The 56,594-nt window shown below is 60.1% G+C and carries 54 protein-coding genes and 1 riboswitch (2 of these 55 only partly in view); of the genes, 30 read left to right on the forward strand and 24 right to left on the reverse strand.

Annotated features, from left to right (window positions below; all coding sequences use genetic code 11):
* From AC1DF8_RS10150 to AC1DF8_RS10180, 7 genes are all read right to left on the reverse strand, one after another.
* Positions 1 to 355 carry the 5' end (the start) of a glycerol-3-phosphate dehydrogenase/oxidase gene (locus AC1DF8_RS10150; RefSeq protein ID WP_478153289.1) on the reverse strand. Its footprint begins 1,391 nt before the window's first position, so only the first 355 of its 1,746 coding nucleotides appear in the window; it begins with the start codon at positions 353 to 355; the stop codon falls past the left edge of the window.
* Between the two features lie 12 nt (positions 356 to 367).
* Positions 368 to 1,903 carry an FGGY-family carbohydrate kinase gene (locus AC1DF8_RS10155; RefSeq protein ID WP_478153291.1) on the reverse strand — a complete coding sequence of 512 codons (1,536 nt, stop codon included), beginning with the start codon at positions 1,901 to 1,903 and terminating at the stop codon, positions 368 to 370.
* 36 nt (positions 1,904 to 1,939) lie between these two features.
* Positions 1,940 to 2,782 (reverse strand): DeoR/GlpR family DNA-binding transcription regulator, encoded by an 843-nt coding sequence (locus AC1DF8_RS10160; protein WP_478153293.1) that lies wholly within the window; start codon positions 2,780 to 2,782, stop codon positions 1,940 to 1,942.
* Positions 2,783 to 2,917: 135 nt separating this feature from the next.
* Positions 2,918 to 3,865 carry a D-ribose ABC transporter substrate-binding protein gene (locus tag AC1DF8_RS10165; protein ID WP_112546459.1) on the reverse strand — a complete coding sequence of 316 codons (948 nt, stop codon included), beginning with the start codon at positions 3,863 to 3,865 and terminating at the stop codon, positions 2,918 to 2,920.
* Between the two features lie 106 nt (positions 3,866 to 3,971).
* Positions 3,972 to 5,024 (reverse strand): ABC transporter permease, encoded by a 1,053-nt coding sequence (locus AC1DF8_RS10170; RefSeq protein WP_112546460.1) that lies wholly within the window; start codon positions 5,022 to 5,024, stop codon positions 3,972 to 3,974.
* 23 nt (positions 5,025 to 5,047) lie between these two features.
* A complete protein-coding gene (locus AC1DF8_RS10175; RefSeq protein WP_183886522.1) occupies positions 5,048 to 6,592 on the reverse strand; it encodes a sugar ABC transporter ATP-binding protein in 1,545 nt (514 codons plus the stop codon).
* Complete coding sequence (locus AC1DF8_RS10180; protein ID WP_113212937.1) at positions 6,589 to 7,245, reverse strand: DUF2291 family protein; 657 nt, start codon at positions 7,243 to 7,245, stop codon at positions 6,589 to 6,591. The genes AC1DF8_RS10175 and AC1DF8_RS10180 overlap by 4 nt, the downstream gene beginning before the upstream one ends.
* A gap of 805 nt (positions 7,246 to 8,050) precedes the next feature.
* Here AC1DF8_RS10180 and AC1DF8_RS10185 point away from each other — a divergent pair.
* From AC1DF8_RS10185 to derI, 7 genes are all read left to right on the forward strand, one after another.
* Entirely contained in the window at positions 8,051 to 9,622 is a 1,572-nt protein-coding gene (locus AC1DF8_RS10185; protein WP_478153296.1) for an FGGY family carbohydrate kinase, read from the forward strand.
* 35 nt (positions 9,623 to 9,657) lie between these two features.
* Positions 9,658 to 11,169: a glycerol-3-phosphate dehydrogenase gene (locus AC1DF8_RS10190; protein WP_478153298.1), complete on the forward strand. Its 1,512-nt coding sequence runs from the start codon at positions 9,658 to 9,660 to the stop codon at positions 11,167 to 11,169.
* Between the two features lie 10 nt (positions 11,170 to 11,179).
* The gene (locus AC1DF8_RS10195; RefSeq protein ID WP_478153300.1) at positions 11,180 to 12,112 is read left to right on the forward strand and encodes a sugar phosphate isomerase/epimerase family protein; all 933 of its coding nucleotides are present in this window, start codon (positions 11,180 to 11,182) and stop codon (positions 12,110 to 12,112) included.
* A gap of 69 nt (positions 12,113 to 12,181) precedes the next feature.
* A complete protein-coding gene (locus tag AC1DF8_RS10200; RefSeq protein ID WP_478153302.1) occupies positions 12,182 to 13,117 on the forward strand; it encodes a sugar-binding transcriptional regulator in 936 nt (311 codons plus the stop codon).
* Positions 13,118 to 13,211: 94 nt separating this feature from the next.
* A complete protein-coding gene (locus AC1DF8_RS10205; RefSeq protein ID WP_478153304.1) occupies positions 13,212 to 13,988 on the forward strand; it encodes a DeoR/GlpR family DNA-binding transcription regulator in 777 nt (258 codons plus the stop codon).
* Complete coding sequence (locus AC1DF8_RS10210) at positions 13,985 to 14,770, forward strand: triose-phosphate isomerase (protein WP_113212932.1); 786 nt, start codon at positions 13,985 to 13,987, stop codon at positions 14,768 to 14,770. The genes AC1DF8_RS10205 and AC1DF8_RS10210 overlap by 4 nt, the downstream gene beginning before the upstream one ends.
* Complete coding sequence (gene derI, locus AC1DF8_RS10215) at positions 14,767 to 15,222, forward strand: D-erythrulose-4-phosphate isomerase (protein ID WP_112546469.1); 456 nt, start codon at positions 14,767 to 14,769, stop codon at positions 15,220 to 15,222. The genes AC1DF8_RS10210 and derI overlap by 4 nt, the downstream gene beginning before the upstream one ends.
* Before the next feature lie 131 nt (positions 15,223 to 15,353).
* Here derI and AC1DF8_RS10220 read toward each other — a convergent pair whose 3' ends face one another.
* Positions 15,354 to 16,028, reverse strand: a complete 675-nt coding sequence (locus tag AC1DF8_RS10220; RefSeq protein ID WP_113145166.1) for an SGNH/GDSL hydrolase family protein — start codon at positions 16,026 to 16,028, stop codon at positions 15,354 to 15,356.
* A gap of 106 nt (positions 16,029 to 16,134) precedes the next feature.
* Here AC1DF8_RS10220 and AC1DF8_RS10225 point away from each other — a divergent pair, with 106 nt between their 5' ends.
* From AC1DF8_RS10225 to AC1DF8_RS10255, 7 genes are read left to right on the forward strand one after another with little or no spacing between them, the layout of a single operon-like run.
* Entirely contained in the window at positions 16,135 to 17,166 is a 1,032-nt protein-coding gene (locus AC1DF8_RS10225; RefSeq protein WP_478153307.1) for a LacI family DNA-binding transcriptional regulator, read from the forward strand.
* Between the two features lie 28 nt (positions 17,167 to 17,194).
* Positions 17,195 to 18,796 (forward strand): FAD-dependent oxidoreductase, encoded by a 1,602-nt coding sequence (locus AC1DF8_RS10230; protein WP_113212949.1) that lies wholly within the window; start codon positions 17,195 to 17,197, stop codon positions 18,794 to 18,796.
* A gap of 40 nt (positions 18,797 to 18,836) precedes the next feature.
* Positions 18,837 to 20,108 (forward strand): ABC transporter substrate-binding protein, encoded by a 1,272-nt coding sequence (locus AC1DF8_RS10235; RefSeq protein WP_183849979.1) that lies wholly within the window; start codon positions 18,837 to 18,839, stop codon positions 20,106 to 20,108.
* Between the two features lie 11 nt (positions 20,109 to 20,119).
* A complete protein-coding gene (locus tag AC1DF8_RS10240) occupies positions 20,120 to 21,052 on the forward strand; it encodes a carbohydrate ABC transporter permease (protein WP_112971701.1) in 933 nt (310 codons plus the stop codon).
* Entirely contained in the window at positions 21,042 to 21,884 is an 843-nt protein-coding gene (locus tag AC1DF8_RS10245) for a carbohydrate ABC transporter permease (protein WP_112546474.1), read from the forward strand. Before AC1DF8_RS10240 ends, AC1DF8_RS10245 begins: the two co-directional genes overlap by 11 nt.
* 17 nt (positions 21,885 to 21,901) lie before the next feature.
* Entirely contained in the window at positions 21,902 to 22,954 is a 1,053-nt protein-coding gene (locus AC1DF8_RS10250) for an ABC transporter ATP-binding protein (protein WP_478153310.1), read from the forward strand.
* A gap of 9 nt (positions 22,955 to 22,963) precedes the next feature.
* The gene (locus AC1DF8_RS10255) at positions 22,964 to 23,656 is read left to right on the forward strand and encodes a hypothetical protein (protein WP_113212926.1); all 693 of its coding nucleotides are present in this window, start codon (positions 22,964 to 22,966) and stop codon (positions 23,654 to 23,656) included.
* 24 nt (positions 23,657 to 23,680) lie between these two features.
* Here AC1DF8_RS10255 and kdgD read toward each other — a convergent pair whose 3' ends face one another.
* From kdgD to AC1DF8_RS10270, 3 genes are all read right to left on the reverse strand, one after another.
* Positions 23,681 to 24,604 carry a 5-dehydro-4-deoxyglucarate dehydratase gene (kdgD, locus tag AC1DF8_RS10260; protein WP_478153312.1) on the reverse strand — a complete coding sequence of 308 codons (924 nt, stop codon included), beginning with the start codon at positions 24,602 to 24,604 and terminating at the stop codon, positions 23,681 to 23,683.
* A 44-nt stretch (positions 24,605 to 24,648) separates the two neighbouring features.
* A complete protein-coding gene (locus AC1DF8_RS10265; RefSeq protein ID WP_112546477.1) occupies positions 24,649 to 25,629 on the reverse strand; it encodes a mannonate dehydratase in 981 nt (326 codons plus the stop codon).
* A gap of 66 nt (positions 25,630 to 25,695) precedes the next feature.
* Positions 25,696 to 26,406 (reverse strand): FadR/GntR family transcriptional regulator, encoded by a 711-nt coding sequence (locus tag AC1DF8_RS10270; RefSeq protein WP_112546504.1) that lies wholly within the window; start codon positions 26,404 to 26,406, stop codon positions 25,696 to 25,698.
* A 122-nt stretch (positions 26,407 to 26,528) separates the two neighbouring features.
* Between AC1DF8_RS10270 and AC1DF8_RS10275 the strand changes: the two genes are divergently transcribed.
* From AC1DF8_RS10275 to AC1DF8_RS10295, 5 genes are read left to right on the forward strand one after another with little or no spacing between them, the layout of a single operon-like run.
* Positions 26,529 to 28,124, forward strand: a complete 1,596-nt coding sequence (locus AC1DF8_RS10275) for an ABC transporter substrate-binding protein (RefSeq protein ID WP_478153315.1) — start codon at positions 26,529 to 26,531, stop codon at positions 28,122 to 28,124.
* A 15-nt stretch (positions 28,125 to 28,139) separates the two neighbouring features.
* On the forward strand, positions 28,140 to 29,168 hold the full coding sequence (locus AC1DF8_RS10280; protein ID WP_478153317.1) for an ABC transporter permease: 1,029 nt from the start codon (positions 28,140 to 28,142) through the stop codon (positions 29,166 to 29,168).
* Positions 29,165 to 30,067, forward strand: a complete 903-nt coding sequence (locus tag AC1DF8_RS10285; RefSeq protein WP_478153319.1) for an ABC transporter permease — start codon at positions 29,165 to 29,167, stop codon at positions 30,065 to 30,067. Before AC1DF8_RS10280 ends, AC1DF8_RS10285 begins: the two co-directional genes overlap by 4 nt.
* A gap of 1 nt (position 30,068) precedes the next feature.
* Positions 30,069 to 30,896 carry an ABC transporter ATP-binding protein gene (locus tag AC1DF8_RS10290; protein WP_478153321.1) on the forward strand — a complete coding sequence of 276 codons (828 nt, stop codon included), beginning with the start codon at positions 30,069 to 30,071 and terminating at the stop codon, positions 30,894 to 30,896.
* Positions 30,896 to 31,633: an ABC transporter ATP-binding protein gene (locus tag AC1DF8_RS10295; protein WP_478153710.1), complete on the forward strand. Its 738-nt coding sequence runs from the start codon at positions 30,896 to 30,898 to the stop codon at positions 31,631 to 31,633. Before AC1DF8_RS10290 ends, AC1DF8_RS10295 begins: the two co-directional genes overlap by 1 nt.
* Before the next feature lie 60 nt (positions 31,634 to 31,693).
* Here AC1DF8_RS10295 and AC1DF8_RS10300 read toward each other — a convergent pair whose 3' ends face one another.
* The 5 genes from AC1DF8_RS10300 to AC1DF8_RS10320 all read right to left on the reverse strand — a co-directional run bounded on the left by AC1DF8_RS10300 (position 31,694) and on the right by AC1DF8_RS10320 (position 37,905).
* Positions 31,694 to 33,457 (reverse strand): peptidoglycan D,D-transpeptidase FtsI family protein, encoded by a 1,764-nt coding sequence (locus tag AC1DF8_RS10300; RefSeq protein WP_478153323.1) that lies wholly within the window; start codon positions 33,455 to 33,457, stop codon positions 31,694 to 31,696.
* 169 nt (positions 33,458 to 33,626) lie between these two features.
* On the reverse strand, positions 33,627 to 34,586 hold the full coding sequence (locus tag AC1DF8_RS10305) for a sugar-binding transcriptional regulator (protein ID WP_112546482.1): 960 nt from the start codon (positions 34,584 to 34,586) through the stop codon (positions 33,627 to 33,629).
* Positions 34,587 to 34,607: 21 nt separating this feature from the next.
* Positions 34,608 to 36,074, reverse strand: coding sequence for an FGGY-family carbohydrate kinase (locus AC1DF8_RS10310; protein WP_113208600.1), 1,467 nt, complete (start codon positions 36,072 to 36,074; stop codon positions 34,608 to 34,610).
* A gap of 65 nt (positions 36,075 to 36,139) precedes the next feature.
* Positions 36,140 to 37,096, reverse strand: a complete 957-nt coding sequence (locus AC1DF8_RS10315; RefSeq protein WP_478153326.1) for a transketolase family protein — start codon at positions 37,094 to 37,096, stop codon at positions 36,140 to 36,142.
* Complete coding sequence (locus AC1DF8_RS10320; RefSeq protein WP_113202191.1) at positions 37,096 to 37,905, reverse strand: transketolase; 810 nt, start codon at positions 37,903 to 37,905, stop codon at positions 37,096 to 37,098. Before AC1DF8_RS10320 ends, AC1DF8_RS10315 begins: the two co-directional genes overlap by 1 nt.
* A gap of 213 nt (positions 37,906 to 38,118) precedes the next feature.
* On the opposite strand from AC1DF8_RS10320, the gene AC1DF8_RS10325 reads away from it, so the two are divergent.
* From AC1DF8_RS10325 to ribB, 7 genes are all read left to right on the forward strand, one after another.
* Positions 38,119 to 39,102: an ABC transporter permease gene (locus AC1DF8_RS10325; RefSeq protein WP_113208598.1), complete on the forward strand. Its 984-nt coding sequence runs from the start codon at positions 38,119 to 38,121 to the stop codon at positions 39,100 to 39,102.
* A 116-nt stretch (positions 39,103 to 39,218) separates the two neighbouring features.
* Complete coding sequence (locus AC1DF8_RS10330; RefSeq protein ID WP_112546487.1) at positions 39,219 to 40,148, forward strand: sugar ABC transporter substrate-binding protein; 930 nt, start codon at positions 39,219 to 39,221, stop codon at positions 40,146 to 40,148.
* Positions 40,149 to 40,175: 27 nt separating this feature from the next.
* Entirely contained in the window at positions 40,176 to 41,654 is a 1,479-nt protein-coding gene (locus AC1DF8_RS10335; protein WP_113145177.1) for a sugar ABC transporter ATP-binding protein, read from the forward strand.
* A 22-nt stretch (positions 41,655 to 41,676) separates the two neighbouring features.
* On the forward strand, positions 41,677 to 42,465 hold the full coding sequence (locus AC1DF8_RS10340; RefSeq protein ID WP_112546489.1) for an SDR family oxidoreductase: 789 nt from the start codon (positions 41,677 to 41,679) through the stop codon (positions 42,463 to 42,465).
* Positions 42,466 to 42,469: 4 nt separating this feature from the next.
* A complete protein-coding gene (gene tpiA, locus AC1DF8_RS10345; protein WP_112971687.1) occupies positions 42,470 to 43,207 on the forward strand; it encodes a triose-phosphate isomerase in 738 nt (245 codons plus the stop codon).
* A gap of 74 nt (positions 43,208 to 43,281) precedes the next feature.
* Positions 43,282 to 44,064 (forward strand): glucose 1-dehydrogenase, encoded by a 783-nt coding sequence (locus AC1DF8_RS10350; protein WP_478153330.1) that lies wholly within the window; start codon positions 43,282 to 43,284, stop codon positions 44,062 to 44,064.
* Positions 44,065 to 44,170: 106 nt separating this feature from the next.
* A riboswitch (FMN riboswitch) is annotated at positions 44,171 to 44,315 on the forward strand.
* 115 nt (positions 44,316 to 44,430) lie between these two features.
* A complete protein-coding gene (gene ribB / locus AC1DF8_RS10355) occupies positions 44,431 to 45,057 on the forward strand; it encodes a 3,4-dihydroxy-2-butanone-4-phosphate synthase (protein WP_478153332.1) in 627 nt (208 codons plus the stop codon).
* An 83-nt stretch (positions 45,058 to 45,140) separates the two neighbouring features.
* Here the strand turns inward: ribB and AC1DF8_RS10360 are convergent, their stop codons facing one another.
* From AC1DF8_RS10360 to AC1DF8_RS10385, 6 genes are all read right to left on the reverse strand, one after another.
* On the reverse strand, positions 45,141 to 46,271 hold the full coding sequence (locus AC1DF8_RS10360; protein WP_478153334.1) for a Gfo/Idh/MocA family protein: 1,131 nt from the start codon (positions 46,269 to 46,271) through the stop codon (positions 45,141 to 45,143).
* Positions 46,272 to 46,282: 11 nt separating this feature from the next.
* The gene (locus AC1DF8_RS10365) at positions 46,283 to 47,068 is read right to left on the reverse strand and encodes a ThuA domain-containing protein (RefSeq protein WP_478153336.1); all 786 of its coding nucleotides are present in this window, start codon (positions 47,066 to 47,068) and stop codon (positions 46,283 to 46,285) included.
* 76 nt (positions 47,069 to 47,144) lie between these two features.
* A complete protein-coding gene (locus AC1DF8_RS10370; RefSeq protein ID WP_478153338.1) occupies positions 47,145 to 48,173 on the reverse strand; it encodes an ABC transporter ATP-binding protein in 1,029 nt (342 codons plus the stop codon).
* Between the two features lie 12 nt (positions 48,174 to 48,185).
* On the reverse strand, positions 48,186 to 49,016 hold the full coding sequence (locus tag AC1DF8_RS10375) for a carbohydrate ABC transporter permease (RefSeq protein WP_113208279.1): 831 nt from the start codon (positions 49,014 to 49,016) through the stop codon (positions 48,186 to 48,188).
* Positions 49,016 to 50,002, reverse strand: coding sequence for a carbohydrate ABC transporter permease (locus AC1DF8_RS10380; RefSeq protein ID WP_112972693.1), 987 nt, complete (start codon positions 50,000 to 50,002; stop codon positions 49,016 to 49,018). The genes AC1DF8_RS10375 and AC1DF8_RS10380 overlap by 1 nt, the downstream gene beginning before the upstream one ends.
* 84 nt (positions 50,003 to 50,086) lie before the next feature.
* Positions 50,087 to 51,352: an ABC transporter substrate-binding protein gene (locus AC1DF8_RS10385; protein WP_113116674.1), complete on the reverse strand. Its 1,266-nt coding sequence runs from the start codon at positions 51,350 to 51,352 to the stop codon at positions 50,087 to 50,089.
* 299 nt (positions 51,353 to 51,651) lie between these two features.
* Here AC1DF8_RS10385 and AC1DF8_RS10390 point away from each other — a divergent pair, with 299 nt between their 5' ends.
* Positions 51,652 to 52,677, forward strand: a complete 1,026-nt coding sequence (locus AC1DF8_RS10390) for a substrate-binding domain-containing protein (RefSeq protein ID WP_112546103.1) — start codon at positions 51,652 to 51,654, stop codon at positions 52,675 to 52,677.
* Positions 52,678 to 52,842: 165 nt separating this feature from the next.
* Here the strand turns inward: AC1DF8_RS10390 and AC1DF8_RS10395 are convergent, their stop codons facing one another.
* Complete coding sequence (locus tag AC1DF8_RS10395; protein ID WP_113202187.1) at positions 52,843 to 53,634, reverse strand: phenylalanine 4-monooxygenase; 792 nt, start codon at positions 53,632 to 53,634, stop codon at positions 52,843 to 52,845.
* Between the two features lie 119 nt (positions 53,635 to 53,753).
* Here AC1DF8_RS10395 and AC1DF8_RS10400 point away from each other — a divergent pair, with 119 nt between their 5' ends.
* Complete coding sequence (locus AC1DF8_RS10400) at positions 53,754 to 54,215, forward strand: Lrp/AsnC family transcriptional regulator (RefSeq protein ID WP_478153342.1); 462 nt, start codon at positions 53,754 to 53,756, stop codon at positions 54,213 to 54,215.
* A 35-nt stretch (positions 54,216 to 54,250) separates the two neighbouring features.
* Here the strand turns inward: AC1DF8_RS10400 and AC1DF8_RS10405 are convergent, their stop codons facing one another.
* Positions 54,251 to 54,730: an Lrp/AsnC family transcriptional regulator gene (locus AC1DF8_RS10405; RefSeq protein ID WP_478153344.1), complete on the reverse strand. Its 480-nt coding sequence runs from the start codon at positions 54,728 to 54,730 to the stop codon at positions 54,251 to 54,253.
* 127 nt (positions 54,731 to 54,857) lie between these two features.
* On the opposite strand from AC1DF8_RS10405, the gene hppD reads away from it, so the two are divergent.
* On the forward strand, positions 54,858 to 55,967 hold the full coding sequence (gene hppD, locus AC1DF8_RS10410; protein ID WP_478153346.1) for a 4-hydroxyphenylpyruvate dioxygenase: 1,110 nt from the start codon (positions 54,858 to 54,860) through the stop codon (positions 55,965 to 55,967).
* A 72-nt stretch (positions 55,968 to 56,039) separates the two neighbouring features.
* A protein-coding gene (gene hmgA, locus AC1DF8_RS10415) for a homogentisate 1,2-dioxygenase (protein ID WP_478153348.1) crosses the window boundary here: on the forward strand, positions 56,040 to 56,594 show its start. 807 nt of this gene lie beyond the right edge of the window; only the first 555 of its 1,362 coding nucleotides appear in the window; the start codon lies at positions 56,040 to 56,042; the stop codon falls past the right edge of the window.

Consider the following 56,594-nt stretch of genomic DNA (forward strand, 5'->3'; position numbering starts at 1 on the left):
CCAATGTCCGCAGTGCGGCCCAGATGCCGCGTGTCCAGGAGAAGACCGGAATAAATGTCGGAAGCGGTTCGACGCAATGCGGCGCATTTTTCAAAAGCAGATTGCGCTCCAGAGTGGATTGGGCAACCAGGCCGAACTCACCGGTTTCCAGATATTTCAATCCGCCGTGGATGAGGCGGGATGGCGCTGCGCTGGTCCCGGAACCGAAGTCCGATTTGTCGACGATCATGCAGTTGATGCCCTGAGCCGCGAGATCGCGAAACAGACCGGCGCCATTGATGCCTGCTCCAAGGATCACGACGTCGACATCGTGCTCGCGAATATCCAGGCTGCGTCCAAGCGTATTGGGGGTCATGGTACTGCCGTCCTAAACTGCGGCCGCTGCCGCACTATCCTGCGCAAGGCCGGCGATCTTCGGCCAAAGCGGCGTCATTGTTTCTGCAATTTCGAGGAAAAGCCGGTAGCGCTTCTCATACTCGGCGCTGCGGGCGCCGTCCGGCTCGCAGGTCTTGCCCTGCTTGTCCGTTTTTGGAGCTCTCTGTGGGTCCGGATAGAGACCTGCGGCTGCGCCGGCACAGATGGCGGCGCCCCAGGCCGCGGCTTCATCGGTGCCGGTCACGGTCACCGGCATCGCAAGCACATCGGCAAACATCTGCGCGACTGCGGGGTTGCGTGACACGCCGCCGGCAAGCCGTGCTTCCTTGAAGGCGAAACCGTCGCGCAGCGCGTCGACATGGATGCGATGGTTGAATGCGATGCCTTCCATGACGGCCCGCAGCATGTCGCCGCGGTCATGCCAGCCGCCGAGCCCGAAGAAGCTTGCGCTTGCCGATGCGCCGTAGGGCGACCCGAAAAGATAGGGATGGAAAAGCACGGGCGATGGCCGGTCAAAAGCCGCGTCGATCTCGGATGCCAGCAAAGCGTGAATGGACGTGCCCTTGGCTTCGCAGTCTGTCCATTCGCGGCTGCAGAGTTTTTCGATGAACCACTCGTAGTTCGCGCTCGATGCAGGCGAAATCGACATGCTGTTCCAGACGCCCGGTGCAATTCCATTACGGCAGAACCAGCGTCGATCGACGCGCGGTTCAAAGGACAGCGTCTCGTTGATCGAATAGGTGCCGGCAATGACGGCAACGACGCCGTCGGCATAACCACCCGCGCCGAGCGCCGAGGCGGTGACATCGTGCAATCCGGCCGCGACGGGCGTGCCTTCCAAGAGGCCGGTCAAGCGCGCTGCATCGGCCGTAATTCGTCCAACGATCTCGTCCGAGCGCGAGGCCGGCGGCAGAGCACCGGCAAGCGCCTGCAGGCCGAACAAGCGCAGGGCGTCCACGCTATAGTCTTGTGTCCCGACATCGGTGAATGAGGTGCTTGCTTCGGTGCGATCGGTGCCAACGGTGCCGGTGAGGCAAAATCGGAGCCAGTCCTTGCAGCTCATGATATGGCCGATACGTGCAAACCGTTCCGGCTCATGGTCCCGGATCCAGGCGAGCAGCGCCGAGGGGGCGGAGACGTGCGGCACCTGACCTGTGAGAGCAATCGCCTCGTCGGAGACCTCGTTCTTCGTCCATCGATCGATGATATCGCCCGCGCGGCTATCCAGCGACACGATGCCGTTGCCAAGCGGCTCACGCGTCTGATCCAGCACATAAATGCCATCGCCATGCGCCGTCGCCGCCACGGCCTGGATATCGCTTGCCGGACGGCCGCTGAGGGCGACCGCCTCACGGATCGCCTCAGCCGTTGCGGTCCACAACTCGCGCATGTCCCGCTCCACGAAACGCGGCCTCGGAATGAGCTGGCTGACGCGCCGCCGAGCGACTGCGATCGGCGTGCCGTCGATATCGAAAATGACAGCCTTCGTGACGGTCAGTCCACTATCGATCCCGAGAAGGCTCGGCATGCACATTCACCTTTCTGTCGTGACCGGGCGGTCCGGTCACATGCGCTCGTGGCCGGTCCTGGCAACGACGACGTTGATATCCCTGGACCGCATCCGATCGATGTGAACAGGGAGGGTCTTGTCGTCGACGATGACGACGTCGAATTCTTCGAGCGACGCGAAGCTGTGAAGCGCGCGCCGCTCGAATTTGGTGTGGTCGGCAAGCAGGATGCGTTTGACGGAACAGTCGAACATGGCGCGTTTGGTGTCGACGGTTTCGGGTGACTGATGCAGCACGATGCCGTCGTTGATGGCGGACATGGAAATGAATGCGATATCCGCCCGCAAGCCCTTGATCTCGGTGATCGTCATGCGTCCCATAAAGGCATTGCACCAGTTGTAGTAYTGGCCGCCGAGCGCCAGCAGGGTAACGTCGTGCATGCCGGTCAGCGCATTCATCAGCGTCAGCGAATTGGTGATCGCGGTGATCGGCACCCTAGAGGAGAGATGCGATGCCATCTGCAGGACGGTGGTTGAGTCGTCGAAGAAGATGGCCTGTCCCGGTTCGACGAACTGCATGGCAGCTTCGGCGATCACTTTCTTTTCCGCCGACTGCCGGCTCGAACGGTAGACATCGCTGGATTCAATAAGGTTGGTGGCTGCCGCCGTAACGATGCCGCGTGTTTTTCGGAAGATCCCGCGGCTCACGAGTTCATCCACATCGCGATGCGCCGTCATCAGGCTGATGCCGAAGCGATCCGTCAGATCTTCGATGCGCATCGAACCTTCGCTCATCACGGCCTCCGCGATCATGCGCCGGCGCGCGACCTGACGCGTCTGACGGCTGTCGCTGGTCAGCTGGTCCAACAGCTCATCGCCCTGATTGGTCTTCTGTGTCACGGGTCACCCTTGTCGCTGAATTCCATATCCCAGCTTCGTATAGTGATTGCCATGCCAAGGCAAAGAAGGCGAAAGCGGCTTGATGTAGTTGAAAGGGTCGAAGGAGGGCGCCCGGATGGGCGCCCTCCTTCCTGATTATTGGGCCAGAACGAACGGTCCGGTGTACTTGTCGATATTGTCCTTGGTGATCAGCAGGCAATCGAACAGCTGCTTYTCACTCTTGGCGCCGGTGCTGCCCGTCTTGATGAAGTTGTCAGCCTGTTTGACGGCCTCTTCGGAGAAGACGGCGACGGGCTGAAGGACGGTGTATTGCAATTCGCCGGCCTTGATCGCAGCGACCGCATCCGGCGAACCGTCGAAGCCACCGACCTTGACATTGGCGAGCTTGCCAGCTTCCTTCAGGGCCGAAATGGCACCGAGCGCCATTTCGTCATTGCCGGAGATCACGCCGATGATGTCGGGATTGGCCTGCAATATGGACTGCATCTTGTTGTGACCCTGGGTGCGGTCCCAATTGGCGACTTCCTGGGCGACCTTCTTGAGGTCGGGATACTGGGTCAGGACGGTTTCGTAGCCGTTCGAGCGGGTGGCAGCGTTGTTGTCGGACGGCGCGCCAAGGAGTTCGGCATAGTTGCCCTTGTCGCCGACTGCTTCGACCCATTGCTGCGCGCCGATCGCAGCACCCTGGGCATTGTTCGAAACGAGCTGTGCCTTGGCAAGGCCTTCCTGGTTGATCTCGGCATTGACGAGAATGACCGGGATGCCTGCAGCAACCGCCTTCTTCACTGCTCCGACCGAGCCGTCGGCATTGGCGGGGTCGAGGATGATGGCGACCGACTTGTTGGTGATGGCGGTGTCGATCAGGTTGCTTTCCGTGTTGGTGTCGCCCCTATGCGCGCTGACCGTGGCCGTGTAGCCCAGCTTTTCGGCTGTTGCCTTGGCGACGTTGCCTTCCGTCAGCCAGTAGGGGTTGGACGGATCATTGACGATGATTGTCATCTGGCCTGCCGCCCAGGCGGAGCTGACGAGAATCGGGGCGACAGCCGCGGCTGCCAAAAGAATGCGCATGCCTTTCTTAAACATAGTCTCTCTCCCATTTGTGAGTTCGGGTGCTGCCGGAAACCGGCGGTGCTTTCCGCGATCGGCCCTCTGGAAATCCAGTTGCCGTCGCGGATAAGTTCTGCTGACGTCAGGACGATTTTGTCCGGCGTCCGTATTGGATGCTGTTCATGAGGACGGCGAGAACGATGACCGCGCCGGTAAAGACGGTCTGCCAGTAGGCCGAGACGCCGATGATCACGAGCCCGTCCGACAGGAAGCCGATCACGAAGGCGCCGAGCATCGTGCCGCGAACGGTGCCGCGCCCGCCGGTCAGGGCCGCTCCGCCGATGACGACGGCTGCGATCGCCGTCAATTCGTAGGTCGTGCCGGCGGTCGGGCCGGCGGAGGTCAGCTGCGACGACAGGACCAGACCGGCAATTGCCGCGCAGACGCCAGAAAGCACATAGACGATGATCTTGACACGCTTGACCGGCACGCCCGAGAGATCGGCAGCGCGTTCGTTGCCGCCAGAGGCGTAAAGCCAGCGGCCGAACGCCGTTCGGCTGAGGATAATGCCGAAGATGATCGCAAGCACGGCGAGCACGATGACACCGATCGGAATGCCCGCGAGGCGGTTGAAGCCGAGCCAGTCGAAGCCGGTATTGCCGAGTTCGGGGCTGCCGTCGAGATCGTTGTAGGTCAGGCCATTGGTCATCAGCAGCGCGACACCGCGGGCGACATAAAGCACGCCGAGCGAGGCGACGAAGGCGGGTACTTTCAGATAGGCAATCAGCACGCCGTTGACCGCGCCGACGACGCCACCGAGTACGCAGGTGATAACCACGACGGCCCACACCGGCGGATAGAGAATGACGCCGAAGGCGTCCAGCGTCACACCCTTCATCATAAAGCCGGCAATGCAACCCGCGAGCCCGAGCGTCGAGCCGACCGAAAGATCGATGCCGCCATTCAGGATCACCAGAAGCATGCCGATCGCCAGGATGCCGAAGATCGCGACATGCGAGGCCATGGTCAGGAAGTTACTCAGGCTGAAGTAATAGGGCGACAGGAACGAGAAGACCGCAATGATGACGATCAGCGCGAAGAAGGCGCGGCCTTCCAGGATCAGGCGCACGAGGTTGATGTTGCGCTTTTGCCCATGCGACACTGACTGCTTTTCTGTGATGTTCGTGACTGACATGATCAGTGCTCCATAATTCCGGGCTAGTGCGCGACCACGGCTTCGCCGGAAGCGGCCATAATCTTTTCCTTGGTGACGTCAGCACCGAATTCAGCCGAGATGCGGCCGCGATGCATGACGATGATGCGGTGCGCGATGCTCAGGCACTCGTTGACCTCGGAAGTCGAATAGATGACGGCGAGACCCTGCCGGGCGCGTTCTGCAAGAAGCTTGAAGACTTCCGCCTTGGCGCCGATGTCGATGCCGCGGCTCGGCTCGTCGAGAAGAATGACCTTCGGGTCTGTCGCCAGCATCTTGCCGATGACCACCTTTTGTTGATTGCCACCCGACAGCGAACCGATGGCCGCCTCGCCACCATCGGTCTTGACGTGGACTTTGCGAATGGAGGCATCGACAAGCTCGCGTTCGCGACGGCCGGATGTGAACAGCCCTTTGGTAAAGGCGCCGATGCTGGCGAGCGAGAGGTTGGAGCCGACGGTCATCGTCTGGACGAGGCCGTCGCGCTGGCGATCCTCCGGCACCAGCACAAGGCCGCTTGCGATGCGTCCGGCGATGCTCAGATGCCCGACATCTTGGCCTTCAAGCCTGACGGTGCCGCCACTGGCGCGCAACCGTCCGGCCACACATTCCAGAAGCTCGGTGCGGCCGGCGCCCATCAGGCCGTAGATGCAGACGACCTCCCCGGCGCGCACATCCAGCGACAAGCGGTCGACGGAATTCAAGGCTGATCCGGCGGGACCCGGGACGGTGAGGTTGTCGATCGAAAGTGCAGGCTTACCGAAGGCATAACCTTCAGGCGGGCTGCCGAGATCGAAGTTGTCGCCCACCATGTTTCGCACGATCCATTCGAGATCGATGTCCTTGCGTTGCGCATAGGCGGTCATGGTACCGTCGCGTAGCACGACGGCGTGGTTGGTGATCTGCAGCGCCTCCTCGAGATGATGCGAGATATAGACGATCGACACGCCGCGATTGGTCAGGTCGTGGATAACCCTGAAAAGCACCTCCACCTCCGTGGCGCTCAGCGCCGACGTCGGCTCGTCCATGATCAGGATACGCGAATTGACGGATAGCGCCCGGGCAATTTCGACGATCTGCTGCTGGCCGAGACGAAGATCCTCCACCTTGGTCAGCGGATCGATCTCCTCTTCCAATGCCTCCATCAAAAGGCGCGTCTGGCGTTCCTCTTCCGCGAAGTCGACCACGCCGCTCTTGATGATCTCACGGCCCATGAAGATGTTGTCGCGCACGCTGAGATTGGGCGCTAGGCTGAGTTCCTGGTGAATGATTGAGATGCCGCAGTCGCGCGCGTGGGTCGAAGAGTTGAAGCTGATCGGCGCACCATCGAGAATGATCTCGCCCGACGTAGGCTGGACGACGCCCGAAAGGATTTTCATCAGCGTCGATTTGCCCGCGCCGTTCTCGCCGAACAGCGTGGTGACCTGACCGCGGCGGATATCGAAATTGACACCCTTGAGGGCATGCACGCTACCGTAGGTTTTGGCGATGTTGCGGGCGGCCAGGACCACCTCGCCAAGGCCTTTTGATGTGGGGATCGGCTGGCTCATTTGACGTCGACCTTGACTGGGGTAACGAGCCAGTTTTTGGGGTTGATGAGTCTGAAGACGCCGACGACAGTTGCCGTCTTGCCATTGAGCTGGTCCGGATCAAGGCCGGCGAATACGGCCTTCTTCATCTCGTTGTTGATGGCCGACCCGGCGTCCTGATACTGGATCTGATTGGTGAATTGGCCGAAGTGAATTGTGCCCGTGGCATCGCGGAGGTCCGTGCCATTGACCGCAGGGCCGGTCTGGACACGGACCACCGTCTCGGGGGGAAGTCCGTCGATCTTCATTTCGTTGGTATTGGATTTGCGTTCACCGAAGGTGCCGGTCAGTGTCACCGGGATGACCGGGCCTGTGCTCGTGGCAACGCCGTATTTCTCGCCGGCCGCCTTCTTGTCGGCAGCGATCGCCGTCGCCAGGTCAATCGCAGCCACCGCTCGCTTTTCGACATCCGCTTGGATTTTCGGGAACTGCTCCGCCCCAAAGGCTTCCGGAGAAAATGCCTGCTGCCTGACGTCGTCTTCCGAGCCGATCTTCACAACCGTGGTATCGAGCGCGATGGCGCCGATGACCACGATAGCCGCAACGGCGGTGACGATCATCTTCAAGTTGCTTTTGCCTGGCGCGGAGGCTGCGTGGGCGGGCTGAGTATTCATTGCTGGCGACCTTTGCGGCTGGTCGGATTTACGGCGAAGGCGGGAGGAAGTTGGCAAAGCCTATGGCTGCGTCATCGAAGACGGCATGCTCCGAGAAGCACGCGAATAGTCGGGACCCTGTCTCGCCGGTCGCTGCCTGTGGCGTGATGATAGCCGGAAAAATTGTGCATCCGTACCTCCTACGTGTCGGGACAGGCGCTTGTCTCCTTCAATCGCCCGGACCGCAGATCCCTCAGCAGCAATGCCTGCATGATAGGTAAATGGTAATTCTGTCAAAAATCATGTTATCAAATTGTTCGTCTGTCAACAGGAGTTTTGTGAACTGACGCTGATAACATAACATTCAAAGCGTGATCGGCGTCCGGAAAAAGAGTCTTTCCCCCGGGGTTCGTGTCGACTGCGAAGGCGCTCATCCAGCGGGCTATGTTATTCTAGATATTTGATATTAGAAGATAAATTATTCTGACGCCCGTGCCCGCACCGTGACGCCAGTGTCGCTGATAGTCGAGGCGGCTCTCGCTGCTCATCGAACAGATTGCTATTATTTTATCTGAAAAAAATTTCATTACGAGAAAAAACTTACTGTACCAATGATATCTTTGTGTTATCTTCTTGATGAAGCGCGCGGGCGCTCCGAAAAGTATCGAATATCAAAGGCGGGACTGCGCGCCGGCCGGCTTGCTCGTGAATTCGAAATGTGGTCGCCTACAACCTTTGCTGGTTGTGCCGGCCAGGAGGATGAGAGATGAATTCGACGCGTGTTTTACTCCTCGCAATGTTCGACGTGTTTGCCGGATAATCCGTGATGGACGTTAGCCGCCAAGTCATCATTGGTATCGATGCGGGAACTTCGGTCATCAAGGCGGTTGCCTTCGACCTTTCCGGCCGCCAGATCGCCGCAGCATCGGTTCGCAACAAATATTCAAGCGGCAGTGATGGTTCGGCCACGCAGTCGCTCGCGCAGACATGGCAGGATTGTGTCGGCGCGCTTCGCGGCCTTGGCGAGAAGGTTGAGGGTCTTGCGTCGCGCACCGCGGCGATCGCGGTGACGGGGCAGGGGGACGGAACATGGCTGGTCGGTTCCGGAAATCAGCCTGTCGCCGATGCCTGGCTCTGGCTCGACGCGCGTGCCGCGCCGACTGTGGTATCCCTTGCCGGCCGGGAAACGGACAGGGCGCGTTTCGAGCAGACGGGCACGGGACTGAATACCTGCCAGCAGGGCGCGCAGCTCGCGCATATGGATCGGGTGGCGCCAGAGCTTCTGGACGGAGCGGAAACGGCGCTGCACTGCAAGGACTGGCTCTACCTCAATTTTACCGGTGTGCGGGCGACCGACCCTTCCGAGGCAAGCTTTACCTTTGGTAATTTCAGAACCCGGCAGTATTCGCCCGTTGCCATTAACGCCCTCGGGTTGACGCATCGCCGCACGCTTCTGCCAGAGATTGTCGATGGAACCGAGATCAGCCATCCGCTGACGGCGGAAGCGGCGCGGGCCTGCGGCCTGCTGGCCGGCACGCCTGTCAGTCTTGGTTACGTCGACATGGTGATGACCGCGCTCGGTGCCGGTGTTCGCAGCGGCGGGCGTAATGCAGCCTGTTCGACGATTGGTTCGACCGGCGTGCATCTGCGCGCGAAGCCAGTGGCTGACGTCCATCTCAACCGAGAGGGCACGGGCTACGTCATTGCCCTGCCGATCCCTGATACCGTTACCCAGGTGCAGACCAATATGGGTGCGACGATCAATATCGACTGGCTGCTTGAGATGGCTGCCTATCTGATGGCGGAGGCCGGAAAACCTGCCACTCACACCGAGCTCGTCGCCAGGATCGACCGCTGGTTTTTCGAAAGCCAGCCCGGATCGGTCGTCTATCACCCCTATATTTCCGAGGCCGGGGAGCGTGGACCTTTCGTCAATGCCCAGGCCAGGGCAGGCTTTTCCGGTCTTTCGGTCCGTCATGGGTTTCCGGACCTCGTTCGCGCGGTTGTCGAAGGTCTGGCATTGGCGACGCGCGATTGTTATGCGGCCATGGGCGAGATGCCGGACGAACTGCGCGTCACCGGCGGCGCTGTTCGTTCGAGCGCGCTGCGCCGTTCGCTCACCGCCTCGCTCAAGGCACCGATCCGCCTGTCGCGTCGCGAAGAGACCGGAGCTGCAGGTGCTGCGATGATGGCTGCTGTGGCAATCGGCGCCTACAGGACCATGGACGATTGCATCGCCGATTGGGTCACGCCACTGCTCGGCGAAGCCGAAGTGCCGGTCAGTGAGGAAGCTGCACGCTTCGATCTCCTTTTTTCCGCCTATGCCGATATCCGAAAGGCCATGCCCGCTGCCTGGGAGGCATTGGCCAGAGCCGCGGCGGCGCCGTCCGCAAAATGAATCGCTGATGCAAAAGGCATCCGAGGGAGCATGACATGACTGAACCCGAAATCCTGGATCTTTTCGTCATCGGCGGCGGCATCAACGGCGCGGGAATTGCCCGCGATGCTGCCGGGCGCGGCTTGAAAGTCGCCTTATGTGAAAAGGACGACCTGGCTCAGGGCACCTCCTCCCGCTCTGGCAAGCTCGTGCATGGCGGCCTTCGTTATCTGGAATACTACGAATTCCGACTGGTACGGGAGGCGCTGATCGAGCGCGAGGTGCTGCTCAACGCGGCTCCGCACATCATCTGGCCGATGCGTTTCGTGCTGCCGCACAGTCCCGAGGATCGCCCCGCCTGGCTCGTCCGGCTCGGCCTTTTCCTCTACGATCATCTCGGCGGCCGCAAGAAGCTGCCCGGTACCCGCACGCTCAATCTGCTGCGCGATCCCGAAGGCACGCCCATACTCGATCAATATACGCGCGGCTTCGAATATTCGGATTGCTGGGTGGACGATGCCCGCCTCGTCACGTTGAATGCGGTGAGCGCTGCCGAGAGGGGCGCCCTGGTGCTGACCCGCTCGCCGGCTGTGTCGGCACGCCGGGAAAACGGCCAATGGACGATCACGACGAAAAGCAGCACCAGCGGCGAGATGCGGACGTTCCGCGCCAGATGTCTCGTCAATTGCGCCGGCCCGTGGGTCACCGACATCATCAACCGCGTCGCCGGCTCCAATTCCAGCCGCAATGTGCGTCTCGTCAAGGGCAGCCACATCATCGTGCCGAAATTCTGGGCCGGTTCCAATGCCTACCTGGTTCAGAATCACGACAAACGCGTCATTTTCATCAACCCTTACGAAGGCGACAAGGCGCTGATCGGAACGACCGATATCGCCTATGAGGGCCGAGCCGAGGATGTGGCAGCCGATGAGGCGGAAATCGACTATCTGCTGAAGGCGGTAAACCGCTATTTCAAGGAGAAGCTGCGCCGCCGGGACGTATTGCACAGCTTCTCGGGCGTGCGCCCGTTGTTTGACGACGGCAAGGGCAATCCATCAGCGGTGACCCGCGACTATGTGTTCGATCTTGATGAGACCGGGGGAGCGCCGCTTCTCAATGTCTTCGGCGGCAAGATCACGACTTTCCGGGAGCTTGCCGAACGCGGCATGCAGCGACTCAGGCACATCTTCCCGAACATGGGCGGCGACTGGACGGAAAAGGCACCGCTGCCGGGCGGGAACATGCCCAACGCCGACTACGAGACCTTCGCCAACAGCCTGCGTGACAGCTATCCGTGGATGCCGCGCAAGCTCGTCCATCACTATGGCCGTCTCTATGGCACGCGCACGAAGAACCTGATTGCGGGGGCAACGGACCTGCAAGGACTTGGCCGCCATTTCGGCGGGCAGCTCTATGAGGCGGAGGCCCGTTATCTCGCCGCCAACGAATGGGCGGAGACCGCCGAGGACGTCCTCTATCGCCGCACCAAGCACTACCTGCATCTGAGCGAGGCAGAACGGGCAGCCTTTGCCGACTGGTTTGCTTCATCCCATCTTGCCGCCGCCTGAGGAGGTCTTGATGCCGCTTTCGCTTTCGCTGAATACCAACCCGCTTGTGAACCGTTTTGCCGACCCCGACGACTTGATCGAGGCGGTGGCGCGAGACTTGCGCATCCGCGATCTCCAGCTGACGCACGAATTCATCAATCCAAGCTGGCAAGCCCCTGTCATCCGCCGCCTGACTCGCCAGATGAAAGCCGCGTTGGCACGTACTGGCGTTCGCGTTACCTCGGGCATGACCGGACCGTATGGACGGCTGAACCATTTCGGGCATCCGGATGCCGAGGTCCGCCGCTATTACGTGGACTGGTTCAAGACCTTTGCCGACATTACTGCCGATCTCGGCGGACATTCCGTCGGAACGCAATTTGCGATCTTCACCTACAAGGATTTCGACGACGCAAACCGGCGCGAGGAGTTGACAAAGATTGCCATCGACTGCTGGTGCGAAGTCGCAGAGCATGCCAGAGCCGCCGGTCTTTCCTACATCTTCTGGGAGCCGATGAGCATCGGCCGTGAATTCGGTGACACGATCCAATCCTGCCTTTCGCTGCAGGCGCGATTGAGCGCTGCCGATATGGCGGTGCCGATGTGGATGATGGCCGATATCGACCATGGCGACGTCACTTCCGACAATCCCGACGACTATGACCCCTATGCCTGGGCGCGGGCCGTGCCGAAGCTGTCGCCGATCATCCACATCAAGCAGAGCCTGATGGACAAGGGCGGCCACCGGCCGTTCACGGCGGAATTCAATGCCAAAGGGCGGATTCAACCCGCCCCGCTGCTGAAGGCTTTCGCGGCAGGCGGTGCCCATGACAACGAGATCTGTCTCGAGCTTTCCTTCAAGGAACGCGAGCCGAATGATCGCGAGGTTATCGCGCAGATTGCCGAAAGCGTCGCCTTCTGGGCGCCGCATATCGACACCGGCGCCGTGGACTTGAAGATATGAGCCGGCGATTTACAAGGGCTGCTTGTTGTCAGGCGGTATAGCCGTCGAAGAAATGGGAAGGGTGCGGCGATGACGGATGCCGATGATACACTTGCCGTGCGGGCCGCCTGGCTTCATTACGCCGGCGGATTGACACAGTCCGACGTTGCTCGGCGCCTCGGCATACCCTCGGTCAAGGCGCATCGGCTCATCGCGCGGGCCGTTGCCGATGGTGTCGTCAAGGTCACGATCGACGGCGATATCGTCGAATGCGTCGAACTGGAGGCGCGACTCGCCGAACGCTTCGGGCTGCAATATTGCGAGGTAGCACCTGATCTTGGCGAAGAGGGCTTGCCGCTGCGCGCGCTCGGTCACGCGGGAGCCGGCTATCTGAAGCGCGAGATCGAACACGGTGATCACGCAGTCATTGGCCTTGGCCACGGCCGCACGCTTTCGGCTGCCGTTCAGTATATGCCGCGGACAAATGCCAAGGACATACGCTTCGTTTCCCTGCTTGGCGGTCTCACGCGAAATTACGGTGCCAATCCCTACGACGTCATGCACCGTATCGCGGAAAAGACCGGCACGCATGCCTATGTCATGCCGGTTCCCTTCTTCGCCAATACCACCGAGGACCGAGAGGTGCTGAGGGCACAGCGTGGCGTCAAGGAAGTATTCGATCTCGCCAATGACGCCGACCTGAAGCTCGTCGGCCTGGGTACGGTGGACGCCGAGGCCCAGCTGGTGCTCTCTGGCCTGGTCGAGCCGGGCGAGATCGAAGATATCGCTGCCGCGGGCGGCGTCGGTGAAATACTCGGTCACTTTTTCAACGCGGACGGCCAAATCCTCGATACAGCACTGACCGGGCGTACCCTTTCGGCATCTTTTCCGTCAACGACGAAGGAGCGCCTCGTGGCCCTGGCAGGAGGACAGGCCAAGGTGGCGGCGATACGGGCGATCCTGCGCAGCCGACGCCTGCATGGGTTGATTACGGACGAACGGACCGCGCGAGCCCTTCTTGCCTGACGTTTGGTAACGAACATTTGTCACATAATAACATTGTTAATTGTTGATTTTCACAATTTTTGTGTTACTTTGTTGGTAATCAGGATTGAGAACAATGAAACGGGAAGAACGCCAGCAGCTGATCGTCAATCTGCTTGTCGAGGGCAAGACCGTCGAAGTGGATGATCTTGCTGAACGTTTTTCCGTTTCGAAGATGACCATTCACCGCGATCTCGACGACCTCGAGCAGGCGGGTGTCCTGCGTAAGGTACGCGGTGGCGCGACGATCGATGCCGGAACGCAATTCGAGAGCGATTTTCGCATTCGCGAGCGTCAGGGCGGGGAAGCCAAGGTTGCGATGGCGCAAGAAGCGCTGGCCATTGTCGAACCGGGCATGACGGTCATGGTCAATGACGGATCGATGGCTGCGGTTCTCGGCGAGATGCTGTTGCGTAAGCGACCGCTGACGGTGATCACCAACAATGCGGCGATCATGGAACGGCTGAAGGGCGAGAACGGTATCACCCTGATTGCACTCGGCGGCATCTATTCCGCGAAGTTCAACGCCTATCTCGGCGTCGTTACGGAGGAATCGCTGTCACGTCTGAGGGCTGATATCGCATTCATTTCGACGCCCGCGGTCAGCGGCAGGCTCGCCTATCACATGGACGACAATGTCGTTCGCGCCAAGCGGGCGATGATCGCGTCTTCGACCAGGAGCTGCCTCTTGGTCAACCACCAGCGGATCGGCCACACGGCGCTGCATGTCATGGCGGATCTGACTGATTTCGACACTATTATCACCGACAGCGCGCCATCGGCCGCTGTTCTCGACGAATTCGATCGGGTGGGTATCAAGCTCACCATCGCACCAGCGCAGGATCAGGCATGACGGAGAAACCACGCTTCTGGATTGGCACCAGCTGGAAGATGAACAAGACGCTCGCCGAGGCCGAGCATTTTGCCCGCGGCCTCGAGGCGGCCGATGCTATGCGCGATCCTATCATCCAGCGCTTTGTGATCCCGCCGTTTACCGCTGTGCGGGAGGTCAAGCGCATGCTTGCGAAGACCTCCGTCAAGGTCGGTGCGCAGAACATGCATTGGGCGGACCAGGGCGCCTGGACGGGCGAAATCTCCCCCTTGATGCTGAAGGATTGCGATCTCGATATCGTCGAGCTCGGGCATTCGGAGCGGCGGGAGTTTTTCGGAGAGACGAACGAGACTGTCGGGCTGAAGACCGAGGCGGCGGTTCGCCACGGCCTGATCCCGCTGATCTGTATCGGCGAAACACTTGCCGACCGGGAGAGCGGAAAAGCCGCGGAAATTCTCGCAGTCCAGGTTCGCGGGGCCTTGTCGAAGCTGTCCGGCGAACAGAAATCGGCGGAAATCCTGCTTGCCTACGAGCCTGTCTGGGCGATCGGCGAAAGAGGCATCCCGGCAACGGCCGACTATGCCGATGCCCGCCAGGCCGAGATCATTGCGGTTGCTGAAGCCGTACTTGGGCGAAAAATCCCCTGCCTCTACGGCGGGTCGGTCAATCCGCAGAACTGCGAGGAACTGATTTCGAGCCCGCATATCGACGGACTCTTCATCGGCCGTTCCGCCTGGAACGTCGAGGGCTATCTCGACATCCTCGCGAAATGTGCCACCAAACTCCAAGGAGAAAAAAGATGAAGCTTGCAATTGCTGGAGACAGTGCCGGCGAAGGTCTCGCCAAGGTGCTTGCCGAACACCTCAAGGATCGGTTCGATGTCCATGAAGTGTCGCGCATCAACGACGGGCTCGATCCGTTCTATGCCAACCTTTCGGATCGCGTTGCCTCGGGCGTGATCGACGGCACCTATGACAAGGCAATCCTGATCTGCGGCACCGGCATCGGCGTCTGCATTTCGGCCAACAAGGTGCCTGGCATCCGCGCTGCATTGACGCACGACACTTATTCGGCCGAGCGTGCTGCCCTTTCCAACAACGCGCAGATCATCACGATGGGCGCGCGTGTCATTGGGCCTGAGCTCGCGAAGTCGATCGCCGACGCGTTCCTCGCCCAGACATTCGACCAGAACGGCCGTTCGGCCGGCAATGTCTCCGCGATCGATGAGCTCGACGCAAAATACAGCGCGCGTTGAAAGCGTGGGGCAAGCGACCGGCTTCCCGCCGGTCGCTGTGAGCCCTCTCCTGTTGGATCTCCACCTCAGGCGAACCCTTCGCCGAGCTCCGCGGTGTCGCCCGACCCAAAGTCGCTCGGCGATAAGCGCGGCTAAACCGGTTTCTCATGAATGATGGCATGTCTAAACGCGTCGCAGATGACGCGATGACCGGCATCATTGGGGTGCGTTAGATCGGGCGACGCCAGTGCGCCATCGCCGCATGCTTTCATCCGTTCGTAGACAGGCGCATAGAAGATGCGAAAAGCCTGCGCCAGCTCGCGCACGGCGCGGACATAGACTTCAAAGCCCTGGCGTGTCTGGCCGGTAAAGCCAGCACTTCCAACTGAGAAACCGCTGTCGGGAATATAGGGCGGACTACCGATCGCAAGTCTTTCCGCATGGCCCGCTTCGATCAGTCTCTCCAGCATATTCGCATAGTCACGACTGAAGCTCTTGGCGTTCATGCTGTCAGGCGCAGCCATGTAGCGGGCGTCGTTATAGCCGTAGAGGATGAGGATCGCGTCGCGATGCGGGGCATCGAGCAGGGCGCCGGCATACCTGCTGACGCCGTTGTCTGCTCGGGCTCTACCGTCGGCAAGCGGTGATGCCTGCAGCACCGTCCCTGGGATCGCATGATTGCGGAGCGTCAATGCGCTTAGCTCGGCCGCAAACAGCGCCGGCCAGGCCAGATGCCGATGGCTGGCATTGAACCCGGCGCTGATGCTGTCGCCGAATACGCGGATTCCGGAAAACCCGAGCGATTTCAAATGCTCTGCAAACGTCATCGATCGACTCACATTTTCGCGCTTGACAGCAATCGGTCAAATCCTGTTTATGCGTATTAGCTGCTAATACGCATTAGCAGTCAAGAGGAGATATGGAGGATGCAGCGTGGCAGGCACTAAGCGCTTGACTCAGCATGATATTGCGAGATTGGCGGGTGTTAGCCAGGCAACCGTTTCGCTTGTGCTGAACGGTGCGCCGACAGCCCTGGCTCGTATTCCCCAGGAGACCCGTGAGCGCGTCCAGCAAGTCATTCGCACGACAGGCTATGTGGCCGATCCGATCGCCCGGCGGATGGCCAAGGGTCTCAATCGCATTCTCGGCGTCTTCACCTACGAGCCGGCCTTTCCGAGCGAGCAGGCGGACTTTTTTGCGCCCTTCCTGCTCGGTATCGAGGAAGAGGCGCAGGCGCAGAATTATGACCTGCTGCTATTGACCGGCGCCGGCGTCGGCCGTGAGCGCAAGATGTTTGYCGATGGCAATCGGCTGCGGATCGCTGACGGCTGCCTTGTCCTCGGTCGTGAATTTGATCGGGCCGAACTGAAACGGCTTGTAACCGGTGATTATCCCTTCGTGGCGATCGGCCGACGTGAGGACGCAGGCGGACCCGTTCCTTACGTCGGCGGCGATTATGCCAGCGCCACGAGGGCGCTGGTCGAAAAGGCACGCTCTCTCGGCCATGGCCGGCTGGCCTTCATTGGTCCGAGCGGATCGGCTGAGTCCGTCGTCGACCGCTGGCGCGGTTTTTCAGACGCGACCACCGGAAATGCGGAAGTGGTTTTGCATGTGGACGAGGTCGGCCGGGGTCCTGCCGAAACACTTGATGCGATCGTAGAGAGCGGCGCGAGCGCGGTCTTTTTCGTCGAGTTGGCCGATGCGGTACGTGTCGAAGCAGCCGCCCGCGAACGCGGTCTGTCCATTCCGGACGACTTCTCGGTCGTGGTGCTCGGCAGTCATGTGCGCGCCGAGCGCAGCCATGTGCAGTTCACCTCCTTCAACATTCCTCGCGAGGAAATGGGGCGTCAGGCGACCGCGATGCTGGTGCGCCGCATCGAGGATGCCGCGCCCGTCGAACAAATTCTTCTGAACTGCGAACCGGTCGAGGGGCAAACCCTCGGACCAGCCAAGAAACGGACCTGAGAGCGTGACAGACATGGCGGCAAAAGAGATGCGAGCGGATATTCTGGTGGTGGGCGGCGGCCTCGGCGGCGTGGCGGCGGCAGTTGGCGCCTGCCGGGCCGGCAAGAGCGTCATCATGACCGAGGAATTCGATTGGATCGGTGGCCAGCTGACCAGTCAGGCTGTGCCATCAGACGAACATACCTGGGTCGAACAATTCGGTATAACCCGCTCCTACCGCAAGCTGCGCAACGGCGTGCGGCAATATTATCGCGACAATTATCCGCTGACCGAGGGCGCCCGCGCCTGGGGTGATCTCAATCCCGGCGGCGGCTGGGTGAGCCGCATCTGTGCTGAGCCACGCGTCAGCCTTGCAGTCATGGAAGCGATGCTGATGCCCTATCGCGGCGCCGGTCGTCTCCGGGTGCTGCAGCCCTACCGTCCCGTCGCTGCCGATGTCGAGGGTGACAGCGTGCGCTCGATTACCGTGCGCCACCGCGATAGCGAACGCGAGATCGTCATCTCGGCCGACTATATCCTTGATGCTACCGAGCTCGGCGACCTGTTGCCGATGACCGGTACAGACTATGTCAAAGGTTTCGAGGCGCAATCCGACACCGGCGAGCCAAGTGCGCCGTCGCAAAGGCAGCCGGACAACGTCCAGGCCGTGTCGATCTGCTTTGCAGTCGATTGCGTCGACGGCGACCAGACGATCGACAAGCCGGAGAATTACGACTACTGGCGCAAGTACCAGCCGCATTTCTGGGGCGGCCCGCTGCTTGGCTTTACCGCGCCGCATCCGCGTACGCTGGAATTCACTACCCGCGGTTTCACGCCCAATGTCGACGACAATCCGCTGCTGGTTGATGCCGATCAGCGCAAGGGCGGCGGCGATGAAAATCTCTGGCTCTTTCGCCGCATTGCTGCACGGCGCAATTTTGAGCCCGGTTTCTACCAGTCCGACATCTGCTTCGTGAACTGGCCGATGATCGATTACATGGACGGCACGATCATCGACGTGTCTGAAGAGGATAAGGCACGGCATCTGAAATCGGCGGCCGATCTTTCCTATTCGGTCTTCTATTGGCTGCAGACGGAGGCGCCGCGTATCGATGGCGGCCAGGGCTATCAGGGCCTGCGGCTGCGTGGGGACATCACCGGCACCGAACATGGCCTTGCGATGGCCCCCTATATCCGCGAGAGCCGCCGCATCAAACCGATCACCCGTATCACCGAGCAGGACCTCTCCTATGCGGTGCGTGGTGACAAGGGCGCGGTCAATTATCGCGACAGCGTCGGCATCGGCATGTACCGCATCGACCTGCACCCCTCGACCGGCGGCGACAACTATATCGACGTGCCGTCCTGCCCCTTCGAGATTCCGCTCGGCGCCCTGCTGCCACAGCGCATGACGAACCTGATCGCGGCCGGCAAGAATATCGGCACAACCCATATCACCAACGGCTGTTATCGCTTGCACCCCGTCGAATGGAACATCGGCGAAGCGGCCGGCATGCTCGCAGCTCATTGCCTCGACAAGGGGCTGAAGCCTCACCAGGTCCAGGAAAATGACGCACATCTCCACGACTTCCAGAGGGAAATCGTCCGGGAAGGTATCGAAATCCGCTGGCCGGTCGTCGCAGCCTACTGAGCAGCCATCAGTGCAACCCATCTTTGGAGGAGGAACGGGAATGAACAAGAACAGGACATTGAAATCCGCGCTGGCGGCGCTTGCGCTCACTGTGCCGCTCGCCTGCAGCGGCATCGCCAGGGCCGACGACGCAGTCAACCTGCGCATGACCATCTGGAGCGCGGCGGAAGCACATCTGAAGCTTTTCAACGAGATCGCTGCCGGCTTCAAGAAGGACCACCCCAACGTCACGGTGACCTTCGAGTCACTGCCATTCGACACTTATACGACGGCGCTGACCACCCAGATCGCCGGCGGCAATGCGCCTGACATGGCCTGGATCTTCGAGACGGCCGCCTATGACTTCGTCAATTCCGGTGCGCTTTATCCGCTCAACGATACACTGAAGGCGACGGCTGGATACAATCTCGACGAAGTGAGCACGAGCGCCACGGAGCGCTGGCAGAAAGATGGCACGCTCTATGCCTACCCATTCTCTACTTCGCCCTTTGCGGTCTTCGTCAACAACGACCTGATCAAGGCGGCCGGTGCCAAAACACCCGCCGAGCTGATCGCCGCCGGCGAATGGACCTGGGACAACGCGATCGCGACAGCTTCGGCAGTCGGCCAGAAGGGCAAGGGCGGCCTGATCGTGCGCGACTTCAACTACCAGACCTGGCAGAACCTTGCCTCGGTCTGGAACGGCTTTGGTGCGGCCCCCTGGAGTGCCGACGGCAAGACCTGCATGATGACCGAGAAGCCTATGGTCGATGCACTCACCTTCGTCCATGACGCGATCTTCAACAAGAAAGCGATCCCCGGCCCCGGTGAAAACGTTGATTTCTTCGCCGGCAATGCGGCGATGACCATCACCCAGATCAGCCGCGCCTCGCTGCTTCCGAAGGACAAGCCCTTCTCCTGGGACCTCGTGCCGCTGCCGAAGGGTCCCGCCGGTGATTATGCGCTGATCGGCCAGGCTGGCATTGGCGTCATGCAATCGGGCAAGAACGCCAAGACGGCCGCCGAATTCGTCGCCTATATGACGAACCCGGAAAACTCGGCCAAGCTCAGCCGGTTCTTCCCCTCGGCCCGCAAGTCGCTGCTGAACGCTGAGGTGCTGAAGAAGACCAATCCTCTGCTCAGCCAGGAGCAGATCGATAAGGTCGTCATTGCCGGCATTGCGACCGGCAAGGTCATCCCCGGCCATACGGGCTTTGCCCAGATCCAGCAGACCGTGCGCTCCGGCCTCGACGCTGTCTGGCGCCCGGATGCCGATGTTCCCGGCACGCTCCAGACGATCTGCGGCCAGATCGGCCCGCTGCTCAAGCGCTAGGGAGACAAGGAATGGCTGTCGCACAGGACAACGCAACACTGGAGGGCCGCTCCTCGTCGCCGTTCTGGACGGTTGCGCGGCGCGACAGCCTCGCCGGCTTCCTCTTCATCGCGCCGCAACTGATCGGGATCACCATCTTCGTGCTGATCCCGCTCGGTCTGGTCTTCTGGTATTCGCTGCACGAGTGGAACGTGCTCGCCAATACCTTCACTTATACAGGCACGCAGAACTACCAGATGCTGATGGAAGACCCGAACCTGCTGCAGGTGCTCGGTTCGACCGCCATCTTCTCTGCAGGGCTTGTGGTTCTCAACCTGTCGCTGGCCTTGCTGCTGGCGGTACTGTTGAACCAGAAGCTTGCGGGCATTACGATCTTCCGGACGCTGTTCTTTTCGCCTGTTGTCGTGTCGCTGGTGGCTTGGACAATCGTCTGGGGATTTCTCCTGCAGAAGAATGGCGGCATCAACGGCATGCTGCTGCTGTTTGGCCTCGAGGGTCCGAACTGGCTGCGCGGGGAGACCACCGCGATGATCTCGGTCATCGTCGTCCAGGTCTTCAAGAATGTCGGCCTCAACATGATCCTGTTCCTGGCCGCACTGCAGGGCGTGCCGAACGAGCTCTACGAGGCAGCCCGCATCGATGGTGCTCCGCGCTTCAAGCAGTTCCGCCGCATTACCCTGCCGTTGATCAGCCCCACCATCCTGCTGACCTCGATCATCACCATCGTCGGATCGCTGCAGGTCTTTGCCCAGATCGCGGTCCTGACGCAGGGCGGGCCGGGCCTTTCGACGACCGTGCTCGTCTATTACCTCTACCAGCAGGCCTTCCAGTTCCATTTCTTCGGTTACGGGTCGACGCTGTCGATCCTGCTCTTCCTGATCGTCGCCGTTCTGACCTTCGCCCAGTGGCAATTGCGCAAGAGGATCGTGTTCTATGAAAGCTGAGATCTCCCCGCGCATGAAGGTCATTCTATACGGGCTGATGTGCGTGCTTCTCATCCCGTTCGTTTTCCCGACCTGGTGGATGGTCACGTCTTCGGTGAAGCCGATCAGCGATATCTTTGCCTTTCCGCCGCAATTTTTTCCGCAGAGCTATGACTGGACGACCTATAGCAAGGTCTTCGAGCTGCAGCCTTTCGTGAAGCAATACTGGAACTCAGCCTATATTGCTGCGGTCGTGACTGTTGGCACGATGATCGTTTCGTCGATGGCCGGCTATGCCTTCGCGCGCATCAAATTCCCCTTCGCCAACACGATCTTCATGGTCGTGCTGCTCGGCCTTTTGATCCCGTCGGAAGTAACGATCGTGCCGCTCTTCCAGATGTTTCTGAAGGCCGGCATGGTCAATACGCATTGGCCGCTGGTACTGGTGCCGATCTTCGGCGCGCCGAGCGTCTTTGCCACCTTCGTCATGCGGCAGTTTTTCGTAACCTTGCCGGTCGAGCTGGAGGAGGCAGCGCGCGTCGATGGCCTTGGGCGTTTCAAGATCTTCCGCAAGATCGCCCTCCCGCTTGCAAGGCCGGCGCTCGCCTCTGTTGCGATCTTCACCTTCCTGCATTCCTGGAATCTCTATCTCGAACCGATCGTGTTCCTGTCGAGCGCGGACAAATTCACGCTGCCTCAGGCGCTCACCCAATATACCGACGCCTATGGCGGGCCGATGTGGAATATCCAGCTCGCTGCGGCAACGCTCACGGCATTGCCCGTGCTCATCGTCTTCATCATCGCGCAGAAGCAATTCGTCGAAGGGCTCGCGCATACCGGCCTCAAGGGCTGAAGAACCGGATTTCTCCTATGGCTGACGTTACCCTTTCCCGTGTCCGCAAGAGCTATGGCGCTCTCGACATCATTCATGGTGCCGACCTCGGCATCCGCGACGGAGAATTCGTCGTGCTGGTCGGGCCATCCGGCTGCGGCAAGTCCACGCTGCTTCGGATGATCGCCGGGCTCGAGACGATTACCGGCGGCGATATCAGGATCGGCGGGCGGGTGGTCAACGATCTCGACCCCAAGGATCGGGACATTGCCATGGTCTTCCAGAACTACGCCCTCTATCCGCATATGACGGTCGCGACCAATATGGGCTTCTCGCTGGAACATCGCGGCACCGGCAAGGCGCAGATCGCCGAGCGGGTGAAATGGGCGGCCGATATACTCGGCCTGTCTCATCTTCTCGATCGCTATCCGCGCCAACTCTCCGGCGGCCAGCGCCAGCGCGTCGCCATGGGCCGGGCGATTGTTCGCAATCCGCAGGTCTTCCTGTTCGACGAACCATTGTCGAACCTCGACGCCAAACTGCGCGTCGTCATGCGCGGTGAAATCAAAAGCCTGCACCAGAGGCTGAAGACGACCACCATTTATGTCACCCATGACCAGGTCGAAGCGATGACCATGGCCGACAAGATCGTCGTGCTCAATGCGGGAAGGGTGGAACAGATCGGCGCTCCGCTCGACCTTTACGATCGGCCCTCCAACCAGTTCGTAGCCGGGTTCATCGGATCACCGTCCATGAACTTCCTCACGGGCACAATCACCGACAAGGGGTTCGCGGCACCCGGCATTGTCTTGCCACTTCCGCAAACTGCCCCTGCATTGAGCGACCGCAGGCTTGTCTATGGCATCCGGCCCGAGCATTTCTCGCTCGGTGACGCTGGCGTCCCGGCTGAGATCGTTCTGGTCGAGCCGATGGGGTCGGAAACCCAGGTGACGATGAAACTCGGTGAAACGCAGGTCACCGGTGTCTTTCGTGAGCGCGTATCGATGTCTCCAGGCACGACAATCCGCGTGCGCCCGGAGCTTTCCAATATCCATCTCTTTGCTGCCGATGGCGGCGAACGTCTGAACTGAGGCTGTTCCATGCCGACCTATCCGGAAACCAGGTTCACAAAGGCGCTGCGCGAGGGGGAATTCCCTGTCATCGTCTCGCTCGCCCGTCACGATCTCGACCTCGCGAAGGCTGCCATCGAGGCAGGTGCGTTCGCGATCAAAGTCCATCTCAACGCCTATCACCGCGCGACCGGCACGACCTTCGGCAGCTTTGCCGAGGAGCGGCGGTTTTTCGAGGACCTTGCAACGCTGGGCGTGCCGCTTCTTGTCATGGCAGGACAAGAAAAGGTTCCGAGCCCGCAGGAGATGGAGGCGCTCGCCGATCTCGGCTTCGAGGGTTTCAATATCTATGTCAGCGATATGCAACCGCATCTGCTGCAATCGAAGCTACGGCCCATTCCGGCGCTTGGCGAGGCGAGCACTGACGAGGATTTGCAAGGCATTCTCGACATTCCCGGTGCGATGATGGAAGCCTCGGTCGCTTCCTTTGCCGACTACGGAAAGCCGCTCGACGAGAGCGATCTTGATCGCTACCGGACCATCGCGGGCAAGGCGGGCATTCCGGTCATCGCGCCAAGCCAGAAGATGTTTGTGCCCGACGATATGCCGAAGCTGAGGGACGCGGGCATTGCTGCCCCTCTGCTCGGCGTTATCGTCACCGGCACGACGCCGGAGAGCATGAGAGCGGCGGTACAGCCGATCGTCGCGGCAATACGGCGATGAGGCTGAGCGCCGGTGGCCGCGGTTTTACTCCGCGGCCAGTCTCGCCTGGTCATTAGCCTCGACAATCGACCGCAGCACGGAGAGTTCCTCGTCCGTCAGGTTCGTGAGCGGCGCGCGCACGGTGCCCGGATCGCGGCCGATGACTTTCAGCCCCGCCTTGATGATGGAGACGGCATAGCCCTTCTTGCGGTTGCGAAGCGCAACGAAGGGGAAGAAGAAATCCTTCAGGATCTGGTCGACGGTCTTCTGGTCGCCCGCCCTGAGCGCTTTGTAGAACCGTTGCGAAAGAGCCGGAACGAAGTTGAAGACAGCCGAGGAATAGGTGGTCACACCAGCGGCGAAATAGGCCTGAGCATAGACTTCGTGGGTCGGCATGCCACCGACATAGACCAGCCGGTCGCCAATCTTGGTGGTGATCTCGATGACCCGGTCGACATCACCGACGCCGTCCTTGAAACCGATGAGATTGGGGCACGCATCACAAAGCTGAGCGATGCTGTCGGCCGACAGGATCGCGTTGTCTCTGTTATAGACGATCACGCCGATGCCGACCGCCTGGCAGACGGCCCTCACATGGGCGACAAGTCCGGCCTGCTCGGCAAACATCAGGTAGGGCGGAAGAAGGAGCAGACCATCGGCACCGGCTTTTTCGGCAGCGCGCGCAATATCGATTGCAAGTGAGGTGCCATAACCGGTACCGGAAATGATGGGCGTTTTGCCTGCGGCAGCCTTGGCGGCGCGGATGACCGCAGGGATTTCGGCCGGATTGAGGGAGAAGAATTCGCCCGTACCGCCCGCGGCAAAAAGTGCGCTTGCGTCAAAACCGGCAAGCCAGCTCACGTGCTCGCGGTATGCGGCTTCGTTGAACCTGTTCTCGCTGTCGAAATGTGTCACCGGGAAGGAGAGGAGGCCGTCGCCCACGGCTTTCTTGATGGCGTTGGGATCCATGTTGAATTCCTTGAATAATTGCTGATTGAAGGTGAGCGCGTCGCTCACATATGACCGGCTTCCATCGCCTCGAGCACTGCGGCGATGTAACCGTAGCAGAAGCTGAAGGCGACGCCCGTCGCGTCGCGACCGCTGATGCGCGGCACGTGGTCCGGCATGACCATGTATTTGTAGCCGACCTCGCGGTAGACCTTGAGCGACCGCACCATGTCCATGTCGCCTTCATCGGGAAAGGTTTCCATGAAGGAGAGCTTGCCGCCGCTGATGTTGCGGAAGTGCAGGTTGAAGATCTTTCCGCGCGTGCCGAACCAGCGGATGATATCGTCGATTTCCTCACGCGGATTGTCGAGCATCTCGCCGATCGAACCCTGGCAGAAATTCAGGCCATGATAGGGGCTCTCGCGCATCTGCACGAATCTCTTCAAGCCGTCGACTGTACCAAGGACACGAGTGACGCCGCGGTAGCCCGGTGGCGTATAGGGATCGTGCGGGTGGCAGGCAAGGCGCACCCTGTTGCTCTCCGCAACGGGAACCACCCGCTCGAGAAAATAGTCGATACGCTCCCAGTTCTCATCTTCCGAGAGGACGCCGGCAAGACCGGGTGCCGCCTGCTGATCGGCCTTGTCCCAGCGAAAAGCCTCGTTGAGCGAACCGCCACGGCCCTTTTCGAGCTCCGTTCGCGGAATGCCTATCAGGTTGAGATTGTATTTCGTGGCTGGGATCCCGGCCTTTGCGCAGTTCTCGATCATCCGGCAGACGGCGTCGATCTGCCGGTCGCGTTCGGGACCGGCCAGCAGGATGTCGGGATAGGACGCGTTTTCGATCGGCCTGGAGGGTAGGGGGAGCTGGACCATGTCCAGCACGAGACCGAAGCTCTCCACGTGATCGCGGTGGCGCTCCAGATCATCAAGTGTCCAGCTGGACGGCGCCCCGGGCGGGTCAGCGGAAATGTGTTTTACGCCCAGTTGGGCAAAAACACGAAAATCATCGTCGTCCCGTGCGGCGACCTGGGTTCCCAAATACACAACTAACCTCCCGACCATTCAAATCATGTCATATGACATAATATGAATTTTTAAGGTTGTCGAGCCTCATTGCTGCTCTGCAAGCATTCGGTATCGTCGCTGGCTTGCCATCATGTGCGCGCGCATGGCCTGCCTGGCACGATCCGGATCCTGCTCCGCAATGGCGGCCAGGATCTCACCATGCTCTGCATGAACCTTTTCGAGATAGGTGCGGTCATTGGCTTCGGGTAAGGTCGGAAACTGTCCGCGCGGGATTGCGCGCGGTCCGAAATGGCGCAGGGCATCGATATAGAATCTGTTGTTCGAAGCATTGGCTATGGCGGTGTGGAATTCATAATCGGCCTCGACCGTGGGCTCACCGCTCTCGATGAGTTGGGCCATTTTTCGGTTGGCTAGTCGAATCGCAGCTTCCTGTTCGGCTGTCCTGCGATAGGCTGCGATAGCGGCGGCTTCGCCTTCGACTGCCATGCGAAACTCCAGCAATTCCAGTGTTTCCGGAATGCTTTTGACCTCGACCGGCGTCAGGACAAGCCTGGCATGCACGTTGGGATCCGACACGAAGACGCCCTTGCCCTGGACGGGCCGGACAAATCCGGCCGCGCGCAGGTCGGCAATCGCTTCCCGCACCACTGTGCGACTCACGCCGAAGGCCGCCTCAAGCTGGGGCTCGGTTGGAAGCTGATCTCCCTCACGGAGCTTTCCCGTCTCAATCTGCATTCGCAACTGGTCGATCATCTGCTGCGCCAAGCGCTGCCTGCCACGCGTGCCCGCCACCATTTTCATTGTTCCCCATTTTCGCGTCCTCTTCCGCATGGCACTTGCAAACGTCTTGGAAAAATCATAGTACGACATACGGACGACATATTATGTCTTGTATAGTAACTCAGGGAGGAGTTGCAATGAAGCATTTTTCCAGAAGCCTGTTTGTTGGTGTCGCTCTCTGCGCGCTGACCTTGGCAGCACCCGCGCTTCGGGCGGCGACGCCTGCCGATCAGCTGGTGATCGGCACCTCGCTCGCCCAGGTTCTTTCGCTGGATCCGCAGCAGGCGACGGAAGCCAAGGCCAACGAGATCATGTCGAACCTCTATGATCGCCTGGTTGCGTCGACGCCTGACGGCAAGATCGTGCCGCAGCTTGCTGAAAGCTGGCAGGTTGATGACAAGGGGATCACCTTCAAGCTGCGCGACGCGACTTTTGCCTCGGGAAACCCGGTCACGTCCAAGGACGTCGTCTATTCACTCGGCCGCTTGCTGAAGCTCGATCAGGCCGCAGCCGCCAACCTGAAGCGCGTCGGCTATACGAAGGATAATATCGATCAACTGGTTAAGGCTGTCGACGACAAGACGGTGCGCGTCGATCTTTCGGACCAAGTGACGTCGGAGCTTCTGCTTTACCGTCTGGCCATGGTCATTGCGAGCGTCGTCGACAGCGTTGAAGTCCAGAAGCATGTCGCCAACGATGACTATGGCAACGCCTGGCTTAGAACCCATTCGGCGGGCTCCGGACCGTTCACGTTGAACCGCTGGGCGCCCAATGAACTTGTCATTCTCGACGCCAACAAGAACTATGTTGCGGGTGCTCCGAAGATGCGCCGCGTCATCGTCCGCCATGTTCCCGAAAGCCAGGTGGAGCGCCTGATGCTGGAACGCGGCGATATCGACATAGCAAGCGCAATGACCGCGTCGGATCTAGCCACCTTCGACAACAAGAAGGGTTTCGAGATCCAGCGTGTGCCCACAGGTGGCTTTTACGTGCTGTCGATGAATGCCGGCAACAAATACCTGTCCAACCCGAAAGTGCGCGAAGCGATCGCCTATGGTATCGATTATAAGGGGATCGAGAAGACCATCATGGGTCCTTACGGGCGTGCCCGTACCGTGCCGGTTCCCGAAAACTTCGAATATGCAATCCCGAGCCCCGACTGGCACCTCGATGTCGCCAAGGCAAAGGAGCTTCTTGCGGAAGCGGGCTTCAAGGACGGCTTTACGCTCAGCCTGAAAACCATCGCACAGACGCCCCGCATCGATCTTGCCACCGCGATCCAGGCTTCGCTCGGCCAGATAGGCATCAAGGTCGACATCCAGCAGGGCAACGGATCGGACATTATCGCGGCCCACCGTGCGCGAAATTTCGATCTGCTCATTCCACAGACTGGTGCCTACATGCCGAACGTGCTCGGAGCGATGGAGCAGTTCGCGTCCAATCCCGACAATTCTCTCGAAGCAAACAATGCCGGCAACTTCGTCTGGCGCTCGGCATGGGACATTCCGGAACTGACCGCGCTGACGGCGAAGGCTTCACTTGAGGCGGACCCGAAGAAACGCGGCGAAATCTATGTCGATATGCAGAAGATGTTCGTGGATCAGAAGCCGGCCGTCCTGCCGATGTTCGAGCGCTTCGAGCCGATCGTGCTGAACGACAAGGTTCAGGGTTATGTCGGCCATCCGARTCAGACGACGCGCCTTGAGGGCGTCACGAAAGCTGAGACCGATTAAGCAAGGTCGCCGATCATGAAGGAACTCTCCGTGAAGGAACTGGCGCGCCGGGTGGGACACCTGGCCGTCAGCCTGTTCATCCTGCTGTGCGTCACTTTCGTGATCGGCCGTATTCTTCCGGCCGATCCGGTCGGAGCGATCGTCGGCGAGCTGGCAGACCCTGCCGCCTATGCCGCCATGCGTCAGAAGCTTGGTCTTGACCTGCCGATCTACCAGCAGTTCCTGATCTACCTGAATGGCCTGGCGCATGGCGATTTCGGAACGGCGGTGCTGACGGGCAATCCGGTCTCCTCGGATCTTGCTCAGGCATTTCCCGCGACATTCGAACTCGCCACCCTGGCGATCCTGATCTCGACCTTTGTCGGCGTCCCGCTTGGGCTGACTGCGGCGCTTTTTCGAGACACGTTCATCGACAAGATCGCCCGGATCGTGGCGCTTGTCGGTCATTCGATCCCGGTCTTCTGGTTCGGCATTGTCGGCCTGGTCATCTTTTACGCCGGGCTGAACTGGGTTGGAGGTCCTGGACGTGTCGATGTCTTCTACGAGGGCATGGTCATGCCACAGACCGGGCTACTGCTTGTTGACAGTCTGCTGCAGGGAGAAACAGAGATCTTCTGGAATGCGCTTGGGCATATCATCCTGCCTGCCGTGATCCTTGCCTATGCCGCCATGGCCTATATCACCCGTATGACCCGCAGCTTCACGCTCGAGCAATTGAGCCAGGATTACGTGATCGCCGCGCGCGCAAAGGGTGTCGGCCCGGCCCGCACCGTCATCGGCCACGTCCTGCCGAATATCGCGGTACAGCTCATCACCATCCTCGCTATTTCCTATGGCGGGCTGCTGGAAGGTGCCGTCGTGACCGAGATCGTCTTTTCCTGGCCGGGTATCGGCCAATACATGACGAATGCGCTGATGATCGGCGACATGAATGCCGTCGTTGCCGCTACCATCATCATCGGTTTCATCTTCATGTTCCTCAATTTCCTGGCGGACATCGCCTACGCGATATTCGATCCGCGAACGCGGGAGGCTGCGCAATGAGCGATGCAATCCAAACCGACCTCACTGTGCGCCCACCGAGCCTGCCGGCACGGATCTCCGGCTCAACGATGAGGATCGTCTCAAGACTTGGGCAGGAACCGCTCGGCATGGCCGGCTTTATTATTCTGGCGGTGCTCTGCGTCGTCGCGATCCTTGCGCCTTGGCTCGCGCCTTATGATCCCAACATCCAGGTCCTGTCCGACGCGCTGCAGCCGCCAAGTGCCGCGCATTGGGCGGGCACCGACGAGTTCGGCCGGGATATTCTGAGCCGCCKGATCTACGGAACGCGGATCACCGTCCAGACCGTGCTTTCGATTTCTCTCATCGTTGGCCCGATCGGCCTGCTGATCGGTGTCGTCGCCGGATTCTTTGGCGGTCGCACCGATGCACTCCTGATGCGGGCAACGGATATCGTCCTGTCCTTTCCCTCGCTGATCCTGGCGCTGGCATTCGCCGCCGCCCTCGGAGCCGGCCTGACGACGGCAATCATCGCCATTTCACTCACCGCATGGCCACCCATTGCGCGTCTGGCACGCGCCGAGGCGCTCGTCGTCAGAAATGCCGACTATGTGGCCGCCGCCCGTCTCTACGGCGCCTCGCCCTTGCGCATCCTCTTTGTCTACATCGCTCCCATGTGCATTCCGTCGGTGATCGTACGTCTGACCCTCAACATGGCAGGCATCATTCTGACCGCCGCCTCGCTGGGCTTCCTCGGATTGGGCGCGCAGCCACCGGCGCCCGAATGGGGGGCGATGATCTCGAGCGGGCGAAAGTTCATGCTCGATTATTGGTGGGTTGCCGTGATGCCGGGTGTCGCCATCCTCGTTACCAGCCTTGCCTTCAACGTGGCAGGTGACGCGCTTCGCGACATTCTGGATCCCCGTCATGCGAGGTCCTGATATGAAGCCAGTTCTCTCCATCGAAGACCTCAATGTCAGCTTCGGCAGGAACGCGGTGCCTGCCGTCTCCCATGTCAGCTTCGATATCGGGCGCGAACGCGTCGGCATCGTCGGCGAGTCCGGGTCGGGAAAATCGACGACCGGTCGGGCGATCATGCGCCTCCTGTCGGCGGGTGCCACCGTCTCCGCAAAGCGCCTCGACCTTGACGGCAGTCCGCTTCTGTCGCTCTCCGAGAGGCAGATGGGAAAGATACGCGGCAAGGATATCGCGCTCATCATGCAGGACCCTCGCTATTCGCTCAATCCCGTGCTGACAGTCGGCAAGCAGATCGCTGAAGCGGCCCGCCTGCATCTCAATCTGCGTGGCGCAGCAGCGACTGCTGCGGCCAAAGCGATGCTCGAGCGCGTTCGCATCCGCGACGCGGAGCGCGTCATGGCGCAGTATCCGCATCAGATATCCGGCGGCATGGGCCAGCGTGTGATGATTGCAATGATGCTTCTCGCCAAGCCGAAGCTCGTCATCGCCGACGAGCCAACTTCGGCGCTCGATGTCAGCGTGCGCAAGGACGTGCTGACGCTGCTTGACGAACTCGTCCGGGAGAATGATTCCGGCCTGCTGCTGATCAGTCACGATATCCGCATGGTCTCCGCCTTCTGTGAGCGGATCATCGTCATGTATGCGGGGCGCATCGTTGAAACGCTGACACGGCTGGAAGATGCCAGCCATCCCTATACGAGGGGACTGATCGCCGCGATGCCGGATCCGCGACACCCCGTCCGGCGGCTTGCAGTTCTCGACCGCTCGAAGATCGACCTGGAGAGAGCATGATGATCGAAGTCCGCGACCTCAACGTCACGTTCACATCCGGCAAACGGCAAAACCATGTCGTCAAGGACATCAGCTTCCGCGTCGCGCGTGGGGAAACTCTGGGTATCGTCGGTGAGTCCGGCTGCGGCAAGTCCACCGTCTTGCGATGCCTGTCGGGCATGGAAAAAGGCTGGTCGGGAGAAATCGCGCTCGCTGGTCGCATGGTCGGCAAGTCGAGAAGCCTCGACGACCTCAAATGCGCTCAGATGGTGTTCCAGGATCCTTACGGTTCGCTGCATCCGCGCCACCGGATCGGCACGGCCCTCGCCGAACCTTTGCGGGCTATGGGCAGGCAGGAGATTTGGCAAACCGTGGAACGTTCTCTGCGCCAGGTCGGGCTGCCGGCCGCATTTGCAAACCGGTTTCCCCACGAACTTTCCGGCGGCCAGCGCCAGCGCGTGGCCATTGCAAGAGCGCTGATCCTGTCGCCGCCGATCCTGCTCCTCGACGAACCGACTTCAGCGCTCGATGTGTCGATACAGGCCGAAATCCTGAACCTGCTGGCGGACCAGCGCGACGAGATGGGACTGACCTACGTGCTCGTCAGCCACGATCTGGCGGTGATCGCCCATATGTGCGATCGCGTGCTGATCATGAAGGATGGCCGGTTCATCGATGAGCTCTCGAAAGACGATTTGCAGGACGGGAAAACGCATGACGAATATGCGCGTGAGCTATTCGAAGCGACTTTCATCTGACACTCGTATTTTGGGATGACGCGACCGAGGTAATGTCGCACCTCGCAGATCTTGGCGAGCTCAGTAACTGATCAGCGAATAGGGCGCATCATTCGATCCGAAGTGAGGCTGGACACCGAGCAGCGGGGCTGCCCGACCAATGATTTCCTTCACCATCGGCGCGGCTGTGGAGGCTGCCGTCCGTCCGCCATGCTCACCGGTTTTCGGGGCGTCGATGATCGCAAGGACCATATATTTCGGCTTGTCCATTGGAAAAGCCGCAACAAAGGCGTTGAAGTTCAGGTCGCTTGCGTAACGCCCATTGACGACCTTGTCGGCTGTCCCGGTTTTGCCGCCGACATTGAAGCCCTCGACCTGGGCGGCACGGCCTGAACCCTTCAGCCCATTCCAGCTGAAGAGATAGCGCATATCGGCACTTGTGCTTTGCTTGACCACGGTTTTCGCCAGCGTTGCAGCTTGTTCGGGCGACCGTGGCAGGAAAGTTGGCGGAATGAGATTGCCGCCATTGATGAGAGATGCGGCGGCGGACGCCGTCTGCAGCGGGGTCGTGGCGACGCCGTGACCGAAGGAGATCGTGACCGAATTGATCTTCTTCCATGTGCGTGGCTGCGTGGGCGTTGCGACGCCCGGCATCTCCGTCTCCACCTTCGACAAAAGTCCGAGCTTGGTCAGGAACTGTTGATGTCCCTCAATGCCGACCATGTCCGCGACCGCCGCGGTGCCGATATTGGACGAATACTGAAAGACCTCCGGGATCGATAGTGGCCTGTGCTTGCCTTTGAAGTCCTTGATCGTGAAGCCGCCCATCCGGATCGGACGCGATGCATCGACGACGGAGTTGAGAGTGATCTTTTCCGCATCGAGGCCCATCGCCAAGGTGAAGCTCTTGAAGGTCGAGCCCATCTCGAATGTCGCATTGCTGATCCGGTTGAACCAGCCTTTCTCGTAATCCTTGTCCACGTTGCCGTCCGCCAATGTGCGTGATGGCTCGTTCGGATCATAATCCGGCACCGAGGCCATCGCCAGGACCTCGCCCGTCTCGACGTCGAGAACGAGTGCGCCGGCGGCTTCCGCCTGATAGGCGTTCATCGCTTTGGCGGCGACTTCCCGGGCGAGGTTCTGGACGCGGATGTCGATCGATAGGCTGACGGGTTCAAGCGGAACTCCGGATGTCAGCCCCACAGCCCTCAGATCGGCCAGGCCTTGCTGGTCGAGATACCGCTCCATGCCGGCCAGTCCTTGATTGTCGACATTGACGTGACCAAGGATATGCGACGCAGCGCGCCCGCCAGGATAGAAGCGACGTTTTTCAGGTCTAAACCCTATTCCAGGAAGGCCGAGGGCAAGGATATCAGCTTGCTGCCTCGGCGTGAGCTGGCGCCGCAGCCACTGGAAGCCGCTGTCCATCTTGAGCTTCTTGTGGGTCTCCCTCCAATCCAGGCTCGGAATGACGACGGCGAGTTTCTCCACCACTTCGTCGGCGTCGATGATGCGACGGGGGTCCGCATAGAGGGAAACCATGTTCAGGTCGGTAGCCAGAAGCTGGCCATTGCGATCGACGATGTCGGGCCGGGAGGCAACGCCGTTTGGATTGCCAAGCGAGCTGGTGGTGGGCTCCTCGGCAAGTCCGTATTGGACAAGACGGCCGCCGATCAGAATAAACCCGCAGACGAAGGCGCCGATCAGAATGCCTAACCGTTGCCGCGTCTTGCCACTCCGCATCTTTCTCGTGCCCGGGATCCTGTCGTCAACGCCGATCCTCTGACGTTCGACGAGGATATGGGATCGACTTTTAATCTTCAGAATTCGGGAGATGATGGTCATTGAGCTGATCCAGAACAGGCGGCGGAAGTCGAAGAAGCACTTCCGAAAACGCGGTGCGTTTTCCGGCCTGTTTCTCCTGGGGCAACTGCTGACTAGATTTGCGTGGAATTATTTAACAGTTCGTTAACCGTCGCTTCCAGAAATGCCACGGGCATAGCCGACGGCGACGTCAAGCCGTTGTATCGATCAATCGCTGCGCGGTGAATTTGTCGGTCACCAGCATGTCGATGACGCCAACACGCAGCGCGCCCGAGATCGCCGCCGTCTTCTTCGCACCGCCGGCCAGCGCGATGACGCGATCCACCCGCGCAAGATCCTCGAGCGGAAGGCCGATGACCCGGTCATCCAGCGGCGTCTTCACCGGTTTGCCGTCCTTGTCGAAAAAGCGCAGTGAAATGTCACCAACGGCGCCGGCCTCGGCGAGATCGGCAAGCTCCCGCGACGAAAAGATGTTGCCCGAACGAGCAAGCAATTCGGACGGCTCCACGGCGCCGATGCCGACAATGGCGAGCGTGATACTGCCGAACAAATCCATGGTCTCGCGGACGAAGGGATCTGACTGCATCAGGAGTCTGGCTTCCCTCGATGTCGTCACGCCCTGTACGGGAAGCAGCTTGGGTTCGGCTCCGGTGAGGCGTGCAAGGCGCGTCGTAAGCTGCGTGGCATGTGTCTGCACCGAAGGGTCGCCCATGCCTCCGAGGGTTTGCACGACGTATTTTACCTGGGCGCTTTTCTGCGGATGGATGTTTTCGACCATCTTGAAGATGGTCTGGCTCCAGCTCGACACCCCGACGATTTCGCCAGGTGCAAGTGTGATCTCCAGAAGATGGGCTGCGGCTTCACCGATCCGGGCCATGATGGCGCCGTCCCGGTCCTCGCTGCACTCGACGACAATTGCTTCGGGAAGGTCGAACTTTTGGCGCAGGGCTCCCTCGAGCTCACTGTAAGTGCCGACCGGCGGGATGACGCTGGTGCGAACAATGTCCTCGGCCTCGGCCCTCTTCAGCATTCGCGAGACCGTCGCCTGGGAAAGCCGCAGATGCTGCGCGATCTCCGCCTGCCGCCGCCCTTCGATGTGGTACATCTGGGCAACCCTGGAGATCAGGCGGAGTTCGTTGAGACGGGACATGGGCGATACCGGCTTGAATTTTTATTCACATTTAACCGGTGTCGGTCGCGACGTCGAGCGGGCCAGCGCATCATTCCATGTATTGAGAAGTCCGGTGCGATCGATCTCTTCGGGGCGGATCACTGTGGTGCTTCTCGGGAGTGCTTCGATCGCGTCGAGATCCTTCCACAGGCCGAGCGAAAGCCCGGCGAGATAGGCGGCACCGAGAGCGGAAGCCTCCGGCGCCTCGCACTGGATGACGGCATGTTCGATCAGGTTCGACACGCATTGCATCAGGAAGCGGTTCTGGCTCGGGCCGCCGTCGACATAGAGAGCGCCGAGCTTGCCGCCGCTCTGGGCGCGCATGGCGGCGATCACGTCATGCACCTGGCAGGCGATCGAATCCGTCACTGAGCGGGCCATCTGGGCGCGGGTCGTGGAAAAGTTGATCTGGGCGAAGAGCGCACGGGCGTCGGAATTCCAGTAGGGGGCGCCGAGGCCGACGAAGGCCGGCACGAATCCCGGTCCGCCCGGCTCAGCCGTCGCCGCAAGGTCGACGAGGGCTGCGACATCGGGAAGGCCCAGAATGTCGGCCATCCACGGAAGGCTTGCTGCCGAAACGAGAATGTTGCCCTCGAAGGCGAAGGTCGGCACGCCGGCGATCCGCCAGGCGACCGTCGTGGTTATCCCGTTTTGCGGCGCGATGAAGCGCGGCAATGTCGTCATGACGGAGGAGCCGGTTCCGAACGTCACCTTGCCATCGCCCGGCTTAAAGGCACCATGACCGAAGAGCGCCGCATGGCTGTCGCCGATAGCAGATCGGATCGGCGTGCCGTCCGGGATGCCGGGAAGGCCGCGCGTCGTGCCGAAATCGGCAGAACTGTCGAGCACTTCCGGCAACAGGGCGATATCGACGCCGAAAATCTGGCCGAGTTCCTCACTCCAGACCTGCCAATTGAGGTCGAACAGCTGGCTGCGGGCGGCATTGGAGGCATCGCAGACGTGGCGGCGCCCACCCGTCAGGCAATGGATCAGCCAACTGTCGACCGTGCCGAGGCGCACTCGGCGCCCGGCTGGTACGCGATCGAGCAGCCAGCGGAATTTCGATCCGGGAAACATTGGGTCGAGTGGAAGGCCGGTCAGCGTTTCCACGCGGTCGAGATGACCTTCGGCGATCAGGCGCTCGCAGTCCGGCGCTGTGCGGCGGCACTGCCAGCTCACTACCGGACCCAGCGCCTCGCCGCTCTCTGCATCCCACATCGTGACGGATTCACGCTGATTGGAAACTGCCACCGCCTCGACAGTAACGTCGGAAACTGTCTTCAGGCAGGCCTCGATCGCTTCGCAAACCGAGGCAAAGATGCGGCGGGGATCTTGCTCGACCCAGCCCGGCTGCGGATAGGAGATGCCGACGGCGGCCGAGCCTCTGGCAAGCACCGCTCCGGTTTCGGAAACCAACACTGCCTTCGAATTGGTTGTGCCCTGGTCGATCGCCAGAATAGCCCGCATCATCTTCTCCTCAAACGAACGGCCGGGGCAGATGCGCGCCCCGGTGCAATAGACCTGCTATCAGATTATTTGCGCTTGATCAGCGCCTGGGCCGCATCGGCGATCGCCGCTGGCGCCATGCCGAATTCGTCGAGGAGGAATTCGGCCGAACCTGTCGGCGCATAGATGCCGGGAACACCAAGACGCTTCATCGGTACGGGCGCGTTGTCGACGACCACTTCGGCGATGGCGGAACCGAGGCCGCCGAAGATCGAATGCTCTTCCGCCGTCACGATCGCGCCAGTCTCGTTGGCCGCCGCAATGATGGCGGCCTCGTCGATCGGGCGAACGGTCGCCATGTTGAGCACGCGCGCCTTGATGCCGCGCCCGGCCAGGATTTCGGCGGCCTTCATCATGCGGTGGGTCAGCGTGCCGTTGGCAATCAGCGTGACATCAGAGCCTTCGCGCAGCAGGTTCGCCTTGCCGACTTCGAACCTGTGACCTTGAGGCAGCAGATCCGGAACGCCGACGCGCGAGAGGCGCAGGAAGCAGGGACCATTATAGCTTGCGGCCCACTCGACCGCGGCGGCAGTCTCGATGCGGTCGCAAGGGGCGATCACGGGCAGATTCGGCAGCACGCGTGTCCAGGCGAAATCCTCGATCGAATGATGGGTCGGGCCGAGTTCGCCGTAAGCCATGCCCGAGGAAATGCCGACGAGCTTGACGTTGGCATTGGAGTAGGAAATGTCGGCCTTGATCTGCTCGAGCGATCGGCCGGTCAGGAACGGAGAGGCGCCGCAGACATAGGGCAAGCGTCCGCCATTGGCGAGACCGGCGCCGACGCCAACCATGTTCTGTTCGGCGATGCCGACATTGACGAGGCGATCAGGGAATTTCGACTTGAAGCCGCCAAGTTTGGAGGAGCCGACCGAGTCGTTGCAGACGGCGACGATGGTTTCATTCTCGGCGGCCAGGCGCTCGAGCGTCGCCGCAAAGGCATCGCGGCAGTCATAGAGCTTCGGTGGGTTTACGGGCGCGTTCATTAGAGTGCCTCCGACAGTTCTGCCAATGCGGTTTCATACTGTTCCTTGCTCGGAACCTTGTGATGCCAGTCGACGCGATCCTGCATGAAAGAGATGCCATGGCCCTTGTTGGTGTGCGCCACGATGCAATGGGGACGGTCGGAGCGATGCTCGAGGGCGGGCACGATCGCGTGCATGTCGTTGCCGTTGATTTCGCTGACTTCCCAGCCGAAGGCCTCGAGCTTCGGGCGAAGCGGTGCGACATCGTTGGTGTCCGAGAGCGAAGCGCCCTGCTGGAACCTGTTGTGGTCGATGATCAAGGTCAGGTTGTCCAGGCGGAACTGGTATGCTGCCATGATGGCTTCCCAGTTCGAGCCTTCCTGCATCTCGCCGTCACCGGTGATGACATAGGTGTGGTATTTCGCACCTGAGAGTTTTGCCGCCTTGGCCATGCCGACAGCAACCGGCAGCCCGTGTCCGAGCGGGCCGGTATTCGTTTCGACGCCCGGCACCTTATTACAGTTCGGGTGGCCGTTCAGACGGGAATGCGGCTTCAGAAAAGTCGAGATTTCCTCTTCCGGAATGAAACCGCGCTTGGCGAGCGTGACATAGAGCGCGCAGGCCGTATGGCCCTTCGACAGCACGAACCTGTCGCGATCGGGATGTCTGGGCTGATCGGGCCAGACGCGCAGCACCCGAAAATACAGCGCTGTGAGGAGATCGATCACCGACATCTCGCCACCGATATGGCCGGCGCCCGCCTCGTATACGGCTTGGAGGTCGCGCAGACGTATCTGGCGAGCAACACGTTCAAGTTCGGAAGGCTCCATCGTTTCCTCTCGTGCATAAATATTCACTATGTTATATTTTTGCATATGAGCGAGCTTAGTCAAGCCCCTTGTTGATTGTCCAGCCTCCAGTATCCGCAGAAAAGCTGGTTGACAGCATCTAAGCAAGTTGTTAATGAATTTTCCAGCAGGCATGAATAAATATTCTTGCTTGAGGAAATAGTGGCCGCCGGCCTTGATCTTTAGGGAGGAACGATGGTGGCGATCGACGTGAATGAACAGAGCCGGCCGTCCGGTACGTGGGTCAGCAAGCTCACGGGAGCAACCGGTCCGCTCATCGGACTGCTTTTGCTCTGCCTGTTCCTGACCTTCAGCACTGATACATTTCTCTCCGTCCGCAATGGTCTGAACATTCTCGACCAGATCACCGTGCTCGGGATCATGGCAGTCGGCATGACCTTCGTGATCCTGATCGGCGGCATCGACCTTTCGGTAGGCTCGGTCCTAGCTCTCGCGATGATGGTGATGGGCTGGACGGCGAATGTCGCCGGTCTGCCGCTCGGCCTCGGCATCGTGGCGGCGCTTATTGCCTCGATGATCAGCGGCCTTATCGTCGGCATCATGGTCACCTGGTTCAGGGTCCCCGCCTTTATCGCGACGCTCGCGATGATGTCGGCTGCGCGCGGCGTGGCAAACATGATCACCGACGGCCAGCAGATCGTGGGCTTTCCCGACTGGTTCATGATGCTGGCCATTGACCGCCATTTCGGCATCCTGACTGCAACCGTCTTCCTGATGCTGGCAGTCGTCGCAGCTGCCTGGATTTTCCTGCACTTCCGCGCAGAAGGCCGCATGCTCTATGCGGTCGGCGGCAATCCCGAAGTTGCCCGTCTTGCCGGCATCAATGTCCAGCTTGTGACTATTCTTGTGTACGTGGCGAGTGCCGTACTTGCAGGTCTTGCCGGTATCGTTCTTGCCGCCCGTCTCGACTCTGCCCAGCCGTCCAGCGGCTTCGGCTACGAACTCGACACGATCGCAGCGGTCGTTATCGGCGGAACATCACTGTCGGGCGGTGCCGGCGGCATCGGTGGCACGCTGATCGGCGTCCTGATCATCGGTGTGCTGCGCAACGGCCTCAACCTGCTCAACGTCTCACCCTTCCTGCAGCAGGTCATCATCGGTGTCGTGATCGTTCTCGCGGTCGGCGCCGAGACAATCCGCAAGCGGCGCGCTGCCTGAACATCAGGCCCGCAGGTGATGCGGGCCGCGTGAAATTCCTCTCCGAAAGGTTTGGAGCGGATCTATTGCCCGAGGGGGAGGATACCCAAGGGTTCACTAACAACGGAGGAACTGACATGAAATTTGCGCGCACTCTGCTCGCGTCTGCTGCCCTGCTTGGTCTCAGCCTCGGATCCGTTCACGCGGCCGAAGTCAAGAAGCTTGGCCTTGCCGTCGCAAACCTGCAGGCAAACTTCTTCAACCAGATCAAGCAGTCGGTTGAAGACGAAGCCAAGAAGCGGGGCATCGAGGTCGTTACCGTCGACGCCAAGGGCGACGGCCCGACGCAGGTCAACCAGATCCAGGACCTTCTGACCCAGAACATCGACGCTCTCATCTATATCCCGGCTGGTGCAGCCGCGGCTACCGTTCCGGTGAAGCTTGCAAAGCAGGCCGGCATCCCGGTCGTCAACGTCGACCGCAATGCCGAAGGTGCTCCGGGCGACACGTTCCTGGCGACGGACTCCGTTGCCTCCGCCAAGGCGGTTTGCGACTACATCCTCAAGGAAGCCGGCGGCAAGGGCAAGATGGTCATCATCCACGGCCAGAAGGGCACCACGCCCGAGCTTGATCGTTCCAAGGGTTGCGCGGAATCACTGAAGGCCAATCCGGACGTCAAGGTTGTTGCCGAACAGTATTCCAACAACTGGTTCCAGGACGAAGGCTTCCAGATCATGCAGAACATGCTGCAGGCCAATCCGGATGTCACGATCGTCTTCGCTCAGGCAGACGCGCTGGCGCTTGGTGCCGCCCAGGCAATCAAGGTTGCAAACCCTTCGCAGAAGATCGTCGTTGGCGGTTTCGATGGTGATACTGCCGCCCTCGAAGCTCTCAGCAAGGGTGTCTTCGATGTGACGGCCACGCAGCAGACCCAGAAGATGGGCCGTGAAGCCGTCGCTAACGCCATCAAGCTTGTCGCTGGCGAAAAGGTTCCGCCGGTTCAGCTTCTCGATGCGACGCTGACGACCAAGGAAAATGTAGCAGGCTTCATCGCCAACCATCCTTAATCAGCCGAAATCTCGAGGAGGTGTGTTGTGACCGAGCCGGTTCTTTCCCTGAGGGGCATATCCAAGCGCTACGGACCGCTCCAGGTTCTGAAAAATGTGGACCTGGACGTCTATCCCGGCGAGGTGGTGGCACTTCTCGGTGAAAACGGCGCCGGCAAGTCGACGCTGTCAGGCATCATTGCCGGATCACGCACACCTTCCGAGGGCTCGATGACATGGCTGGGGCAGCCTTATGCCCCGGCCGCTCCGCGCGAGGCGATCGACAAGGGCGTCGTGCTGATCCATCAGGAATTGCAGCTTCTGCCGCATCTTTCCATCGCCGAAAATGTCTTTATCGGCCGATGGCCCATGAAGAATGGCGTCGTCGACCGCACCCAGATGGTCCGCCGTGCTCAGGAGCAACTCGCGCGGCTGAACCTGCACATTCCCGCGACCCGAAAGGTTGCCGGTCTTTCGACCGCCAATCAGCAGCTGATCGAGATTGCCAAGGCGCTGGCGCTCAACGCAAAACTCCTGATCCTCGACGAGCCGACCGCAGCCCTTGGCGGCGCGGAGACGGAGGCCTTGTTCGAGCAGGTCCGCAAGCTCCGCTCCGAGGGTGTCGGGATCATCTACATATCCCACCGCATGGAAGAGATCAAAAAGATCACCGACCGTATCGTCGTGCTTCGCGATGGAGAGCGCGTCCATGAATTTGCCGACAGCGCGACGCCGGTGCGCACGATCGTCGAGAGCATGGTCGGCCGCTCGCTCGATCGCATGTTTCCGACCCTTCCCGAGCCGACGAGCAGGCCCGTGCTTGAGGTATCCGGCCTGACGTCGCCGGACGATTCCTTCCGCGATGTGAGTTTCGACGTTCATGCCGGCGAGATCCTCGGCATCGCCGGCCTCGTCGGCGCCGGTCGCACCGAGCTCGTGCGGGCGATTTCCGGTGCCGATCCAATCAGCGCCGGCTCGATCAGGCTGGAAGGCGAAGCGCTGAAGCTGCGCAGCCCTGCGGATGCGATCGCCAAGGGCATTGTGATGGTGCCCGAGGACCGCAAGGACCAGGGCCTCGTGGTTGCACATAAGATCAGCGAGAACATCATTTACGCCAATCTCGACAAGCTTGGCGGGCGCTGGCTCACCTCGGGCGTGAAACGCGTTTTCGCCGAAAAGGCGGTGACGAAATTCGGCGTGAAGGGACGCGCGGAGCAATTCGCTTCCGATCTCTCGGGCGGCAACCAGCAGAAGGTCGTCATCGCCAAATGGCTGATGCGTGATCCCAAGGTCGTGGTGCTGGACGAGCCGACACGGGGCATCGATGTCGGCGCCCGCGCCGGCATCTACGACATCATCGTCAACCTCGCCAAACAGGGTGTTGCTGTCATCGTCGTGAGCTCCGACCTCGAGGAGGTTCTCGGCGTGTCGAACCGCATTCTCGTGCTGGCGCAGGGCAAACAGGCAGGCATTCTGAAGCGTGACGAGGCAAACGACGTCTCGGTCATGGAACTGGCGACAATCTAGGCAAAGACAGAAAGGAAGAGCGGTGTCCGACATCTCTCTGAACGCACCAAAACTATTCGATCTCAGCGGCCAGGTCGCCATCGTGACGGGCGCCGGCAGCGGCATCGGGCAAAGGATCGCGATTGGTCTTGCCCAGTGCGGCGCCGATGTGGCGCTTCTCGATCGCCGCACCGATGACGGCCTTGCCACCACTGCCAGCCATATCCGGGCTGCCGGCCGCCGCTCGATCGAGATTGCCGCCGATGTCACCAGCAAGTCGTCTCTGGCGGATGCGGTCGCCCGCACTGAAGCCGATCTCGGGGCTCTCTCGCTTGCCGTCAATGCGGCCGGAATCGCCAACGCCAATCCCGCCGAGGAGATGGAAGAGGACCAGTATCAGACGCTGATGGACATCAACCTGAAGGGCATCTTCCTGTCTTGCCAGGCCGAAGCGCGGGCCATGTTGAAGAATGGCCGCGGGTCGATCGTCAACATCGCCTCCATGTCGGGCGTTATAGTCAATCGCGGTTTGAGCCAGGCCCATTACAATGCCTCGAAAGCGGGCGTGATCCATATGTCGAAGTCGTTCGCCATGGAGTGGGTCGGGCGCGGCATCCGCGTCAACACGATTTCGCCGGGCTATACGGCAACGCCGATGAACACCCGGCCGGAGATGGTACATCAGACCAAGCTCTTCGAAGAGCAGACGCCGATGCAGCGCATGGCCGGTGTCGATGAGATGGTCGGTCCGGCGGTCTTCCTGCTTTCGAATGCCGCAAGTTTCGTGACGGGCGTCGATCTGCTCGTCGACGGCGGCTTCTGCTGCTGGTGATACGATGCGCAAGCTGATCGCAGGCAACTGGAAAATGAACGGTCTCATCTCCTCCCAAGCTGAGATCGAGGCGCTGAAGGGACTAACGGGCGGTGCGACGTGCGATATCGTCGTCTGCCCGCCCCTCACGCTGATCGATCGCGCGGTGGAGCGGGTCAGGGATTCGAACCTGGCCGTCGGCGCACAGGATTGCCATGCGCAGCAGTCAGGTGCGCATACGGGCGATGTCTCTGCTGAAATGCTTGCCGATGTCGGCGCGCGCTATGTCATCCTCGGGCATTCCGAGCGCCGTGTGTCTCACGGCGAAGATGATGAAATTGTCCTTGCAAAGGCGATTGCCGCTCGTCGGGCGGGCCTGATCGCGATCGTGTGCGTCGGTGAAACGCGGCACGAGCGCGATGAAGGGCGAGCGATCGAAGTTGTTGGCGGGCAGCTCAGAGAATCCGTCCCCGAGGGAGCAACGAGCGCCAATCTCGTCATCGCCTACGAACCCGTATGGGCGATAGGAACCGGGCTGGTGCCGACCAACGAACAGATTGAGGAGGTCCATGCCGCGATCCGGCAGATGCTCGAAGAGCGGCTGGGCGATGACGGCCATTCGGTCAGGATCCTCTATGGCGGTTCGGTCAAGGCATCCAATGCCGAGGCGATTTTCGGGCTTCGCAATGTGGATGGAGCGCTGGTCGGCGGTGCTTCGCTGAAGGCATCGGAATTTGCCGGGATCATTTCTGCAGCCGTTTGAAGTCTGGTGAGGAGCCAAGTGTCGCCGGTTTGCAAAACGGCTCTCCGCGAGGCTCCAACGAAAGGATAAAGAGAATGCAACGCTTCGAAAACAAGACCGTGGTTATTACGGGTGCAAGCCGCGGTATCGGTGCGGCGATTGCCAAACGCTTCGCGCGCGAGGGCGCCAATCTCGTGGTTTCCGCCAATGAGGAGAGCGTGCATGCTGTCGCCGGGCAGATCAAGGCCGACGGCGGAAAGGCGATCTCCTTTGTTGGCGACGTCACTGACAAGACAAGCGTCAAAGCTCTCTATGACGCCGCTGAGGAGGCCTTCGGTGCCGTCGACGTCTCAATCCAGAATGCCGGTGTCATCACCATCGCCCGCATCGAGGACATGACCGAGGGCGAGTGGGACAAGGTCATGGCAGTCAATACCAAGGGCGTGTTCCTCTGTGCCCAGGAAGCGATCGCTCGCATGCGCAAACATGGTCGCGGCGGACGTATCATCAACACGGCGTCCGGACAGGCGCGCGACGGCTTCATCTATACGCCGCATTATGCTGCCTCGAAGATGGGCGTCGTCGGCATCACCCAAAGCCTTGCGAAGGAAGTCGCGACCGATGGTATCACCGTCAACGCCTTCTGCCCGGGCATAATCGAAACCGACATGTGGGCCTATAACGACCAGGCATGGGGCAAACTGCTCGGCAACTACGCACCCGGCGAGCTCATGAAAGAATGGGTCGAAGGCATCCCGATGAAGCGCGCCGGATCGGGCGAAGACGTCGCCGGCCTTGTCACTTTTCTTGCAAGCGATGACGCGGCCTATATCACCGGCCAGACCATCAATGTCGATGGTGGGCTGATCATGTCCTAGCGCTGTTCGACAATAGGAAACGGTGCTTTCATCACGGAGAAGCAATTCTCGCGACGTGATCTGTACCCAACCTCTTGCAGAACAAGCCATTCGTCATTTACATAAGCAGTGTTCTCAGGGCGGGGTGCAATTCCCCACCGGCGGTATCGAGGCAACTCGGAGCCCGCGAGCGCCTTCGTGAAAGCGAAGGGTCAGCAGATCCGGTGAGATGCCGGAGCCGACGGTCACAGTCCGGATGGAAGAGAGCAACGCAGAGGACGCCGCTCGGCATGCGGCGTTTCATATGCTTGTTCGCCCAAGGGATAATGGTGGCTTTTGACAGGCCATGAATGCCGCTCACGCGGCTAACCCTTGAAAGGCAGAGAAATGGCAATTTCCAAGATAGAAGATGCGATCGCCGCGATTGCGCGGGGCGAGATCGTGGTTGTCGTCGACGACCGCGATCGGGAAAACGAGGGCGACCTCGTCATTGCATCCGAAGCGATCACCCCGCAGGCAATCGCCTTCATGATGAATTATGCCCGTGGCCTCATCTGCGTGGCCATGGAAGGTGAGCGGTTGGACGAACTGCAGATCCCGCAGATGGTCCCCAACAATACCGAACTCCTGAAGACGGCGTTCACCGTCTCGGTTGACTATATCCCTGAAACGACAACCGGTATTTCAGCCGCTGACCGCGCCGCAACCGTTCGCGCGCTCATCGGCGAGGATTCCCGCCCTGAGGATTTTGCGCGGCCCGGTCATATCTTCCCGCTGCGTGCGCATCCGAACGGCGTGCTTTCGCGTCCGGGCCATACGGAGGCGGCTGTCGACCTTGCAAGGCTTGCCGGCCTGTCGCCCTCGGGTGTCATCTGTGAAGTGGCCAATGATGATGGCACGATGGCGCGTCTGCCGGAGCTTGAGCAGTTTGCCGAGCGGCACGGCCTTCACCTGATCACCATCGAGGATCTCATTGCCTATCGGGGCGCGAGCGCGGCTGGTAGGGCTGCCTAGCTGCCGGTTGAGCAGTAAGCAGAGCGAGCTCAGTCGGCTCAAGGAAGGCCCGAACATTCGGGCCTTCGATATTTTCCAACCCGTCAGACGACGAGTGCCAGCACCGGCCCCTGATCGTCCGCCTTGCCTTCCGGTTCCTGGTCAGCCGTGGCTTCCGGGGTGTCCGAGGCCAGCAGATTGAGCTCCCGACGTTCTTTCTCCGATACGATCGCGAGATCGATGACCTTCTGCAGATTGGCGGCGTGGCGGAAGGTGGGATCGTCCTGCTTGCCGGTCCTGACCGCTTCTGCAAAACGCTGATAATTGGTCAGCACTGCCGGCACCTCGATATCACGCCAGGTGGCGCTTTCAATGTCGTCGCCGAAGCAGCCGCGAAGATCCGAACCATCCGGGCGGTGGATGACTTCGAGGCTGCCTTTTTCGCCATAGATGCGCAGCTTCAGCTCGTTCAGATGGCCGGTCGCCCAGCGGGTCGCATGAATGACGCCGAGCGCGCCATTGGTGAAATCGACCGACATGGTGAAGCTGTCATTGGCATCGAGCATGTACTCGCCAATCTGCCCGCCGGGTGCCTTGTTGAAGGTCTTCAGCCGCGCAAAGACGTGATCGATGTCAGTCGCCGCACCATAGGCGGCAAAATCCAGGATATGGATGCCGACATCCCCGAGCACGCCGTTCGATCCGTGGCCGGTAGACAAACGCCAGAGCCAGCGCGATTCCGTGCGCCAGTCGCCCCAGGCGCGCGATACCAGCCAGCTCTGCAGATAGGACGCTTCCACATGACGAATAGTGCCGAGTTCGCCGGCCAGTACCATCTCGCGGGCGCGCTGCAGCGGTGCGACATTGCGATAGGTAAGGTTCACCATGTTGATGACGCCGGCCGCTTCCGCGGCTTCCGTCATTTCCAAGGCATGCGCATAGTTTTCCGCCAGCGGCTTCTCGCAAAAGACGTGCTTGCCGGCGGCGATCAGCGCGAGGCTTGTCGCGTGGTGGATGCGGTCAGGCGTTACATTTGTGGCTGCATCGAATTCGCCCCAAGCGATCGCCTCGTCGAGCGTGCTGAAGCGTTTTTCGATGTTGAAATGATCGGCGAACTCATCGAGCCGGCCCCGATCCGTATCGACGGCGCCGACCACCTCGACACCGTCGATGGCGAGGAAGTTGGCAACCTGGTTTTTGGCCATCGTGCCCGTACCAAGAACGAGTAGACGCATTTCTATTCTCCTCAGCGGTAACCGGCTTCGCCGGCCTGATGCAGTCTCGGGCCGCGTTCGACGATCGGCTCCAGTGCTTTTTCTACCGGCACATTCGGAGCATCGGTGATGCTCTTCAGATCGCCTTGCGGGTTATAGGCCCACTTCACGCCATTGATCAGCACCTTCTGCACGGTTGCATCGTGATAGGTCGGGTAGGTTTCGTGACCGGGACGGAAATAGAAGATGTTGCCGGCACCACGCCGCCACGTCAGGCCCGAACGGAAGACTTCGCCGCCCTGGAACCAGGAGATGAAGACCGTCTCCAACGGCTCCGGCACGGAAAACTGCTCGCCGTACATTTCCTCGTTTTCCAGTTCGAAATGCTCGCCGATACCGGCTGCGATCGGATGGCGCTGATTGATCGTCCACAGTCGCTCGCGCTCGCCCGCCTCGCGCCATTTGAGTGCGCAGGGAGTGCCCATCAGCCGCTTGAAGATCTTCGAGAAATGGCCGGAATGCAGCACCAAGAGGCCCATGCCTTCCCAGACCCGCTTGGCGACGCGCTCCACGACGACGTCGGACACAGCACCATGACCCTTGTGACCCCACCAGGTCAGGACATCGGTCTCGGCAAGCCGGGCTTCGGTGAGACCATGCTCGGGCTCCTGCAGTGTCGCCGTCGTCGCCGAAATCGCCGGATCCGTGTTCAGCGCCTTGGCGATGGTCGTGTGCATGCCTTCAGGGTAGATGCCCCGGACGATCTCATTGGTTGTCTCATGGATGTTCTCTCCCCATACGACGGTGCGAATGGCCATGACTATGCTCCTTTACAGCAAGTAGCGGACCGGAACCGATGGGAGGCGGTCAGATCCTGTTGGTTTGATGGGTTGTTCAGGCAGCGCCCTTGAAAGGAACCCTTTCGAGGGCGCGTCCGGATTGGTCGAAGCGGTGAATGCGGCCGTTGAGCGGCGATACGCCCAATTGTTGGCCGGGCTGATGGCTGGACACGCCGGTCTCTCGAACGATGAGCGGCTCCGCGGAGCCGATGTCGAGGTAGACGAAACTGTCCGATCCGAGGATTTCGGAATGGATGACGGTACCGGTCCACGCTGGGGCCTGATCGGCGAATTCAATATGTTCGGCCCGGACCCCGATCGTGTGGGCATTATAGGGTGCTGCAAACGGACCGGAGAGAAAGTTCATTTTCGGCGAGCCGATGAAACCGGCAACGAAGATCGAATTCGGGGTCTCGTAGAGTTCGATCGGTGTTCCGACCTGTTCGACAACGCCATCGCGCAAGACACAGATCCGGTCGGCCAAGGTCATGGCCTCGACCTGATCATGGGTGACATAGATCATCGTCGTGTCATGCATGCCGCGATGAAGCTTGGCGATTTCCAGCCTTGTGGCGACGCGCAGAGCAGCATCGAGGTTCGACAATGGTTCGTCGAAGAGAAAGACCTTCGGGTCGCGAACGATGGCGCGGCCGATGGCGACGCGCTGGCGCTGGCCGCCGGAAAGCTGGCGCGGCAGGCGCTCCAGATAGGGCGAGAGCTGCAGCATGCCGGCCGCCTGTTCGACGCGCGCCTTGCATTCTTCCCTGGTCCGGCCGGAGAGCTTCATGCCGAAGGCCATGTTTTCGTAGACCGTCATATGCGGATAGAGCGCGTAGGACTGGAAGACCATCGCGATCCCGCGCTTGGAGGGAGACAGACGATTGACCGGCTCGCCGTCGAAGGAGAGCGTGCCTGACGTTATGTCCTCAAGTCCCGAGATCAGGCGCAGCAAGGTGGACTTGCCGCAGCCGGACGGGCCGACGAAGACCATGAATTCGCCCTTGCGAATGTCCATGCTGACGCCCTTGATGACTTCAAACGCGCCGAAGCTCTTGCGGATATTATCGAGTCTAATTTGTGCCATGTCGCGCTTTCCTCAGCCTTTGACGCCGCCGGCGGTCAGCCCGGAAATGATCCGGCGTTGAAAAATAAGAACAAGGATGACGACGGGCACGGTGACGATGACCGATGCCGCCATGATATTGCCCCAGGGGATTTCGAACTGACTGCCGCCAGAAAGCAGAGCGATCGCCACCGGCACTGTCCGCTGCGCATCCGATGAGGTGAAAGTCAGGGCGAACAGAAACTCGTTCCAGGCCGTGATGAAGGCGAGCAGGCCGGTGGTGACGAGCGCTGGCCACATCAGTGGCATGAACACCTGCGTGATGATGACCCAGGGGGAGGCGCCATCGACGATGGCCGCCTCTTCGATCTCGATCGGCAGATCCCGCATGAAGGTCGTCAGCACCCAGACCGTGAAAGGCAGCGTGAAGATCATGTAGGAGAAGATCAATGCGAAGGGCGTATTGAAGATGCCGATCCAGCGGATGAGCTCGAAAAGCCCCGCCAGGACAGCAATCTGCGGAAACATCGAGACGGACAGGATGGTCAGCATCAGGAGTGCCCGACCCCGGAAATGCACGCGGGCAAGTGCGTAGGATGCGGTCACCGCGAGCAGCAGAGAGGCGGCAACCACGAGGCAGGCAATGAGCAGCGAATTGCCGAGGCTGCGGATGAAGCTGCCCGTCGTCAGCACGCCGGCATAGTTTTCCAGCGAGATCGAACTTGGCCAGTAGGTGACCTCGAAGAGGGCGGTGCCTGCTTTGAAACTCGTCAGGATCGCATAGTAGAACGGGAAGACTGCGATGACGACGATGACGGCGACCAACAGATAGAACAGGGTATTCTTTGTGGCTGTGAGTAGCATCAGTGTTCGCGCCCCCCGAGTTTGACGCGGCCGAGCCATATGTAGAGCACGGTGACCGAGGCGATAATGAGAAACAGAACGGTGGAGGCGGTCGCGCCATAGGCGAACTTGTCGAAATCGAAGAGGTTCTCGCGCGCCATCACCGACATGGTCTTGGTCTGGGCGTTGTTCGGCGTCAGCACGTAGATGAGATCGAAGATGCGCATGGCGTCGAGCATGCGGAAGATTACTGCAACCATGATGGCCGGGCGTATCAGTGGCAGGGTCAGACGCCAGAACACTTTGACGGGATTGATGCCGTCGATCTTGGCAGCCTCGTAGATGTCGGCTGGAACCATTTGCAGGGCTGCGAGGATCAACAACGCCATAAACGGCGTCGTCTTCCAGACGTCGACGATCAGCACGGCAATCATCGCGGTATTGGGATCCGCCGTCCAAGCGATTTTCTGACTGATGAGCCCGAGGCCGAGAAACATGTCGTTGAGGATGCCGAACTGGTCGTTGAGCATCCAGGCCCACATCTTGGCGGAAACGATGGTCGGGATCGCCCAGGGGATGAGGATGGCGGCGCGCACGATGCCGCGGCCAACGAATTGTGCGTTCAACACAAGAGCGACGATGAGGCCGAGCGCGGTTTCGATGGTCACCGATAACAGTGTGAATTTTGCCGTGTTCCAGACCGCGCCCCACCACGCGGGATCGGCCAGCAGTCCTCTGTAGATCGTGCGGCCGCTTTTCAGGGTGACCCAGGAAAGATAGTTGTCGAAGCCGACGAACTTGGCATCACCGAGGTTCGTCAGCGACGCGTTGGTGAAGCTGAAATATATGGTGCGGAACAGTGGCCAGCCGGCAACGATGGCCAGGATCAACAGGGTCGGAGCCAGGAAGATCCAGGCGGACCGGACGCGTTCCGCGCTCAGATCCGAAGAGATCGCTTTTGCGCGCGCGCCCGTGCTCAGATTTTGGGAGACTGCAACTTCACTCATGGAATATCCGCTTCATGAGACAATCGACGACGGCGTTATCGGAAGCGGCAGCGGCGGGAGATCCGACACTGCCGCCTCGATCGGTTACCAGCCGCTGCCTTGCAGCGTCGTCAGATCGGCTTCGAGAAGCTCTAGGTTTTCTTCGGCTGTCCCGCTGCCGGAGAGCGTATTGTGGACGGCAGTCCAGAACTTGGCGGAAACCTCGTTATACTTGACCTTGGCAACAGCCGACGGCCGCGGCACGGCGTTCTCGAAGATCGGCTTCCAGTTCGGCATGAAAGGCTGCGCGGCGGCAATATCCTTGTCGTCATAGAGCGCCGACAGGGTCGGCAGGTTTGAAAGCTCGATAGCGCGCTGCTTCTGGCTATCCTTCGAGGTCAGGAACTTGACGAGTTCGATCGCCGCATCCGGGTTCTTCGAATATTTCGAGACGGCGAGGTTCCAGCCGCCGAGCGTCGAGGAGGGCTTGTCGCCTTCTGCGGCAACGGGAAGCGTCGTCACGTCGAACTTGCCTTTGACGGGGCTGTCGGCGCCGTTGCCCAGCGCATAGGCGTAGGGCCAGTTACGCATGAAGACGGAGTTGCCGGTCTGCCAGACGCCGCGGGATTCTTCTTCCTGATAGGCAAGCACGCCGCTCGGCGAAATCGTGCCGATCCAGCCCTTGGCGCGATTGAGTGCTGCCGCAGCCTTCTCGTTGTTGATTGAAATCGTGCCGTCGGTCTCGATGATCTGGCCGCCGCCCGAGGACTTGACCCATTCCAGCGCATCGCAGGTTAGGCCTTCATAGGCATTGCCCTGGAAGACATAACCCCACAGATCCTTCTGACCGGCGGCGCGTTCCTTTTCCTGGATTTCCTTGGCGGTTGCCTCCATCTCGTCCCAGGTCTTCGGCGGCTGCTTGCCGTATTTTTCAAGAAGATCCTTGCGGTAGAAGAGGGCCGGCGCGTCCGTGTAAAGCGGCATTGCGACCAGGCGGCCATTCACGGTCTGGGAGGCAACGATCGCCGGGAAAAAGTCGCCGACGACGTCCTTGGTGGCATCCTTCAGGTCGACGAACTGGTCTGCCAACTGCGGGGCCCAGATAACATCCGTCTGGTAGACGTCGACATCTGTGTTGCCGGCTGCAAGCCAGAGCCGATACTGCGAAAACTGTTCCGTGGATGAGGACGGCATGGTGACGATCTTGACCGTATTGCCGGTGGCCTTCCCGAAGGCATCGAGCTGCTTACGGAGCAGATCGAGGTTTTTGCCGGTAGAGCTCGCTGAAATGCTGATCTCGGCGGCATAAGACGGTACCGACGCGCCGATAAGCGCAGCCGCGACAGCGGCCGCTGTGAAACGAAACTTCATTTTCTCCTCCCAAAGACCAAATTGAAATCGATTTGGCTGTGAAAACCTGTCAGAAGGTTGATACCCTGTCAAGGCGGATTCTGGGCTGCTACCGGTACTTGTTTAGCAATACAAAATGTCGTTATAAATCAATGGTGAAGTCATGAGTCGTGATTTCCTGAGCCTGGTGGCGGTCATCTAGGCGGCGAATAAAATTGAAATCGATTTGAGAAAATATAGTCGACGGCATAGAATGTGGAATTTGCGAGGCCGATGGTATAGATGCCCGGCAGCGCAGGCGATGAAAGTCTTTTCGGTCAATGAAACTCAAAGAGTTCGCAAAACAACTTGGATTATCTCCGACGACTGTCAGCCGCGCGCTCAGTGGCTATCCCGAGGTAAGCGAGGTGACGCGCGCCCGCGTCGTTCAAGAGGCCGTGCGGCTGGGCTATAGGCCGAACGTCAATGCGGTCAGGCTGAAAACCGGCCGGGTCGGCGCTATTGGTGTTGTCATGGGGCGCGCCGGCGAGTTTCACTTCGCGGAATTCATGGCGGGCATGGCGGAGCGCCTTGTCACGGAAGACACCGATATTCTGGTCATTCCGATGGCCAATCCAGAATCCGATGCAGAGATGCAGCTTTACAGGCGGCTGGCGGAAAGCCAGAGGGTGGATGCAATGATCGTGCATTCGCCTCGACCCAACGATCAGCGCATCGCTTTGCTGCATGAGTTGGGAATGCCGTTTCTCGTTCATGGCCGGTCAGATATCGACGTGCCGCACCCCTGGCTCGATATCGACAATGAAGGGGCTGTGCGCCGTGCGACTTCGCATCTGATCGATCTCGGTCATACGAGGATTGCGATGATCAATGGCCGCCAGGGTGCGACCTATGCTCTGCATCGTGACATCGGTTACCGCAGCGCCTTGCAGAGCTACGGGATCGACGTCGATCCGCAATTGATCGCCAACGGCAATTTTACCGACGAACTCGGTTTTCGCTTTGCACGCTCATTTCTCGAGCAGCCTAAGCGGCCGACGGCATTCGTCGCCGGATCGATGATGACGGCGCTCGGCATTTACCGGGCCGCGCGTTCGCTGGGGCTGCAGATCGGCAGCGATGTCTCGGTCATCGCTCACGATGACGTCTTTCCCTATCTGACGGCCGACAACATGGCCCCGTCTTTGTCGGCTACCCGGTCGTCGATGCGTGCGGCTGGTACGCGTTGCGCTGATCTCGTTCTTCAGCTTCTGGCGGGGCGTTCGCCGACGGAGATTCATGAATTATGGCCGGTTGAACTCATCCTGCGCGAGTCCACCGGGCCGGTGCGAGCGCTTCAGACCTGAGCGACTGACGTTTGCGAAGCATCGCTGACGTCGTCTAGTCGTCAGTTGCCTCAGGGCGAGATGATCTGGGAGGTTGAGCGGACCGAAGCGAGCGTTGCCAGGATTGGAAGATCGGTGAAGGGATGGCCAAAGCTCGCTCCTCGCCGCCGCCATATTGTCAGCGTTTCACGAAGCTTTGGCTTCGAAAGCTGGCGCGAAATCGCCCAGCGATTTCGCCTTCAGAATCATGCCTTCGATATCCTGTTCAACGATCGCTTCAAGATCGGCAAAGCTGTCGATGACGTAGTAGATCGGTTGGAGGATATCGATCCGGTAGGGCGTTCTCAGCACGCTCATGAGATCGAATGGCCGAAATTCGCATGCCGTGCCTTCCATTGCCGCCTTGGCTTCGCTTGGCGATGAAACGATCCCTGCGCCGAAGCAGCGGCGGCCTTGCGGCGTATTGATCAGACCGAACTCGACGGTAAACCAGAAGATACGGAACAGATGCCAGGAATAGCCTTTGCCAAGGCGGACGGCGGCTTCGCCGAAATGTCGGACGAAATTGGCATAGCTCTGGTTGGTGAGCATCGGACAATGGCCGAAAACCTCGTGGAACAGATCCGGCTCCTCGATGTAGTCGATATGTTCGCGACGGCGCAGGAAGGTTGCGAGCGGGAATTTGCCTTGCGACAGAAGTTCATAAAAGCGCGAGGGCGGAATGAGCGCCGGTACACCTTCCACGCCGAAGCCGGTGGTCTCGTTCAGGCGCCTGTTCACATCAAGAAGCTGAGGCACCTTGTCGGGCTTGAGCCCCAGCATTTTAACGCCATCAAGATATTCGCGGCAGGCCGTATTGGCGAGCAGCTTGATCTGGCGCCGGTAGAGTTCGCCCCAAATTGCATCCTCTTCGGAGCTATAGTCATATAGACCATCGGTCCCGGGCAATTTTGCGGTGTAGCTGCTTTCCTTGGTCATGATCTGATCCTCCGGGGACGGCCTCCACGCCATTATCCCCCGGATTTGGAGGATTTTCTTTTCTTTCGTGGTGGCTGTCGTCATATTGGTGGCAAATATTCCCGAGCAGGCTGCCAAAAATGAAAGAATCTGGGAATTTTCGCCGTAAACTTCTACAACTCGTCCAGGCCGACGGCAGCCTCTCGCTGACAGACCTGGCGGAAAAGGCCGGCATGTCTCAGAGCTCGGCCTGGCGGAAGATCCAGGAGCTTGAGGCTGACGGTGTCATCCGCAAGCGCGTGACGCTGCTCGATCCCGGAAAACTCGATCTCAAGCTCTGCGTCATCGCGCATGTAACACTGGAGGATCATCACGAAGAGGCGGTCGCATCCTTCGCCTCGGTGGTTCTGGAGCGGCCAGAAATCATGGAGTGCTACGCCTTGTCAGGCGCCTTCGACTACATGCTGAAGATAAGGGCGAGAGACGTGGAAGGCTACGAAGCCTTCATGACCCGCTACCTCATGCGCAACCCGCATGTGCGCACGGTTGTATCGAGCTTCGTGCTGCGCGAGCTGAAATTCTCGACCGAGCTGCCGCTCTGACGCTTGGTGCCGGATCACTGCGTGCTATCGCGATGTCAATGACCCGGAATGTGTATCGGAAAGCCTTCGAATGTTTTCAGCGTGTCGAGCACGATCGAGGTCTTCACGTGCTGCACCGACTCGTGGGGTAACAGAACGTCGTTGACGAATTTCGAGAGGTCGGCGAGCCCGCGGGTCGCTACCTTCAGGTGATAGTCCATTTCACCGGTCAGCGCATAGGCTTCGAGAACTTCCGGCAATCCGTTGATCAGCTGCGAAAACCTGCGGGCATTGTCCCTGTTGTGGGTCGCAAGCGTCACGGAGATGACCACCAGCATATCCAGACCCAGCTTCTGTTGATCGAGATAGGCCCGGTAGCTGCGAATATATCCCTCGGACTCCAGTCTGGTGCGCCGGCGCGAGCATTGCGAGGGGGAAAGCGCGATCCGCTCGCCCAACTCATTGTTCGTCAACCGGCCATCTTTTTGAAGCTCCTGGAGCAGGCGTAAATCCAATCTGTCGAGCTGTTCATCCATTGCGCAAAACCTCAAGAATCCTCACGAAATGTGCATAATCTTTTCCTCATGCGTGAAGAATGCAAGAACTTTGCATGCGTTTTGCGCCACACTTTGCATATCGAAGTCCAGTTCCCAGGAGGAGAAAATGGGCCCTTTTCCGCATGACGCGCCGCCCTCGGAAATCACTGCCGACAACCCGGCCGGCACCGATGGATTCGAGTTCGTCGAATTCGCCCATCCTGAGCCCGAGAAGCTGCGCGAACTCTTTGCGCGCATGGGCTACGTCCCAGTCGCAAAGCACAAAACGAAAGACATCACCGTCTGGCGTCAGGGCGACATCAACTATGTCCTGAATGCAGAACCCGGCAGCCATGCCGCTCGTTTCGTCTCAGAGCATGGTCCCTGCGCTCCGTCGATGGCATGGCGCGTGGTCGACGCCAGACACGCATTCGATCACGCCGTGTCAAAAGGCGCCGTGCCCTATGAAGGGGACGACAAGGCGCTCGACGTCCCGGCGATCGTCGGTATTGGCGGCTCGCTGCTCTACTTCGTCGAGACCTATGGCGCAAAGGGATCGGCCTACGATGCCGAGTTCGATTGGCTTGGCGAGCGTAATCCGCATCCCCAGGGGATCGGTTTCTACTATCTCGACCATCTCACCCACAACGTCTTTCGCGGCAACATGGACAAGTGGTGGGATTTTTATCGAAACTTGTTCAATTTCAAACAGATCCACTTCTTCGATATCGATGGGCGTATCACCGGTCTGGTGAGCCGGGCGATCACGTCGCCCTGCGGCAAGATCCGCATTCCGCTGAATGAATCGAAGGACGACACGAGCCAGATCGAGGAATATCTAAAGAAGTACAGAGGCGAGGGAATCCAGCACATCGCCGTTGGAACGGAAGATATCTACGAGGCTACCGACGGGCTTGCCAACAATGGTCTACGCTTCATGCCAGGGCCTCCGGAGACCTATTACGATATGTCTTATGAACGCGTGAACGGGCATAGCGAACCCGTCGAACGCATGAAGCGGCATGGCATCCTCATCGACGGCGAGGGCGTGCTGAATGGCGGCATGACAAAAATCCTTCTCCAGATCTTCTCCAAGACCGTCATCGGCCCGATCTTCTTCGAATTCATCCAGCGCAAGGGCGACGAGGGCTTCGGCGAGGGCAATTTCCGTGCTCTGTTCGAGTCGATCGAGGCCGATCAGATCAAGCGTGGTGTCATCGGGACTGCGGCGGAGTAAACTCTTGGGGCTGTCCCGCGCGTCTGAGGAGATGCGCGGCGCTGCAAGAGTTTTCGGGGGAGGAGTTGAGCAATGGACCAGACATCGATCCAGGCTTCCGAGGGTGAAGCAGTGATTGCGAACAAGCTGAAATATATGCCGGGGTTCGGCAACGATTTCGAAACGGAATCGCTTCCCGGCGCCTTGCCGCAAGGCCAGAACAGCCCCCAGAAATGCAATTACGGTCTCTATGCCGAGCAGCTTTCCGGCTCGCCGTTTACCGCACCGCGCGGGACGAATGAAAGGTCCTGGCTTTATCGCATTCGCCCGAGTGTACGCCACACAGGCCGCTTTTCGAATGTTTCCTACCCGCTCTGGAAAACCGCACCTTGCCTGGACGAACATTCGCTTCCCCTCGGGCAGCTTCGCTGGAACCCCATTCCCGCGCCGACCGAAAAACTGACGTTTCTTCAGGGCGTTCGGACAATGACGACGGCGGGCGACGTCACGACCCAGGTGGGCATGGCGGCCCATGCCTATGTCTTCAATGAGGACATGGTGGATGACTACTTCTTCAACGCCGATGGTGAGCTGCTGATCGTGCCGCAGCTCGGTGCCATCAGGGTGTTCACCGAAATGGGCATCATG

This window comes from Rhizobium sp. 05N49, from assembly GCF_056396805.1.

What these genes read in the sequence shown, in the direction of transcription:
- AC1DF8_RS10155 (WP_478153291.1), bottom strand. Translation starts at nt 1,903, where the DNA reads ATGCCGAGCCTTCTCGGGATCGATAGTGGACTGACCGTCACGAAGGCT.
- AC1DF8_RS10170 (WP_112546460.1), bottom strand. Translation starts at nt 5,024, where the DNA reads ATGTCAGTCACGAACATCACAGAAAAGCAGTCAGTGTCGCATGGGCAA.
- AC1DF8_RS10175 (WP_183886522.1), bottom strand. Translation starts at nt 6,592, where the DNA reads ATGAGCCAGCCGATCCCCACATCAAAAGGCCTTGGCGAGGTGGTCCTG.
- AC1DF8_RS10180 (WP_113212937.1), bottom strand. Translation starts at nt 7,245, where the DNA reads ATGAATACTCAGCCCGCCCACGCAGCCTCCGCGCCAGGCAAAAGCAAC.
- AC1DF8_RS10185 (WP_478153296.1), top strand. Translation starts at nt 8,051, where the DNA reads ATGGACGTTAGCCGCCAAGTCATCATTGGTATCGATGCGGGAACTTCG.
- AC1DF8_RS10190 (WP_478153298.1), top strand. Translation starts at nt 9,658, where the DNA reads ATGACTGAACCCGAAATCCTGGATCTTTTCGTCATCGGCGGCGGCATC.
- AC1DF8_RS10195 (WP_478153300.1), top strand. Translation starts at nt 11,180, where the DNA reads ATGCCGCTTTCGCTTTCGCTGAATACCAACCCGCTTGTGAACCGTTTT.
- AC1DF8_RS10200 (WP_478153302.1), top strand. Translation starts at nt 12,182, where the DNA reads ATGACGGATGCCGATGATACACTTGCCGTGCGGGCCGCCTGGCTTCAT.
- AC1DF8_RS10205 (WP_478153304.1), top strand. Translation starts at nt 13,212, where the DNA reads ATGAAACGGGAAGAACGCCAGCAGCTGATCGTCAATCTGCTTGTCGAG.
- AC1DF8_RS10210 (WP_113212932.1), top strand. Translation starts at nt 13,985, where the DNA reads ATGACGGAGAAACCACGCTTCTGGATTGGCACCAGCTGGAAGATGAAC.
- derI (WP_112546469.1), top strand. Translation starts at nt 14,767, where the DNA reads ATGAAGCTTGCAATTGCTGGAGACAGTGCCGGCGAAGGTCTCGCCAAG.
- AC1DF8_RS10220 (WP_113145166.1), bottom strand. Translation starts at nt 16,028, where the DNA reads ATGACGTTTGCAGAGCATTTGAAATCGCTCGGGTTTTCCGGAATCCGC.
- AC1DF8_RS10230 (WP_113212949.1), top strand. Translation starts at nt 17,195, where the DNA reads ATGCGAGCGGATATTCTGGTGGTGGGCGGCGGCCTCGGCGGCGTGGCG.
- AC1DF8_RS10235 (WP_183849979.1), top strand. Translation starts at nt 18,837, where the DNA reads ATGAACAAGAACAGGACATTGAAATCCGCGCTGGCGGCGCTTGCGCTC.
- AC1DF8_RS10240 (WP_112971701.1), top strand. Translation starts at nt 20,120, where the DNA reads ATGGCTGTCGCACAGGACAACGCAACACTGGAGGGCCGCTCCTCGTCG.
- AC1DF8_RS10245 (WP_112546474.1), top strand. Translation starts at nt 21,042, where the DNA reads ATGAAAGCTGAGATCTCCCCGCGCATGAAGGTCATTCTATACGGGCTG.
- AC1DF8_RS10250 (WP_478153310.1), top strand. Translation starts at nt 21,902, where the DNA reads ATGGCTGACGTTACCCTTTCCCGTGTCCGCAAGAGCTATGGCGCTCTC.
- AC1DF8_RS10255 (WP_113212926.1), top strand. Translation starts at nt 22,964, where the DNA reads ATGCCGACCTATCCGGAAACCAGGTTCACAAAGGCGCTGCGCGAGGGG.
- kdgD (WP_478153312.1), bottom strand. Translation starts at nt 24,604, where the DNA reads ATGGATCCCAACGCCATCAAGAAAGCCGTGGGCGACGGCCTCCTCTCC.
- AC1DF8_RS10270 (WP_112546504.1), bottom strand. Translation starts at nt 26,406, where the DNA reads ATGGTGGCGGGCACGCGTGGCAGGCAGCGCTTGGCGCAGCAGATGATC.
- AC1DF8_RS10280 (WP_478153317.1), top strand. Translation starts at nt 28,140, where the DNA reads ATGAAGGAACTCTCCGTGAAGGAACTGGCGCGCCGGGTGGGACACCTG.
- AC1DF8_RS10290 (WP_478153321.1), top strand. Translation starts at nt 30,069, where the DNA reads ATGAAGCCAGTTCTCTCCATCGAAGACCTCAATGTCAGCTTCGGCAGG.
- AC1DF8_RS10295 (WP_478153710.1), top strand. Translation starts at nt 30,896, where the DNA reads ATGATCGAAGTCCGCGACCTCAACGTCACGTTCACATCCGGCAAACGG.
- AC1DF8_RS10300 (WP_478153323.1), bottom strand. Translation starts at nt 33,457, where the DNA reads ATGACCATCATCTCCCGAATTCTGAAGATTAAAAGTCGATCCCATATC.
- AC1DF8_RS10305 (WP_112546482.1), bottom strand. Translation starts at nt 34,586, where the DNA reads ATGTCCCGTCTCAACGAACTCCGCCTGATCTCCAGGGTTGCCCAGATG.
- AC1DF8_RS10310 (WP_113208600.1), bottom strand. Translation starts at nt 36,074, where the DNA reads ATGCGGGCTATTCTGGCGATCGACCAGGGCACAACCAATTCGAAGGCA.
- AC1DF8_RS10315 (WP_478153326.1), bottom strand. Translation starts at nt 37,096, where the DNA reads ATGAACGCGCCCGTAAACCCACCGAAGCTCTATGACTGCCGCGATGCC.
- AC1DF8_RS10320 (WP_113202191.1), bottom strand. Translation starts at nt 37,905, where the DNA reads ATGGAGCCTTCCGAACTTGAACGTGTTGCTCGCCAGATACGTCTGCGC.
- AC1DF8_RS10325 (WP_113208598.1), top strand. Translation starts at nt 38,119, where the DNA reads ATGGTGGCGATCGACGTGAATGAACAGAGCCGGCCGTCCGGTACGTGG.
- AC1DF8_RS10330 (WP_112546487.1), top strand. Translation starts at nt 39,219, where the DNA reads ATGAAATTTGCGCGCACTCTGCTCGCGTCTGCTGCCCTGCTTGGTCTC.
- tpiA (WP_112971687.1), top strand. Translation starts at nt 42,470, where the DNA reads ATGCGCAAGCTGATCGCAGGCAACTGGAAAATGAACGGTCTCATCTCC.
- AC1DF8_RS10350 (WP_478153330.1), top strand. Translation starts at nt 43,282, where the DNA reads ATGCAACGCTTCGAAAACAAGACCGTGGTTATTACGGGTGCAAGCCGC.
- ribB (WP_478153332.1), top strand. Translation starts at nt 44,431, where the DNA reads ATGGCAATTTCCAAGATAGAAGATGCGATCGCCGCGATTGCGCGGGGC.
- AC1DF8_RS10360 (WP_478153334.1), bottom strand. Translation starts at nt 46,271, where the DNA reads ATGCGTCTACTCGTTCTTGGTACGGGCACGATGGCCAAAAACCAGGTT.
- AC1DF8_RS10365 (WP_478153336.1), bottom strand. Translation starts at nt 47,068, where the DNA reads ATGGCCATTCGCACCGTCGTATGGGGAGAGAACATCCATGAGACAACC.
- AC1DF8_RS10370 (WP_478153338.1), bottom strand. Translation starts at nt 48,173, where the DNA reads ATGGCACAAATTAGACTCGATAATATCCGCAAGAGCTTCGGCGCGTTT.
- AC1DF8_RS10375 (WP_113208279.1), bottom strand. Translation starts at nt 49,016, where the DNA reads ATGCTACTCACAGCCACAAAGAATACCCTGTTCTATCTGTTGGTCGCC.
- AC1DF8_RS10380 (WP_112972693.1), bottom strand. Translation starts at nt 50,002, where the DNA reads ATGAGTGAAGTTGCAGTCTCCCAAAATCTGAGCACGGGCGCGCGCGCA.
- AC1DF8_RS10385 (WP_113116674.1), bottom strand. Translation starts at nt 51,352, where the DNA reads ATGAAGTTTCGTTTCACAGCGGCCGCTGTCGCGGCTGCGCTTATCGGC.
- AC1DF8_RS10390 (WP_112546103.1), top strand. Translation starts at nt 51,652, where the DNA reads ATGAAACTCAAAGAGTTCGCAAAACAACTTGGATTATCTCCGACGACT.
- AC1DF8_RS10395 (WP_113202187.1), bottom strand. Translation starts at nt 53,634, where the DNA reads ATGACCAAGGAAAGCAGCTACACCGCAAAATTGCCCGGGACCGATGGT.
- AC1DF8_RS10400 (WP_478153342.1), top strand. Translation starts at nt 53,754, where the DNA reads ATGAAAGAATCTGGGAATTTTCGCCGTAAACTTCTACAACTCGTCCAG.
- AC1DF8_RS10405 (WP_478153344.1), bottom strand. Translation starts at nt 54,730, where the DNA reads ATGGATGAACAGCTCGACAGATTGGATTTACGCCTGCTCCAGGAGCTT.
- hppD (WP_478153346.1), top strand. Translation starts at nt 54,858, where the DNA reads ATGGGCCCTTTTCCGCATGACGCGCCGCCCTCGGAAATCACTGCCGAC.